Below are 57,671 nucleotides of genomic sequence, written 5' to 3' on the forward strand. Positions count from 1 at the left end.
CTGCGCAGGAGCGCGCCGTGGTGCTGCGACAAGCTGCCGATCTCTTCGAATCCAACACTGGAGAGCTCATGGCTTTACTTGCCAGAGAAGCCGGTAAATGTGCCTTGGACGCGGTGTCGGAGATACGCGAAGCCGTAGACTTCTTGCGCTACTACGCCAATTGCGCAGCAGACCTGCCTGACGCCCCGGCCCGTGGCATCATCACCTGTATTTCGCCATGGAACTTCCCCCTGGCAATTTTTACCGGCCAGGTAGCCGCCGCGCTGGGCGCTGGTAACGGGGTCTTGGCGAAACCCGCTGAATCCACGCCCCTCATAGCAGCCAAGGCGGTGAGACTCCTCCATGATGCTGGAGTGCCCGGAGAGGTGTTGCAGTTTCTACCGGGCACTGGCGCCACCGCAGGACGCGCCCTTACAACAGCAGCAACCGTGAATGGCGTGTGTTTCACCGGCTCCACGGCGACGGCTAAGATCATTGATCGCAACATGGCGTCGCATTTGTCGGCATCGGCACCACTGATTGCAGAAACCGGCGGAATCAATGCGGGCATCGTGGACTCCACGGCGCTACCCGAACAGGCGATTCGCGATGCTCTCGCTTCGGCTTTCCAATCGGCGGGGCAGCGCTGTTCCGCCCTGCGCATTTTGTACCTGCAGGATGACGTCGCGGATATCCTGCTAGACATGCTCCACGGTGCTATGGATGAGTTGGACATAGGAGCCCCCTGGTCCTTCTCTACTGATATCGGCCCTGTGATTAACGCACAGGCTCAAACGTCAATTCAGGCCTATGTCGATCAGGCCAATCAGGAAGGTCGCCTATTGAAACAACTACGGGCGCCGCAAGAGGGGTACTTTGTGGGGCCGGCGGTAATCGAGGTAGCGGGTATCGAAGATATCGCCACTGAAATATTCGGCCCGGTGCTGCACATTGCTCGCTTTGCCGCTGACGACTTCGACCGAGTGATCGCAGATATCAACGCAAGCGGTTACGGCCTGACCTTTGGCTTACACACGCGCATCGACGAGCGGGTCAAGCAGGTGTCCTCCGCCGTCCATGCCGGCAATCTCTACGTGAATCGCAATCAGATTGGCGCCGTGGTCGAATCTCAGCCCTTCGGCGGCGAAGGCCTTTCGGGTACCGGCCCTAAAGCTGGCGGCCCCCGCTACGTGCCGCGTTTCCAGCAGCCGCGCGAAGCTCCTCGATCCACGGGTGACATTGGTAAAGGACCAGAGCTAGGCGCAAAGACCGTGCAGTCCGCCATCGACTCCCTAGATTGGCATGAAGCGCAGGCGCTGGACGAGCAGGAGATGCCAGGCCCCACTGGAGAGGCCAATCGTCTCGCACTCTGGCCCAGGGGACTGGTGCTCTGCCTGGGACCCACTGCGCAGGATGCGGCGATGCAGGCCGGTATAGCAAGAAGCATGGGTTGCCCTGCACTCATGGTCGCACCGGGCGTCGATACCGCGCAGGGAATAAACGGCAAGCTTCCGAGAGAGGCGCTAGAAACCTTGAACGGGATTTCAGTCGTGGCGCTGTGGAGCGAGGAATCAGATCTGCGAGAGGCACGTCAAGCCCTCGCAGCACGCGACGGCATGCTCGTACCCTTAGTCAGCGGGAACGATCTGGATAGCTATTGCGTACATGAGCGTCACACCTGTATTGACACTACGGCAGCCGGTGGCAATGCAAGTTTACTCGCTGCGGACAGCGACTGAGAATAACAGCGCTGGATTTACCGCTTGTTCTACGGCTATCCTTCCTGACATAACAAACGATCGATGCGGTCATGTCAGATGCTCATCGGTCTAATAAGCTCACCCAGGGTGCACCCCTCATGATTCAACTCTCAGGCTCTCACTCTCGCATCCTCACAACAGTTTTGATGGCAGTCTTTACCGCCGGCAGTTTGGGCGCCACCCACGTCGCCGCACAAGAAGACAAAGGCCTGCAGTGGTCCGTGATGCCCTACCTTTGGGGATCAACAACGGAGCTGGATCTTACATTTCGGGACGTCACAATCAGCCCGGATGAGCTGAGCTTCAAAGAACTGGTTGATACATTAGATGCGGCGTTCATGCTGCAAACAGAGATCGGAGCTGGTTACTGGAGTGTTTTTGCCGACGTTACCTATCTCAAAATAGCCAGCACCGATGTTCGCGATCGGCTGCGCATCGATGTCGACAGCACCCAACTATTTGCCGACGCAGCCGTAGCCTACTGGCCCCAGGGTTTCGGCTCAGCACTGAGCCTATTTGGCGGGGTCCGCCACTCGGGTTTTGACAATAGCTTAGGATTCACTGCCACCAACACCGAGCTGCCCGAAGCAGTTAGAAGCTCGGACACGGATTATTACGATCTGCTTTTGGGCCTTCGCTACCAAACACCCATTTCTGAACGATGGAACATACGCAGCTATGCTGACTACGCTTTTGGTGACTCCGAGGGCGTCTTCGTAATCCGGGGGAGCTTTGCTTATAACTTTGGCAAGGCGAGACAAAATGCGGCAATTCTTGGTTATCAGTACAAAGAGGCAGAGTTCTCAGATGGCGATCTGACCAATGCATTCACCTACTACGGCCCTGTAGTGGGCGTTGAGTTCAGCTTCTAGCGCCTTGAAAACTAACCGGTGATTTGGGGCACCCTAGTCAGTGGCGCTCATGGTCACCACGCTCCAGACATGTCCAAAGGGGTCACGCAGCTTTCCGTGGCGGCCAAAAAACTCGTCGGTCACGGGACGAATCGCAGTAGCACCCGCCTCAATCGCTCGATCGAACCACTGATCAGCGTCGTCCACAGCCAAGGCGATGGTAAAAGTTGTACGACCTTCAAGAGTATCCGGAGCCACATTGCCAACGAGCTCCTCCATTTCCAAAAACTCATCCGCCAGCATGAGTAGGTGATCGTTTATACGCAGGGTCGCATGACCAAGCTTACCCTCGTGTCCGTAACGCGCGACCTCCTCTGCAGCAAAGGCCTTTTTGTAAAACTCTATTGCTGCGGCGCCATCACGCACGCAGAGGTAAGGAGCAACAGCTTTCATCATGACTTCCTCGTTGGGGGCGCCAGAACGAAACGCCCTGTCGACTTAGAGGAAAAGATAGCCCATAAAAAGCAAAAAGACAGCGAGCAGAAGCTGAGACATTGGCACTCGGATGTTCGACGAAGTACAGTCAGGCTATAGAAAACCCCGTCATAAGATCACGAACAAGGTATTTGCATCCATGCACAAGAATCTACGCGAGATTATCGGAGAATCCGGTGCTCTGCTTCGCAGCACCCTTCTACCCCTGCTACTTTTGAGCGCTATTCAAGCGGCTGGGGCTGCAGATGATACGGATCCCATCGATGAGGTAATCGATGGTTTAAACCTGCGGGCCATCGGGCCGGCGATGATGGGCGGACGCATCGCCGATATTGAGGTCGATCCGAACGCGGCTTCAATCTGGTACATCGCTGTGGGATCTGGCGGGGTCTGGAAGACAAGCAATGCCGGAATCACCTGGGCTCCCATATTTGATGACCAGAAGTCCTACTCCATCGGCGAGATCACTATCGACCCCCAAAACTCGAATACTCTTTGGGTCGGCACCGGCGAAAACGTGAGCGGCCGCCACGTAGGCTGGGGAGATGGTGTTTATCGAAGTCTCGATGGCGGTAAAACGTGGACATCCATGGGGCTGGAAAAATCCGAGCATATCGGGCGCATTCTTGTAGACCCCAATAACTCTAATCACATTCTGGTTGCGGCAGAGGGCCCCCTTTGGTCCTCCGGTGGAGAGCGGGGTGTGTTTCGTAGCACCGATGGCGGCCAAAGCTGGAGTGCTGTTCTCACGGTTGATGACAAAACCGGTGCCACGGACCTGGAGTTCCACCCTAAGGACCCCTCTGTAGTTTACGCGGCCACGTATCAGCGCCGTCGCACGGTTTGGTCCTTTCTTGCGGGCGGACCGGGTTCCGGATTTTGGAAATCCACCGACGGCGGCGCGACCTGGCGTGAGGTGACTGAGGGTCTGCCCAGCGATGACGAGGACCTCGAAGTCGGCAAGATCGGCCTGGCGGTAACGCCTGCGGATCCCGATCGCGTATACGCGACGATCGAAGCTAATGACGGAAAACAGGGATTCTTCATCAGCCATGATAGAGGCGAGAGTTGGGAGCGCAGGAACGAGTACATCTCGGGAGGCACAGGTCCCCACTACTATCAGGAAATTGAAGCTTCGCCTGTTGATGCAGACCGGGTCTATCAGATGGATGTGTTTTTACACGCCACCGCTGATGCGGGAAAAAATTTCGAAGTACTGGGTACCGGTCGCGACAAGCACAGCGATAACCATGCGCTCTGGATAGATCCGAAGGCACCCACACACCTCCTCGCGGGTACCGATGGTGGTCTCTACGAGAGCTTTGATGACGGCAACACCTGGCGACACTTTCCAAATCTACCCATCAGTCAGTTTTACAAAGTCTCGGTCAGCGATCATTCGCCTTACTACAACGTGCTTTTAGGCGCTCAGGACCTCGGTACATTGCATGGTCCCGCGCGAACCACCAATGTTGAAGGCATTCGAAACCAGGATTGGTATGTACCCTACGGTGCCGATGGTTACGGTGTGGCTTTTGACCTCTTCGATGCGGATGTCTTTTATCAGATGAGCCAAAAGGGCAATCTAATTCGACATCACGCACCCAGCAAAGAGAATGCAAGCATCCGTCCGCAACCCGCCGAAGGCGAAGCGCCGGAACGCTGGAACTGGGATTCGCCGCTGGAGATGAGTCCCCACTCACCCGGCAGGATCTATTTCGGGTCCCAGCGTGTCTGGCGAAGTGATGATCGCGGCAATGCCTGGACAGCAGTCAGCGGCGACCTAACCACAGATACAAATCGATTTACGCTGCCGGTCGACGGTAGAGTACGCAGCACCGACGCCCTCTGGGACCTGGGTGCTATGTCGGGTTACGCCACGCTCACCGCCATCTCCGAGTCGCCCTTACAGGCGGGCTATCTATGGACCGGCAGTGATGACGGTTTGGTACATAGCACCACTGATGGCGGTGCCAGCTGGAGTGCGGTCACACCATCAGGGCTGCCTGACGGGGCCTTTGTTAACGATATAGAGGCCTCACAGCATAATGACAACGGTGCGTTTGTAGTCGCCGACAATCATAAAACCGGCGACTATCGGCCTCTAATCTTCGCTACCGATAACAACGGGAAGAGCTGGCGAGACATTAGCGGCGACCTTCCAAAGGACATCATCGTCTGGGCTATTCAGCAGGACCACATTGAGCCTGGCCTTCTTTTCCTTGCCGCAGAGAACGGAATCTACGTGACTCTGGATAGCGGCGAGCACTGGAGGATTCTCAGTGCCGGAGTACCGACGGTGCCCTTCAGAGATCTTAAACTACAGCGACGGGACAACGATCTTGTGGGCGCTAGTTTTGGTCGCGGTGTTTACATTCTGGATGATTACCGGCCGCTACGGGAAATGGCGGCAAATCTGAGAACGGTTAGCGAGGCGGTTCCCGGCATTGAAGGCACTCTTTTCTCCGTGCGCGATGCCTGGTGGTACCTCGAGTCAGTGCCGGGTCAGGCAGCAGGCATTCCCAGTCAAGGGAGTACCGCCTATAAAACTGCGAACCCCGAGCTTGGCCCAATGTTCACGGTGTACCTGAAAAGCGTAGCGCAGACAGCGACAGCACTGCGCCGAGAGCAAGAACGCGACCTCGCGGCCGCAGGCAAAGATATCCCTTTCCCCGGCTGGGACGCACTCAAGGATGAGGCCACCAATGGTGAAGCCCGATACTTTATTGAGATCAGCGACTCCCGGGGAAGCCCGGTTCGTCGCCTGAACATTGCAAGCGACACTGGATTACAGCGAGTAAATTGGGACATGCGCGCCGATGCGCCCAACGCAATCAGCTTCCCCGACGGGAGCTTTAGAGCTCCGTGGATGAGCGATCCCAAGGGAGCACTTCTCGCGCCCGGCGCTTACCAGGCACAACTGGTCCGTGTCGGCCCGGACACGACAGTGAATCTGGGTGACGCTCAACCGTTTGAGTTACAGGCTCTCACTACGCTCCCAAGCGGAACCGACTACCTTGCAACTGTTGAGTTTCAGGCCGAGGTTAGCGAGGCCCAACGACAACTCTACGCCGTTGACGGCTTGCTAAAAGAAGTTTCCGCAGAAACTCGATACCTGCGCGCAGCTATCGATGCGTCTCCCGACAGCGATCGCTCCTTGCATCAATCAATCGACGCACTGGAAGCCGACATCGCTGAGCTCAAGTACATGCTTCGCGGAAACCCTGCGAGACAGAAGCTTGCCGAAGCCATGACGCACAGCGCAGCACGCCGCATTAGCTCCGCAGCTCGCTCCATGAACACGCGCATGCCACCCACGGCGAATCAGCGTAAAGATTTGCAGCTAGGCAAAGAGTGGATGACGGATATCGCGGCCAGAGCCACCTCCGTGCGCGACGAGCAATTGGCGAGTATCAAGGCCGCTCTCGCAGAAAGCGGGGCGCCCTACATACCCGGACAGACGGTGAGCAACTGATGGCGTCAGCGTTCATAGACCACCCGACCTAACGGGCAGGAGTGGCCAGGCGCTGGTTTGCTCTAACAGCTATCAGCGCCTCGCCACCGCTTTCGGGGCTGGTGCTCACCGAACGTTTTCGTGGCCAGGCGCCGGTTTGCTTTGACCGCTACCAGCGGCTCGGCGCCGCTTTGCTTGAGCGTCCGTCGAGCGCGCTGTTAAGTACTCAATCGTCGATGGAGATGCGCGAGCAGCTCAAGGGAAGCGGCGCCGAGGCGCTGGCACCCGTCCGGAAGCATTACTCGCGCTTCAACCGAGCGGCATCACTCCCAATCAGGCGCCGCCACCGCGGGTCCGGCAATAGCATTGAAGGCTGCAACGTCTTCACTCACCAGGGTCTCCCACTCTGACATTGCTTCCTGCCACTGCGGCCGCAAATCGTTCAGGCGATCTCTTTGCCCGCGAGTGAGTCCCAGCACCGCATCGCCCGCCTGCTGATAAACATCGATGAGAAACGCATCAATCCGCGGATGAAAGTTCAGCACATCCTGAAAGGTTTCGCGCTGGGGTGTAGTCACTGACTTCTGCCAGTCGTCCAAAGACGCGAGGAGCGACTCCGCCGCTTCTGCAACAACGTCGTCCTCGGCAGCCTTCGCAAGCGACTGACGCATGCGCACCTGCTCCTGAATGCTCTGCAGACTGGCGACGCGCGTGTAGATGGCATCGATCATGGAGAAGGCCTCATCAACGAAAGCCTGCTGTTCGGCGATCGCCTCCGCGTCATAATTGTTTATGGGATCCCAGCTGACTTCCACGGTTTGCTCCTGAACCTCCTCGCCGAGCTGCATGCGCACCGTGTAGGTGCCCGGAGCCACGGCATATCCCGCGATGGATTTATCCGCGCGAGCGCCATACACCACATCGTAGTTCAGGGTTTCTGTGGCGCCGGTATGCAAATCCCATACAATCCTGTTGAGGCCTTTTTGCGCGGGAATTGCCATAGCAGAGCCTCTGCCACCGCCTTCGATACCTTTCTCAGCATCCGTGGCAAAACTGCGGATCACCTCACCGTCAGCGTTCAATATATCGACGCTTAGCGTGTGTTCCTCAAGATCAAGGTCTTCACTTAGCGCGTAGTACAGCACCGCGCCATCCGGCGCGCTCGGTGCTACGCTCTCGCCGCCGCCCGCACGACCCTTTGTCGGGGTTAGGCGAATAGCCGGTGTGGGCGCATAGAGGTGAGCTGCTGCCGATTCATGCGCTTCGTCAAATTGGCGCAGGGGCACGATGTCATCGATCACCCAAAAAGCACGGCCCTGAGTTGCCAACACCAGATCGTTACGCCGCACCATCAGGTCAGTGATGGGAACGATGGGCAAGTTAGTCTGAAACGCCTGCCAGTCCTTGCCACTGTTAAACGAGATGTACAGGCCTCGCTCCATTCCCGCGTACAAGAGACCCTCGCGCTCGGGGTCTTCCCGTACCACCCGCACAAAGTGTGCTTCGGGTAGGCCATCGCTAATCGATGACCAGCTGCGCCCGTAGTTTGAGGTGCGATACACGTAGGGCTGGTTATCGCCCTCTTTGTACTTCATCACCACGACATAGGCGACCGCCGGATCGTGGGGAGACACTTCAATAGCATTGATCAGACCGCGACCCGCATTTCTTGGGCTTACGTCTTTCCAGTTTTCACCGCCATCGCGGCTAACATGGACAAGACCATCATCACTGCCCACCCACAGTGTGTCGGGGTCGTGGGAGCTCTCCGCAAAAGAAAAGATCGTGTTGTACTGCTCGATATTTTCATTGGTGTAGGGACCCATGCCCTCGCCCTGCTTATCCAGTTCATTACGGGTGAGGTCCGGGCTCGCTTCTTCCCAATCAAAGCCACGATTCACAGACTTAAGCAGCACATTACTGCCGTGATAAATCACCTTCGGATCGTGGAGCGAAACGTGAATAGGAGAATTCCAGTTAAAGCGGTACTTGGAATCGCTGGCCAACTGTCCCAAACCCGTTTCCGAGTAGGCTTTAACGGAGCGGCTTGTACGCGTCTGAGTATCAAACTCATCAATCAATCCGAGATAGCAGCCAGCGTAGGTGTAGCGAGGATCATTGGGGTCCATTGCCACATAGGCACTCTCGCACCCGCCGTGCACTTCCCAGTCATCGCGACCGATTTGGCCATCTCTTGAGCGACTGCGAATCGCGACGGTGGAGTTGTCCTGTTGGCCACCATAAATGCGGTACTCAAACGCGTTGTCGGTGTTCACCCGGTAAAACTGCGCCGTTGGCTGATTGTCCTGACGGGACCAGGTCGTCGCCCCATCGAAGGACACGTTAGCGCCGCCATCATTCGCGTTAACCATCCAGTCAGAGTTGTCAGGGTTAATCCAGAGATAGTGATTATCGCCATGAGGTGTCTGAACCTGGCTAAAGCTTCTACCCCCGTCGATAGACTTCATAAACGGCGCATTCAGCACATAGACCGTGTTCTCATCATTGGGGTCGGCAAAGATATGCATGTAGTACCAGGAGCGCGCTCGAAGCACGCGCTCCTTGTTGAGCTGAGTCCAGCTGTCACCGCCATCGTCAGAGCGGTACAGGCCGCCAGAATCGCCCTCGGCTTCGATGATTGCCCAGACCCTACCGGACTTTGCACCAGATACGGCAACCCCCAGCTTACCCATGCCCTCGGGCAAGTCGTCGACCAGACGTTCCCAGCTTTCGCCGCCGTCTGTCGAACGCCAGATACCACTGCCCTCGCCTCCTGAGCGCAGCTTCCAGGGGGTGCGCTGGTTGTCCCACATCGCCGCAAACAAAATACGCGGATTGCCGGGATCTATCGCGAGATCTACCGCTCCCGTGGTTTCGTTAAGGGGCTCGAGCACACGACGCCATGTTTCGCCGCCATCCGTAGTTTTGAACACCCCACCATCATCTGCAGGCGCGTAAGTGTTGCCCTGGGCCGCTACCCAAATAGTGTCGGGGTCTGTCGGGTGGATGCGAATCTCACCAATCTGACGGACGTTCTCAAAGCCTATATGCGTCCAGGTCTTGCCGGCGTCTGTGGATTTGTAAACGCCATCGCCCTGCGACGAGGCAATGTTTCGAAAGGGCGACTCCCCCATACCCACAACCAGTACATTGGGATCTGAGGCCGCGACGGCGATGGCACCCACGGCCGAGGAACCAAAATCCTCATCTGAAATGGGCTGCCAGCTTGCACCCGCGTTCTCGGTCTTCCAGACCCCCCCCGTGGTACCCATGTAGTACACATGAGGGTTTTCGCGAACGCCCACCGCTACCGTCGCGCGTCCCCCGCGAAAAGGGCCTACATTTCTCGCTTCTATGCCGTCAAAAAAGTCGCGGTCGTCTTCGACACTCATGGCCTGCGGAGCCATGACAGAGAAAAGGATGCCCAGACAAGCAATAAACAGCGCTGGCTTCATGATCAACCCTCAAAAGTTAGTTTGTTTTTATCGAAAGTTCGTTAGCCGGAAAGTATATGTCAGAATCACTGCAGGCGGACCCTGCACAACCTAAGGAATATCTAGCATGTTAGTGAGCGGACATATTCAGGCGCGCATCCGCGATCAGGAATTTGGAGCCAGCGCGCGGCAATTGTTGATCTCGGTACTTCTCTTGCTGGCAACTACCGGCGTAAAGGCCACAGAGAGCTCTGCCCTTACCTTGGACGATGTGTTCGCATCACCCAGCATCTTTGGAACAGCACCGTCACCACCCCAATGGGCTGCAGACAGCCGCCACTTTGCCTTTACCTGGAACGACGAAGGCCTGGCCACTCGCCACCTGTGGCTGGCAACTGCTACCGGTGAGGTTCTTCGCAAACTTCCAACACCCGACGGAGCCGCACAGGTTCGAGATTTCCTATGGCGTGCTGATAGTCAGTCGCTCATGACTCTAAGAGGGAGCGAACTTTGGCAATCAAACATCGACGATCAATCCGCGCAGCTATTGGGTGATTTAGGCGAGGGGGCATCGAACCTTCGGCTTGCACCCGATGATCATCAAGTCGCCTACCTGAAAGACGGTGATCTATGGATCTTTGATTTACAGAGTAATAGCGCTCGCGCAGTTACCGATGTCGGCATCCCGGGCTTATCCGCACTGTCCATCGGTCGCTACAACCGCCCCGAGCGGGAGATCGGTCCGGGCATCTGGGGCGGGCCTAGCTACGCATGGTCACCGGACAGTAAAACCATAGCCGTCCACCTGGTCGATAGACGAGGCATGCGCAAAATTCCGTTTCCGGACTATCTGGCAAAGGAAACCGCACCCAATGAGGTGCGGCGAGGCTACCCGGGAGACGCGAACGAATCCCGTAGTGTCGCTTTGGTGAATCTTCGCGACAGCACGATGGAGCTGCTGCCTCTTGAGGATACGACTTCGCGACAGGTCATCGGTTTTTCCTGGTCAGCTCAGGGTGAACTGCTTCTGGATATTGCCTCGGACACCGCCGAAGATCGCTGGCTATACACGGTAGATGCAAACCAGCAATTGAATACCGTGTGGCACAGCTACCGCCAAAGCCGTATTTACACGTCCTTCGCCTCAGCATGGCACTCCAATGGCGAAGATATTGTGTTTCTCAGCGACCTCGACGATCGCTACGGGCTCTACAGCATCAATGCTATGGCGCCCAAGGCGACGCCGGAACGATTGAGCGATGCGGATGCAGACGTACTTAGCTCGCCCATCGTAACGGAGCGCGGTGAGATTTTTTACACGGCCAACGCCCCCTCTTCCCGTGAGAGTCAGGTGTTTCGTGTCAGCCTGGAATCACGCACTCCCCAACGGGTGACGCCTGTGCCGGGATTCAATACAGCCTTTCCTTCACCTAATGCCAAACACCTGGCGTTTATGCACAGTGAAGACACGCAGCCACCAGAAATCTATACCGTGACGGCGTCGGGTGATCAGCCCCGACGCATTACCCACTCTCAAACAGACGCCTTCATAGAAAAGTCATGGGCTCGCGGCCGCTATGTGAGCTTTCCCAGTCACATTGATGACTACATCTTGCATGCGCGAATTCTCGAACCCCGCAACCTGGAACCGGGTCGTCAGTATCCCGTGCTATTCGGCCCTATGTATTCCAACACCGTGCGCAACCGCTGGCGGGGGGTGTATAGCCGCATGCAGCAGTTGCTTGTACAAAAAGGCTACATCGTTGTGCAGGTCGATATGCGTGGCAGCACCGGGTACGGACGCGACTTCCGGGAAGAGTTTTTAGTGGACTTTGCTGGCGATGACATCGAGGACATCGTTAGCACGGTTAATTATCTAAAGTCCCAGCCCCATATTGATACCAACCGCATGGGCATCTGGGGAAGCAGCTACGGTGGAACGCTCTCCATCTACTCGCTGCTAAAAAAACCCGGACTGTTTCGCGCAGGGGTCGCTGCCGCTGCCGCCGTGGACCCCTACTTCTTTGGTACGGATGACGTCGCCATTGTTCGCCGTCCCGATACGCATCCTGAGGTGTTTCTGAATAGTGCGGCGCGCTATGCCGATAATCTCGAGGATCATTTGCTGATTATTCACGGGATGCAGGATCAGGTCGTACCTTTCAAGACGACGGCGGCGCTGGCGGACTTACTGATAAAGAAAGGAAAGGATTTTGACTTTGCCTTCGCACCGGGAGCCACCCACGGCTGGAGCCGGGAGCCCCATTACGCCCAATATCTCTTCGGGAAAATGCTCGCGCATTTCGATCGCTATCTCATGCCCGAGTAAGGTCCACAGAGCGCGACACGGCAACAAAGCTGCCGACGACGGGTTACACTTCGATCCATGGTGTATATAGTTCGTTGCTGTATCCGCGGCGATACGCCGTGCACACTAAACTCATGATTTACCTTTTAGGGAGCGCTCAGCGTGACTCAATCCGCTTATCACCCAGCTGTTTTTTCGGCCCCCACTGACAACCCAAAGCTTGTCCGGTCTCTTTTCGGGGGCTGTATCGTCGCCGCTCTCAGTGCTTGCAGCGGTCAAATGACGGATAGCAGTGCTAAGCAGTACGACCCCGTCATCGCTGCACTGGAGGCTGCCGCCCGCGGCGAGGCTCATCCTGACGACCTGCATCCGGATACGGCAAAGTCTGGCAAAGCGATGACCGCCATGCAGTCCGCTTTTGATGTGCGACATTACACACTGTCTCTAAAAGTCATGCCGGAGACTCGCTCCATAGAAGGCAGCGTGGACGTCCGATTTGAAGCCCTCGAAGATCTGGATACTCTGCAACTGGACCTCGACCCCAGACTCTCGATCTACGGTGCCACCCTTGGCGACACGGCGCTAAACGTAAGCCGCGAAGCCGGCTCGTTTATGGTGAGCTTGCCGTCTACGCTGGACGCCGGTGAGAGCGCCAGCATTAGCGTTAGCTATGGCGGTAAGCCCCACGTTGCGCTGGCAGCGCCCTGGTTTGGCGGCTTTGTGTGGTCTGAGGTCGACGGCACGCCCTGGTTCGCCACGGCGGTCCAGGGCGACGGCTGCGACCTCTGGTGGCCCTGCAAGGACAATTTTGCCGATAAGCCCGACGAGGGCATTGACCTCGCAATCTCCGCTCCCAAAGGCGTGAAGATTGCGTCAGTAGGTGTGCTTAGCGCCGTCGATGAAGGCGACGACGGTTTTGATACCTGGCATTGGACTTCCAGACATCCTTACTCGGGCTACGCAGTCGCGATCAATGGCGGTCCTTACGAATTAGTCGAAGACGAGTATCAGGGCGTAAACGGTAGTCGCTACCCTATCCAGTTCTGGGCACTGGAGGAAAACGCCGACAAAGCGCGGGCACTGATTGCTTCGGACGTCATACCAGACCTCGAGTTCTTTGAACGCATTCTGGGCCCCTACCCCTGGGGTGATGAAAAAGCAGGCTTTGTAGAAACGCCTCATCTGGGGATGGAGCACCAGACTATCAATGGCTATGGAGAGCAGTACAAGCGCGGCCGTTATGGTTACGACTGGCTACTCCACCACGAACTGGCCCACGAGTGGTTTGGCAACGTGATGACCCACGCCCGTCCCGAAGACGCCTGGCTCCATGAAGGATATGGCGCCTACATGCAGGCGGTCTTTGCAGAAGAGACTATCGGCAATCTGGGTTACTACGACCATATGTATGGCGCCTACACCAATAACGAGCACTGCCTCCCCGTAGCAAATCCCGAAGTGGAGGATGCCGGCGAAGCCTTTGATAACCGGGACATCTACACCAAGGGCTCTTGGATGCTCCACAGTCTGCGTCGGCACATCGGTGAGGATGCCTTCTGGGCAGGCACACGAAGAGTGATATACGACACCGCTGAGCCCTGGTCGCTGAGCTATCCGATTCAATCGCGGTACCGTTCAACGGAGGACTTCATCGCCATCATGTCTGACGAGGCCGGTGAGGACATCAGTTGGATCGTCGAGACCTATCTCCGCGAAGCAGGCATGCCAGAGCTAGTCACTACTCGCAATGACGATACGCTATCGCTGTCGTGGAAGGTCCCTGGGGATCGTGACTTCCCCATGCCCGTGGACGTCAGCATTGATGGCGACGTTACGGTGGTCGACCTGTCATCAGGTCCCCAGACCCTGTCGATACCGACAGGCGCTCGAGTACTCATCGACCCCGACAGTAAAATATTGCGAACACTCCCTATTATTGGCGACTGTTCGGAGCAGACAGAACAGCAGATTCAGGACAACATCGAGCGCTTCACGCGCATGGCGAAAGACTACGGCTGGCAAAGAGACTAAGACATGACCTTACGCACAAAGAAGACATTCCGCACTTTGGCTCAGGCTCTGGCCTTGAGTGGTCTCACCACCCTGGCCAGCACTGCAGTGCTTAGTCAGGAAGTGATTGACCCCCGCATGCCGCACATCCTGGACCTCGATGAGCGAGCCGCCACCGTTGATCGCTGGCTCAAAGATCGGCTGGATACCTTAGTAGCACCCCTCATGCGCCGTGAGGGTGTGGACATGTGGATCCTCGTTGCGGGTGAATACGACGAAGACCCTGTAGTTAAAACCATGCTGCCCGCGACCTGGCTCGCTGCGCGACGCACAACCATCATGATTTTCCATGACCGTGGCGAAGAAGCCGGGGTTGAACGCCTGGCCGTTGCCCGCTACCCCGTAGCAGACTTGTTCCCTTCTGCATGGAACCCTGAGGAACAAGGCGATCAGTGGGAGCGTGTGGCCGAGATCATCCGCGAACGCGATCCCAAATCCGTCGCCATCAATTCCTCCGAGGACTTTCCTCTCGCCGATGGCCTCAGTGCCGGTATGCGTAGAAAGCTGGAGCGGGCCCTCGGTCCTTTGAATGAAAAAATCGTCGAGAAACATGGATTAGCCATAGGCTGGCTCGAGACGCGCACGGAGGCCGAAATGGCCGCCTACCCGCAGCTTGTTCGCATTGCTCACGCAATCATTGCGCAAATGTTTTCCGAGGAAACGATTACCCCGGGGATCACCACCACGGAAGATCTTCGCTGGCACCTGCGCCAGCATGTATCTGACCTTGGGCTGGATACCTGGTTTCACCCCAGCGTGCATGTGCAAAGAGCCTCCCAATCCGCATTTTCCATTGCCAATATGAGTTTGGATGAGGGTGATGTGATCATGCCCGGAGATTTCCTCCACGTGGATTTTGGCATCACCTATCTGCGACTCAATACGGATACCCAGCATCACGCCTACGTATTGCGTCCGGGCGAAACCGAAGCGCCCAAAGGCTTGAGAGATGGACTGGCGGCAGCCAACAAGGTGCAGGATGCACTGCTGGCCACTTTTAAAACCGGCCGCTCTGGCAATGAAATGCTAGCCGCCACGCGTAAAGCCATCGAGGCACAGGGCATCAAGGGCACGATTTATACCCACCCCTTAGGCCTCCATGGCCATGGCGCCGGTCCAGGAATAGGTATGTGGGATAACCAGGGACCCATGAAGGGCGCTCGAGGCGTCTACCCCTTGCGACCCAACACAGCCTGGTCCATCGAGCTCAATGCGGAGGCTGAGGTGCCCGAATGGGATGGACAAGTTGTTCGTTTCATGACGGAGGAAGATGCGTTTTTCGACGGTGAAACCGTGCGCTATCTGGATGGGCGTCAGACCGAAATCACGCTTATACCCCGGCAGCAGTAACGCCCGGCCGGTGAAACAAGAGCAGGACTAGCGCTCCCGCTCTTCGTCCAGGCCCGGTGCCTTGATCTTGATAAATGCCTGGGCCTCGGGCTCCACGTCCAGCAAAATGAAATTATCAATCACGGGGAACCGCGCAGGCAAAGTCGTTACCCATTCCTGATAGACCAGCAGAAAATCATCTTCGATCTCCGCTCCAATGGTCTCAAGTGTGATCGCAGAACCGGAGCCGCGGATACCTGCCTCTGAATCTCCCGCCTCGCTCACCGCAGGCAGCAGCTCAAAGCGCTCGTCCACGTACAAGGCAACGAGTGCCAGACTGCGCATCTCTTCGATCGCTAAGGTGCCGCCCATATAGCGATTGACGGCGATGGCATCGGCAAGATGCATGCGGTGGACTATCTCAAAACTCTCCCCGGACCAAACAATGTCAGTCCAGACTGCGTGTCCTCGGTGTGCCCAGCCGGCCGACACCCAAAGTACAAGCACTGCGCTGACAATCCAGCGCAGCACCTTTAGTGGGCCAGCGACGGAGTCTTCCGATCTAGCCGCCATTCGCAGGTGCTAAAGGAGCAGCCTTATCATCGTCTGCGTTCACCTTGGCACTGTCCTTTAGCTCGTGGAGCATATCGGCCATCAGGTTCCGCTTCTTGGAGTCCGACTTGTAAGCGGACAGGCGAGACTGATAAATCGCGGAGGGGAAGCGGTTGTTGCTGTAGTCCGCATCAGCTGTCTGATGCGCTCTATCCACTTCGATATAGGCAATGGGTTTGCTCTCGATCAGGCGATGAGTGACCTTGATCGCATTCTGGCGCCAAATCTCGGCAGCCAACTCCAAATCACGACTGCTACCATCCTCATAGTGAATGTGCAGCATCAGCGGCGAGGGAACGCCCCCGAGATTCTCGAAGTCCATAAAGTAGAAGAGATTGTCGTCCTCTATAGCCTGGGTAAATGCGCGCTGCTCCCAGGGCTCCAGCTTATCGAACTTGTCCGTCGCGTCGTTACGATCCTTGTTAGTGACCGTGTAGCGGTCATTCTCGCTGTACAGATCCTTCAGGTCTTCGAAACGCTCTGCCCGGGGCACAATGCCTTCGGCCTGATTGCGGGCAATGTTCACCGGCACAGGGTTGTCGCGGTCATGCTCCGCGCGGTCGAGAGGGTAGTCGACATCGGGGTCGCCGGTCTTGAGACGATAGGCGCGTACATCAGTGATCGCCACATCAACATAATCCGTGGTGTAAAACCATGCCCGCCAGAACCAGTCCAGATCTACGCCCGAAGCATCTTCCATGGTGCGGAAAAAATCCGAGGGCGTTGGCCGCTTAAACTTCCAGCGCTGGGCGTACTCCCGAAAGGCAAAATCAAACAGCTCTCGCCCCATTACAGTCTCGCGCAGCACGGTTAGCGCCGCAGCTGGCTTGCTGTAGGCATTCGGTCCCAAACGCAACACAGAATCCGACTGCGTCATCACCGGCACCTGATTAGGCGACATCATGTACTCGGGAATCATGTCCAGCACATTGGTCTCATTAACCAATGAGTTGGAGATCCGCCGGAACGCCGGGAAGTTCTCTTCCCACTCAAGCTCTGCGACATACTCCAGAAACGTGTTTAAACCTTCGTCCATCCAGGTCCACTGACGCTCATCCGAATTCACCACCATGGGGAAGTAGATGTGCCCCACTTCGTGGATCACAACACCAATAAGGCCGTACTTGATCCGCCGGGAATAGGCCCGCTCCGCCACTGCTCTGGATTCAGCAGAGTCGGGGTCATCGGGCTTCGCGCGCGGTGGATCAGGACGATAGCCGTTAAAGGTGATCATGGGATATTCCATGCCACCGCCTTCCCATGTGTTTACGGACTGCGCTGTGGGATAGGGGTAGTCAAAAGAGAACCGGCTGTACACATCCATTGTATGCACCACGGCCTGAGTGGAGTACTTGGACCAAACGGGTTCGGCTTCGTTGGGGTAGAAGGACATCGCGAGCACACGCTCGTGCTTGGCACCCGGCTGCTCGTGCGCCATGACGTCCCAGATAAATTTGCTGGAGCTCGCCCAGGCAAAATCTCTGACGTTCTCTGCTTCAAAGCGCCAGGTGCGCGTGCCATTGGCCTCGGACTTTTCATTCGCCAGGGCCTCTTCGGGTGTTACAACAAAACGGGGCTTATCGGAGCCGGCACTGGCCAGGCGTTCCTGTTGCTCATCAGTCAGCACATCACCGGCATTAGCAAGGGCGCCGGTAGAGGAGACAATGTGATTGTCCGGCACCGTCAGAGAGACATCATAGTCACCAAATTCCAAAGTGAACTCACCGCGGCCCAAGAAAGCCTTGTTGTGCCAACCGTCGTAGTCACTGTAGACCGCAAGCCGGGGAAACCACTGAGAAAGAAAGAATATCTGCGTATCTGACTCGTAAAACTGCTCGTAACCGCCGCGACTGCGCACAGTGTCACGCTCGATGATGTCGAAGGTCCACTCCACGTTGAAGCTCAGGTACTCACCGGACCCCAGGGGCTTTGGCAAGTCCACGCGCACCATGGTATCGACAACGGTGAAAGGCAGCTCTTCTCCGGCCTCGGCAGTAAAGCTCAGATTGCGATAGCCGTAATCACCAATGGATACCGCCTGATGGTCTCGAAGATTGCGATAGGACACTCGATCAGAACTCGACGTCCGCGAGCGGCGATCCAGAGAGTCCTTCTTGAAGCGGTTTTGGTCTAACTGCAGCCAAAGATAGCGCAGTGCATCCGGCGAATTGTTGGTGTAGACGATACGTGCGCTGGCGTCGATACGCCGCGCATCGGCATCAAGCTTTGCATCAATATCGTAGTCCGCCTGCTGCTGCCAGTAGGCATGACCCGGCGCACCGGAAGCCGTGCGATAAACGTTAGGCGATGGCAGAGTCTGCCCCAGCTGTGCAAAGGCATCTGCGCCCGAGCCAATAACTTCTTGTGCTTGAGTCGAAAGAGACAGGGGTGCCATACCCGCAACGATGAACCCCATCGTCAGGAAAAACGAGCGATAACGCATAGTAAAATTGATTAACCGTCGAGAAAATTAGCGGCGAAGGTTACCAGATGCCGAGGGGTCTTGGGAGTGACCCATATCAACGCGCCAGCAAATCGACAATCAGGTATCGTTCTACCTTTGGTATTTATGAGACACACCGGTGAAACGATTCTTCAAACTGTCGGCTGCACTCTTATGCTCGACACTCCTGGCCTGCGAAGGCAGCGGCCCGCACACTGTGCTGACAGCCACCCCGAACACCACTGCGAGCGCTGAGCAAAGCGACCAAGGAGCAACCATGCTTGTGGAATCCGGTGTGTCGATATCACTGGCAACGGAACGTGCCCGTCGTATCAGCGCTCTTAGCTACGATCTTGCGTTTTCTGTGCCCGAAGACGCAGCCATGCCAATGGAAGGTCGCGCGATCATTCGCTTCGAGCTCGACAGCGCAGAAACACCCCTGCAATTAGATTTTGCTCAGAGTAGTGAGCATCTGATATCTGTGCGCGCCGAGGGCAAGGACGTCGCCTATGCCTTCGACAATGAGCACATTGTCGTTTGTGAGTCGGCACTGCGCGTTGGCCAGAACGAATTAGTCGTGGAATTCACTGCCCCCCAAGACGCCGTGAACCGAAACCCAGATTATCTCTTCACGCTGTTTGTCCCTGACCGTGCCCGCCGGGCCTTTCCGCTGTTCGATCAGCCGGATCTCAAGGCACGCTATTCATTAATGCTGAAAACGCCTCCCAGCTGGACCGCCATGGGCAATGCACCTCTCAAAAGCACCGAGAGCATGGATGAAGGGCATGTCTTTCACTTTGCGACCACTGACCCACTTCCGTCCTATTTGTTTTCTTTTGTCGCTGGAGAATTCGAAACTCTGTCCCGCACGCTCCAGGGGCGAGAGATGACCCTGTTGCATCGGGAAACAGACGCCGACAAACTTGCCAGAAACCTCGATGCCATCTTTGAGATTCATGCAGACTCGCTGGACTGGCTGGAAACCTACACGGGTATCGACTACCCCTTCGAGAAATTTGGCTTTGCGCTAATCCCCGACTTTCCCTACGGAGGCATGGAGCACGTCGGCGCCATCCAGTACCGCGCATCATCGCTTTTGCTCGAGGAATCTCCCTCAGAAAGTCAGCTGCTTAATCGGGCGCAGCTTATCGCTCACGAAACAGCGCATATGTGGTTCGGCAACCTGGTGACCATGCGCTGGTTCAACGACGTGTGGACCAAGGAAGTCTTCGCCAACTTTATGGCGGACAAAATCGTGAACCCGCAGTTTCCCGACACGGATCACGAACTCAACTTCCTGGTCAGTCATTACCCGCAGGCCTACGGCGTAGACCGTACCCAGGGCGCGAATCCAATCCGCCAGCAGCTCGATAATCTCGACCTTGCAGGGCAGATGTACGGCCCGATCATTTATCACAAGGCGCCGATCATGATGCGCCAGCTGGAGTTGTTGTTGGGTGAAGCGGCTTTTCAAAGCGGTCTTCAAAGGTATCTCAGCGACTATGCTTACTCTAATGCCACATGGCCTGCACTCATTGAGATCCTTGACGAGAAAACTGACATCGACCTGGCCTCCTGGAGCGAGGTTTGGGTCAACACAGCGGGAATGCCTGTGTTCTCCTTAAGCGACGATGCGCAATTGCTTCGCCAAAATGACCCGTCGGGAGCGGGGCGTGAGTGGCCCCAGCAGTTCTCCGTGTGGTCCCTTGGTGACAGCGCGGAAGCGACCATTTTTGCCGCGGCTGAGGCAGAGCTGCCAAGAAGTGTCGCGGATAAGACGCCACAAACGCTGTTGTTCAATGCGAACGGTCTTGGGTACGGGCGCTTTCCGGTTAACAAGGATCTCTTTAATGCCTGGGATCGACTTACCCCACTCCAGCGGGGGGTATTGCTCGTTTCCAGCTTCGAGAGCCTTCTTTCCTATCCCGATGACAGCGCACCCGCGTACTGCGATGCACTCATTGACGTTGTAACGACCGATAGCAATGATCTTCTCATCGATCTGGCCGCCAACCAGTTGGCTTACGTTTACTTTAGCCTTCTCAGCCCTGAAGAACGCAAGGCGCGAAGCGCGAAGCTGGAGCGAAGCCTCTGGCAGACTATGGAGGCCCAGAAAACCCCAAGTAAGACGAAGATGTTCTTTGAGCTGTTCACGAACATCGCTCTCTCGGACGAGGCACTGAAGAAAATTTACGCCTTATGGAGTGGTGAAGCGCAAATGCCATCCTTGCGCCTCCAGGAAGCCGAAAAGGTTCGCCTTGCTGAGATACTGGCCGTGCGATTCGCCGATAATGTGGAAAGTGCCGACGCCATTATCGAAAAGCAGCGACAAGAAACCCTCAATCCCGATCGCCTTCGCCGACTCAACTTTCTGGCACCGGCACTGTCATATGACCCCAACATCCGAGATGCATTTTTTGAGTCCCTGAAGGCACCGGAAAATCGCGCCACCGAACTATGGGTGAGCGATGCCCTCAGACGACTCCATGATCCCACGCGGCTTGACCAGTCGGCACGCTATGTTCTGCCCAGCCTTGAGCTTCTTGAAGAGATTCAGGTGACCGGTGATATATTCTTTCCCAGCGCCTGGCTGAATCGAACCCTCAACGGACACAGCACGCCGGAACTTACGACAGTTGTACGCGAGTTTCTGAGGGAGCGACCCGACTACAACCCCCAACTGCGCATGAAGATACTTCAGGCTGCGGACCCCCTGTTTAGAGCAAGTGCGTTACGAAGCGGCGGCGAGCAGTGATGGCAGTACCGGACCGCGCACCACCGGCTCAAGGTGCGCTCAAACGCGAACTGGGCCTGGGCGCACTGGCAGCAACGGGTATTTGCTCCATGCTCGGCGCTTCGGTGTATGTCGTTCCCTTTATGATTCAGCGCAACGTGCCCGGCATCGGCTCCTGGGTTCTCCCAGCGTTTTTGTTTGCGGCGCTTCCGGCAATTCTGGCGGCACTGGCCTATGCGATTCTGGCATCGGCCATGCCCCGCGCGGGAGGTAGTTATCTCTACGCTAGCCGTGGGCTCAGTCCCTACCTGGGTTTTGTTGCCAGTTTCTCGCAGTGGTTCGGGCTATCTATTGTCATTGGCGTTATTGCCTACATCATCGTGCCTTTTATCCGTGACATCGCGCTTGCACTCCAATGGACACAAACTGCTGCGCTTCTCGAAAATGGCGCGGTCCGCGTGGGTCTCGCGCTCACTATGCTGTGGAGCTTTGTGGGCACCAATTTACTGGGTTCACGGTTTTATGCACGAACGCTAATACCCTTGATGGCCCTTATGTTTTCTCTCGGCGGCATCGTTGTATTCGCAGGCTTTACACACGATGCCACGGACTTTGCCGTAGGCTTACTGACTCGCGACAACCGGGTGATGGCAGAGGGCGTCGACACAGCATTCGACCTGAATACCTTTTTGGCGGCTGCGGCGATTCTTTTCTCAAGCTTTATTGGTTTTGACTCTATTGCCCAGGCAGGCGGCGAGGCTCGCAACCCCCGGCGCAACCTGCCCCTTGCCATTGGCATCGCTATGCTCAGTGTCGGCGGCTTTTATTTTTTGTTTACCGCTGCGGTGTATCACACTGTGCCCTGGCAGTTTGTCGCCGAGGAATCGCTTAGGCGTGACGTAACTGCGCCGGGACTGCTGAGTTACGTACTCCCCAACGGCTGGGCCGTTGCCATCATCGCAGGTGCCGCCATTGCCTTGCTGAACGATCTTCCTGCCATGCTCCTTGCCGTGTCCCGGCTTATGTTTGCCTGGGCTAAAGACGGTATTTTTCCCCGAGCCCTGGGTAACGTACACCCCAAACGCCACACACCGCAGACGGCGATTCTGGCGAGCGGCATGATGGCGACCGTGGGTATTTTAGGCAGCCACTTCGCGAGCGACTTTTTCCTGGGTATCGACATCATGGTGACGTCCATGCTCGTGAACTTTATGCTCATGTGCCTCACGGTGATTACGCTTCCCAAACGCAATCCTGCTCTTGCGAGCAAGATCACGGTGTTGAGCCACCGGCCAAGCCAACTCGCGCTGGCGTGGCTGGGAATGCTCATGCTCGTCGGATTCCTGATAATTCACGTGCGCAAGGATCTTAGTGCAGAATTGTCGGAATGGTACTTTCACTCGACTCCCATCTGGCTCATCGTCATGGCTCTGGGGAGCGGTGTTTATTTCCTTGAGCGGGGCCGACTGAAAAACAGTGGCGCTGATCTCGATGAGGTCTTCAAACAATTACCCCCGGAGTGAACATGAGCTCGCAGGAACGCTACACAGAACTCGCCCATGATCTGCGCATATCTCGCGTGATCACCGGCTTGTGGCAAATTGCAGACATGGAAAGAGATGGCGGCTCTGTGGATCTGGACAGCGCCGCACGCAGCATGCAGGCCTACACAGATGCAGGCTTGAGCACTTTTGATATGGCCGATCACTACGGCTCATCCGAAGAAATCGCCGGCCACTTTGCACAGCGCTATATCGATCGCGAGAACGTCCAATTGCTGACCAAGTGGGTTCCCAAACCCGGTGGCTCCAGCCGTGAAACCGTCCGCATCGCCGTCGAGCGCGCCCTCAGCCGCCTCAAGGCCGATCAGATACAGCTTCTGCAATACCATGCCTGGAACTATGCAGACCCCAGCTATCTCGACGACCTGAGCTATCTTAAAGAGCTTCAGGACGAAGGCCTTATCGGTCATTTGGGGCTTACCAACTTTGATACGGCTCATCTGCGGGTCGTCCTCGAGTCAGGCATCGATATCGTTTCCAATCAGCTGTGCTTTTCCTTATTGGATCAGCGCGCCGCGAACGGGATGCTTGAGCTCTGCCAGCAAAGAAACGTCAAGGTACTCGCCTTCGGAACCCTCGCCGGTGGCTTTCTATCCGAGCGCTGGCTCAACACCCCAGAGCCCGATCAAGCGGCGCTCGCGACCTGGTCGCAGATGAAATACAAGCGCTACATCGATGAGGCCGGTGGTTGGTCGCGCTTTCAAAACCTGCTGAACGTGCTCCATAAGACGGCGAAAGAGCATGAGGTCTCCATAGCCAACGTCGCCAGCCGCTTTATTCTGGAACAGGAAGGCGTAGGAGCAGTAATCATCGGTGCTCGTCTGGGCCAAAGCGAACATATAGAAAACAATAGTAAGTTGCTCAACTACTCACTGAACGAGGGTTCATGTGACGCTATTCGGGAAGCGCTGGGAAGCCTAAACGCAATCCACGGCGATTGCGGCGATGAATACCGCAAGCCGCCTTTTCTCACCGCATCCGGCGATCTCAGTCACCATATAGAGTCACTGCCAAGGCCCTACCCTACGGTCCCCGGATCTGATGGGCAAACGCTCGCTCTCAGTGGAACCATCTGGGAGGATCTGGCCGGATTTTCCCGCGCGGTGCGCAAAGGCAATACGATCTTTGTATCGGGCACCACAGCTACCCATGGCGACCGCGTTATCGGCGCAGACGACCCTACGGCACAGGCGCACTTTGTTATCGACAAACTGGAGGGGGCACTGCAATCCCTGGGCGCCGGTCTTGAGAGCGTGGTGCGCACGCGCATATTCATTCGCAACATGGATGACTGGGAGGCGGTAGCCAAAGTCCACGGTGAGCGATTTGGGAGCATTCAGCCTGCGAACACTCTCGTGCGAGCGGAGCTTGTGGGTGACGAGTATCTGGTTGAAATCGAAGCAGATGCTATCTGCCAGACTTAAATGAGTACCGAGCGATGAGCAGAATCGTTGTTTTTGGCAATTCCGGATCCGGCAAGTCGACCCTCGCCCTGGCTATGTCTGCCGATGCAGGCCTCGCCCATCTGGATTTGGACACCCTCGCCTGGGAGCCGACCACGCCTCCCGAGCGCAAAGCCCTGGCCGCTTCAGAGGCAGAAATTCTACGGTTCACAGAGTCACATCCAGACTGGATTATCGAAGGCTGCTACGCAGATCTTATTGCTCTCGTGCTGCCGCTTGCCGATGAGCTCATATTTCTGGATCTCTCGACTGAGGACTGCATTAGCCATGCGCGCGCCCGTCCCTGGGAGCCCCACAAGTACGAGTCTAAAGAAGCGCAGGATGCCAATCTTGAGATGCTCATAAGTTGGATAAGGGATTATCCGACGCGGGATGACAGCTGCTCAAGGCCAGCCCATAGGGCCTTGTTCGATGCGTTCACAGGCAAGAAAACGCGAGTGACTGATCCTCAGAGTAATCCAAAGAGCGATTGATCTTCTTTTGGCTAAAGCAGTCCCGCCGCACTTAGGCGTGGCCACTCTATGGCAGGACAACGATCCATCACCACTCGCACTCCCTGCTCCTCGGCCCGGGTGGCCGCGTCAACATCGATGACATCCAGCTGTGTCCATAAGGTGCCGGATCGACACTGAATCACGTCCTCTACAATCTCCGGAAGAAAACGCGCATGGCGAAATACATCAACCATATCAACGACCAGAGGTAAGTCTGCAAGAGCACCATAGACTTTCTGCCCCAGCAACTCTGATCCCGCCAGACCCGGATTCACGGGAAAAACTGAATAACCCTTCGCCAACAAAAAACGCATCACATCGTGACTGGGGCGTTCGGGTTTGGGACTCGCTCCAAGTAAGGCAATAGTCTTTACGGAACGCAAAACCTCCGCAATATCGGCATCGGCACTCAGAGGCATAAAACCTAGGCATCTCCCCAATTCGGGGTGCGCTTCTCAAAGAAGGCTGCCTTGCCCTCTTCAGCGTCGGGGGATGTCATCGCCCGAACCATGGCCTCGTTAGCATAGGCAAAGGCATCCTCAATAGGCATGTCCACCTGTCGATAAAAGTCAGCCTTGCCGTGACGAATGCCCTGAGCAGACTTCGCGGCTATGCGCTCGGCCAACTCGGTCGTTCTATCGACGAGCAAATCGCCGGGGACACACTCATTAATCAAACCAAAGCGAACAGCGTCCTCGGCACTGAACGCATCACCAGTCAAAGCCAAAGCCATGGCGTGCTTTCGGTGAACGTTACGACCAATCCCCACCAGCGGCGTCGTGCAGAAACCGCCCATGTTCACGCCGGGCGTGCAGAACTTGGCCGAATCCGCAGCGATAGCGAGATCACAGGCAGACACGAGCTGACAACCCGCTGCGGTAGCCGTGCCCTGTACGCAGGCAATAATCGCCTTAGGCGAATTCACGATGCCCAGCATCATCCGAGAGCAGGTATCCAAAATTTCGCGCATTCGCTGAACCTGGGACTCGCGGCTCTCACCGTCACTCTTGCTCATTTCCCGCAGGTCATGCCCCGCAGAAAAAACCGGCCCATTGGCAGCGATAACGATCGCGCGAACCGCAGGATCATCACCCGCCCGTTCAAGAGCATCTATGAGTGAATGCAGCATCTGCAGAGACAGTGGATTGCGCTGCTTCTCTCGATCAAGGGTAATCCAGCGCACATTGTTGCGCGTGGACTCTGTCAACGGTGCATCCATGTTCGGGACGGCTTCGGACATGTAAGACAACTCCTCTTTTTCGCCGCAGCGCTATCTCAGACTAGCGCCAACTTTGCGACTCTATTTGGGCAAGTACGCATATTAAGGTTCCATCCGCTCCTGTGGTAGGGTCTGCGTCCGACAAAATATTTGTCCCCCCATATGCAGACAGGAGATTTCATGCGGTTCCTTCATCTTCAATGGCTACGCGGCACAGGTTTAGCAGCTGCCAGCCTCGCTTTTGCGACATCACTCAGCACTTTCAATGTTAATGCCGACATCGATCCGGATACTTTTGCACCCGAAATACGCGCCCTTGAGTGGCGCGAAGTGGGCCCTTTCCGGGGCGGACGCTCTGCCGCGGTAGCAGGGCTGCCCGGCGACCGGGATAAATACTACTTTGGCTCTACCGGCGGCGGCGTCTGGATGACCGACAATGGCGGTACATCCTGGGACAATATCTCTGACGGCTATTTTGGCGGATCCATCGGTGCGGTGGCCGTGTCCGAATGGGACCCCAATGTTATCTACGTAGGCACGGGCGAAAAGACCGTGCGCGGTAACGTATCCCCGGGCGATGGCATGTGGAAGTCCATGGACGCCGGTGACACCTGGGCGCACATCGGTCTTGAGGACTCTCAGCACATATCTCGCGTTCGTATCCATCCTACCAATCCTGACGTCGCCTATGCGGCGGTGATGGGCCATCTGTTTGGCCCTAACGATCAGCGCGGGGTGTTTCGCACCACAGACGGCGGTGACAACTGGGAAAAGGTCCTGTTTGTAAACGACGAGGTCGGCGCGGTTGACTTGGCCATGGACCCCAGTAACCCGCGTATCTTGTACGCCAGTTTCTGGCGCGTAAAACGTACGCCTTACTCTTTGGAAAGCGGCGGTGAAGGATCAGGGCTATATAAGAGCGTAGACGGCGGTGACAACTGGGAAGAGCTCACGCGCAATGATGGACTACCTCGCGGCACCATTGGTATCAGCGGTGTCACGGTGTCTCCCAGCAACAATAAGAACGTTTACGCGATCATCGAAGCAGAAGATGGCGGTGTTTTTCGATCACGCGATGGTGGTAAGACCTGGGCCAAAACCAGCGAAAATCGTAATCTTCGCCAGCGCGCCTGGTACTACACACGCATCTTCGCCGATCCCGCTGATGAAGAAGCAGTTTATGTCGCCAACGTGCGGTTCCACTTCTCCAAAGACGGCGGCAAAACCTTCAGCGAAATCGATACTCCCCACGGCGACAACCACGACCTATGGATCGACCCCGCAGACCCCATGCGCATGATCCAGTCCAACGATGGCGGCGCCAACGTGTCCTATGATCGCGGCGAGACCTGGTCAACCCAGGCCAATCAGCCCACGGTACAGTTTTATCGTGTCGCTACCGACAATGACTTCCCCTACCGACTTCTCGGTGGGCAACAGGACAATTCCGCTGTACGTATTCGTTCACGGTCGGCCATGGGTTCGTCCATCGGTATTCGCGACTGGGAGCCGACCGCCGGTGGCGAAAGCGGCCACATCGCAGCCAAGCCAGATGATCCGGACGTCGTCGTAGGCGGTTCCTATGGCGGCTTGATGCGACTGGTCAATCACCGAACGGGTGAGCGCCGAGCACTGGATGTATGGCCGGACAACCCCATGGGTTGGGGCGCCGCAGAAGTAAAGTATCGCTTTCAGTGGAACTACCCGATTGCCTTCTCAAAGCACGATCCTGACGTTCTGTTTGTTTCGGCAAACGCGGTATTCCGCAGTGATGACCTGGGCTACAACTGGACCCAGATCAGTCCAGACCTAACTGTTAATGACAAGAGCCGCATGGGCAAATCTGGCGGTCCCATCACCAAGGACGATACCGGCGTTGAGTATTACGGCACCGTGTTTGTGCTCACTGAATCACACCACGAAGCCGGTGTACTCTGGGCGGGCAGCGATGACGGCAAGGTCCACGTTACTCGTGACGGCGGCGAAAACTGGAAGGACGTAACGCCTTCTGCACTCCCCGAGTGGGCGATGGTAAACAGCATCGACATAGACCCCTTCAATGAAGGCGGCGCTTATCTGGCGGCCACCCGCTACAAGATGGACGACTTCAAGCCCTATCTGTTCTACACAGACAACTGGGGCCGGAGTTGGAAGCGCATCAGCGGCAATATCCCTGATGATCACTTCACCCGCGTGGTGCGAGCAGATACAGAACGCGAGGGCCTACTCTTTGCCGGCACCGAGCGTGGCGCTTACTACTCCTTGAACAACGGCGATGACTGGAGCCCCATCCAGCTCAACCTGCCTATCGTGCCCGTCACAGATATGCAGATTAAGAACGGCGACCTCATTGCCGCCACTCAGGGCCGGGGCTTTTGGATCATGGATGATCTGAGCACCCTGCGTCAGCTACCCGAAAAGCAGCATAAAACGGCGCATCTCTACACCCCCCGCCCCTCTTATCGCATGCTCTCTCGAGGCTGGGATCGCTCCAAGGGGCCTGCGGGGACCAATCCCGATGATGGCGTAGCTCTTTACTACACGCTTCCCGATGATCTTGCGGACGATGCTGCCATTGAGCTGTCTGTCTATAAGGACGGTGACGATGATGCCATCTGGACCTGGTCACGGGAGCCGGGTGCTGACGACGAGAAGATGCCCAAGAGTGCCAGCGGTGAGCCAGACACTCGAGTGCTGAGCGCCGATGCAGGCCTGAACCGCTATGTGTGGAACCTCGACTATCCCGGCATGAAGCGCTTCGATGGACTGATTCTCTGGTCTGACAAAAAGACCGGTCCTCGGGCCGTTCCCGGTCAATACCGCGCTGAACTTGCAGTGGACGGCGAGCGTCAGAGCGTCGCCTTTGAGGTAGTGAAAGATCCGCGCTCTACGGCGACACCCCAAGACCTCGCTGCGCAGTTCGACTTTGTGCTGGAGACCCGAGACCTTCTCTCGCGAATCCACGAAGAGATTGGACAGATACGTAGCTTCCGCTCGCAGCTTGATGCTCTCGAATCGCGTCTGGTGACAGACGGAGACAGTGTTGATGATCCATCGCCTTTGCTAGGCGACGTGCTTGCCATGGGTGAAACCATAACCGCCGTTGAAGAGGCTCTCTATCAGACTAAGAACCAAAGTCGCCAGGACCCTCTCAACTTCCCCATCCGTTTGAACAACAAACTGGTGAGTCTCATGGGGATGGTGGCAACGGGTGATGCGGCGCCTACCAGTCAGGCGATGGAGTTCAAGACCGAGCTCACGGCGACTATCGAGGCGCAACTATCGACTCTGCAGAGAGTTTGGAACGACGACGTGCCAGCCCTCAACGAGCAGATCAAAGCGCAGGGCATGGACATGATCTCGCTGGGTGCGGATTGACAGCCCCCATGGGCAATGGCGTGACCGCTAGCGCGGCGCGCCTGCCTTTCATCAGACGCGCTCTGGGGGTCAGCTTATTGCTGGCCACCGCGTCTGTTGCTCCTCTGGCAAGTGCGCAAACCGAAGAACCCTACAGCTATTACGGCGGCGAGATAGACGTCGAGGAAAAGAACGCAGCCATAGAAGCCTGTGAGTATCAGCTACTCGTGGAAGAGCAGCGCTGTAATCTTCGCGCGAACAAGTCCAGATGCATTAAAGAAGTACATCGCGAGTGCCGCGAGGAGTATGCGGACGCGAATTCCACAGAAAGTAAACCCGAAGACAATTGAGCCACTACTGGGCGCGCTTCAAAACCGTGGGCGGTAAGCGCTTTCGTTTTGATACGCGTATCTACCTTGAGCCGAAAGATGCACCAGACTCACAGGACCCGGTACTGGGATGCATCATCGGCAAAAACCCGGGCTCCGCAATGCCGGGCAAACGTAGCAGCGCACTCACACCTATTATTCTCTCCGGCGACAAGTTTCTGCCCACGGTGCTGTCTATCGTTCGGCAGTCCTATGCACTAACTGCGATCGCCCCCCCGAGAAATAGCTACGTGCAGGTACTCAATCTCTTCTATCTTTGCGACCGCGATTTAGCGCAGGCAAAACGTTCCCTATCGAGCGTCAAACGGCCACCTATCTGCCCAAGCGAACAACAGCAGTTTCCTTGGGCGTGGTTCGCCTGGGGCGGTGCCGATCCAGTGTTGGACCCCCTGAAACCGCGCTTTGAACAGTTACAGAGCAACAGGGATTTCTACTACTCGCGGGATCTGAAACGTGTGATTGCCGAGCGTCCAGATTCTCAAGAGCTCGCCAAACACACTCAGGGCATGCCTCAGTCTCAGGTCGTCGATCATCTTGCAAAGCTGATAGCGCGCTAAGAGCCCCTGAGGGTTTACCCGCAGCAACTCGCTCTGTAAAAAGAACCCTGCATAGTCACTCTGAGGACATCCAGCACATGCCCAAATCCTTACTTACGATGATAGTCGGCTGCCTGATTTCAACCATGGCTCCCCTGAGCTACGGGCAATCGACGCTCTCCCGGGATATTGATGCGATTTTTTCGGGGATCAGCGACAACGGGCCGGGATGCAGCGTAGGACTCGCAAAAGACGGAGAGTGGATTCACAAAACAGGTTATGGCCTAGCGAATATGGAGCTTATGGTGCCTCTGGATGGCAGCCACTTGCACCGCATGGCTTCGGTATCCAAACAGTTCACTGCCATGGCCGTATTGCTGCTGGCAGACGAAGGCAAGCTCTCTCTGAATGCAGACATTCGCGACTATCTAGCAGAGCTGCGGCCCTACGGGGCCACAGTCACCATCAACGCCATGCTCGGCCACGTATCGGGCATGGGCGACTACGATCTGATTGCCGGGTCTTACGAAGGGCCTAAAGCCGCGAATGGGATCGACCTCAAGTCCGCGGCCGGTGGCGAGTTTCGATTGGGTAACGAAGACTATCTAACCATCGACGAATTCTATGCCGTTGTTGCGCAGCTACCCCTCGCCCAGGCCCCGGACGAGGGTTTTCGCTACAGCAATCTCGCCTACTTCCTGCTGTCCATGCTGGTAGAAACTGTTTCGGGCGAAACCCTGCGTGAGTACGCCGATCGTCGAATGTTTACACCCCTGGGAATGCACAACAGCTTTTTCAGTGATAACCCCGTAGAGATCGTCGCGAATCGCGCCGATGGCTATGTAAAGAACGAAGACGGTCAATACATCAACGATATGACCAATCTATTTTGGGTGGGTGACGGCGGGCTACATACTAATTTAGACGACATGCTGATTTGGGATACGCACTTCTATGCACCCAGGCTTGGCAATGACCCGACATCGTTTATTGCGGCTATGAATACGCCCAACAGTGCGCATGAAACCAACGGCCGCCTCTATGCCAACGGTCAGAACATAAACAGCATGAATGGCGAGCTTGTGTTTACCCACTCGGGAGGATGGTTGGGCACCAGCACTTACTATGCACGGGCACCCGAAAAGCATGCCTCGCTGATGATGATGTGTAACGACGCTGGCCTTGATGTGGGGAGTCTGGCCGAACAGTCTCTGGAGCGACTCTTAAAGATCGACTAGCGTTAGTCAGCTATCGGAGATGCTTGCCGTCAAGGTAGTACCAGCGTCCCTCGATTTTTTCGAAGCGACTGATCTCGTGGAGCCGATGACCTTTGCCGGCGACTTTGAAACGCGCTACGAATTCGACAGTTCCGGCGCTGTCCTCTGACCCTCCCGCCGCTGCATCTTTAATACGCAGCCCCAACCAACGCTGCTCACTATCAAAGCGCACGCGACTAGGCCGGGTCTTGGGGTGCCAGGTAGCTAACAGATAGGCGTCATCACCAGCTACAAAGGCACTATAACGAGAGCGCATAAGCTGCTCGGCGCTTTCAGGGATCGCATTTCCATCCAGAAACGGCCCGCAGCAGACTGAAAAAGCCCTCCCACTTTGACAGTGGCAGGGCTCTGAATCGACAGCCAAGCTTAAGCTCCCTCAGTCACGAAAGGCCTAAAGAGGGTGTACCCTCACAGACAGGTCACTGATGCCCCGTACAAAGTTAGACTGTACGCGCTCGGGTTCGCCGACAACCTCTACCTTGCTGAAACGCTGCATGATCTCTTCCCAGAGAATCCGCAGCTGCATCTCGGCCAGTCGGTTACCCATGCAGCGATGGACGCCAAAACCAAAGGACATATGCTTGCGCGGATTGTCTCGATCGATGATGAAGCTATTGGCATTCTCAATAACCGTGTCGTCATGGTTGCCGGAGATGTACCACATCACGACTTTTTCACCCTTGCGAATAGTCTTGCCCTGAAACTCCACATCCTTATTAGCGGTGCGTCGCATATGCATGAGCGGCGTTAGCCAGCGAATGACTTCCGAGACCATGGACGGAATCAGATCTGGGTTTGCTCGCAGCTTGTCATACTCCCCAGGGTTCTGGTTGAGCGCTAAAACACCGGCGCTGGCGGAGTTACGAGTCGTATCGTTACCACCGATTATGAGTAGCAACAGGTTTCCCAGGTACTCCATGGGATCGTCAACCATGTCTTTGGTGTTGGGATCGCGCTGGAGCATGCGTATGAGATCTAAGGTCTCCACGCCGTCATCCTTGCGCTCATGCCAGATTCGCGTGAACGTTTCCAAACAGTCATGGAGACCCGTCAGGCGCTCTTCGGGATCCACATCGCCACCCGCAATTTCCGGAGAACCGGCCCCTAAATCTGACCAATAGGTGAGCTTGGAGCGATCCTCAAACGGAAAGTCAAACAGCGTCGCAAGCATTTGTGTGGTGAGATTGATGGACACACGATCTACCCAGTTAAACGTCTCTCCAACGGGCAATCTGTCCAGTATTTCCACAACCCGGGAGCGAATCAAAGACTCCATCTCCACAAGATTTTTAGGCGCAACCACGCCCTGCACAGCACGCCGCTGCACGTCATGCTTTGGCGGATCCATGGAAATAAACTGAGTCACGGGCAACTCTTCCGTGAGGCCTCCAATGACGATCGTGGGCTCTGATGAAAAGTCTTCAAAGTTGCTATCCACCGCGACAATATCTTCCCAACAGGTGATAGACCAGAAGGGTCCGAATTGACTATCCGCAACGTAATGCACGGGGTCTTCTTTGCGGAGACGCTCAAAATACGGACGCCAGGCATCCTGTTGGTAAATACGTGAGTCACTCACGTCGATGTCTTCCAAAGCCATCTCGCTTGGATTGGGCAGCTGCTCAGCAATATTCATAATTATTATTCCCGCTTACATTTGATATTCAGGAAGCCGAACCACCAGACCGTCCATATCGTCGGAGACGTCGATCTGACAGCTCAAACGCGAATTCTCAGCGCGGTCGGGCCGCATACCCAGCATCGACTCTTCCAACATTTCAACACCACCGGTCAGCGCAGCCCAGGGCTCTTCTACAAAACAATGGCAGGTGCCGCAGGCGCAGGCGCCACCGCAATCGGCATCAATGCCCGGTACGTCGTTATCGATAGCATTGAGCATGAGGGACTTGCCCACTTCGGCTTCGATTGTGTGACTCTCGCCGTTGTGCTCGATAAGGGTGATCTTTGGCATAGTTTTATTCTCAGTGACGAATTTATGCGTAGCACTTTACCGAATAAGTTACTGCCTAAGGGGTTATAATTTGCCATAGGGGGGTTATAATTTGCCATTAATGAAGCATACAAAAATCAGTTCTGACGCAAGCGACTTCCAACTACCCAGTACCTACGCACGGATCATTGCGCGTGTCGCGAAGCTTCAAGAACGGGATCTGTACAAGCTTCTGGTAGGGACAGGACTCCCTGCAAGTATTCTTATGCCTGGCGATGAAACCTTTATCTCGGGAGACCAGCAACTTCAGATCATGCACAACGGTCGGGAACTGCTGGGGTCAGCAGACTTCGGTCTACGCCTGGGTGAACAATTACACCCCTCCGCCCATGGTCCCCTCGGATATCTCGCCCTGTGTAGCCCGGACCTCATGAGCGCGCTCTTTGCACTGCGGGACTATCTCCCTCTCCGGCTACCCTGGGTAGCCATCGACATCAATGTGTCAAACGAAACAATTCACTGTGAACTTCGTATACAGATGTCCATTGACGAAAATTCCTACGCACAGATCACCATCGCCGAGTGCTTCGCCATGGTGCTGCAATCTTTTGTGGAGGCGGTCTTGCGACGCCCCGCGACCGAGGCGGTCATCAACTTCGCTCATCACAAACCAGCCCATGCGCAATGCTATGACCAGTTTCTGCATGCGCCCTACCGCTTTGAGGTCGAGCAAAGCAGCTACATCCTTCCCGGCGAACTGGCCAATGCGCCTAACGCCACCAGTGACAACGCGTCGTTTCGACTAACCCAGCAGCTTTGTAATTCGCTTTTGGAGCAAACACCGCGCTCCGGTAGTTCCATGGCAGACCGGGTGAGAACCCTCATGTTGCTACGACCCATAGAGTCGATCGCAGAGCCCGATATTGCGCGGGCGCTGTTTGTATCTAAACGCACTCTGGGTCGTCGTCTACAAACCGAAGGCACCAGCTATCGCCGGTTAAAGGACCAGTTTCTGGCTGAGTTAGCACGCCGTTACCTGCTGGAACCTCGCCAAACTGTTGAAGGCGTGGCGGCGTCTCTGGGGTATCACGACGCCGCCGCTTTTCGAAAGGCTTTTAAACGCTGGACCGGGATGACGCCAAAACTTTACCGGCAAACGCCGCCCTCAACATAAACAAGGGCGGGGCTTGAGCAGTGAGTACAAGGTGCTCAGAGTCTTATCGGTAAATCTCTAACGCGCTGACCCGTAGCTGCGAAGATTGCGTTGCCAATGGCCGGAGCGACGGCAATAAACGGTGGCTCGCCGAGGCCCGTAGGAAACTCATCGCTTTCCATAAACTTGATATCCAGCTCTGGCACATCCGCCATGCGCAGAGGCTTGTAGCTATCCAGGTTACGGTCTCGCACCTGTCCGTTTTCAAATGCTGTTCCCTCGTGGAGAGCAAGACTCAGACCCCAAAGGGTTGCTCCCTCTGCCTGCGCGAGAGCGCCGTCGGGATGCACCACCGTTCCGCAATCCAGCGTTTGCCAGAGCTTTTTCACCGTGACGTTTTTACCATCTACGGCAACGTGCGCCACACAAGCGCTCCAGGTCGGCATTGCCCGCTCCTGGCCATGTGCCACAGCAACACCCAGGGCTTCTCCCTCAGGCAGAGACGAACCCCACCCCGAGCGCATCTGCACATCTTTTAGTACGGCGGCTAAACGGGACGCTCCACCCACCTGCATGGGCGCGCTTCCCGCCTGTCTACCCACCGCATTGAGCAATGAGAGACGATACTCCAGAGGATCCATCCCCAGCTTTACAGCAATCTCATCCATAAAGGACTCAACACCCCAAGCAATCCAGCCCGGACCTACCGACCGCAACCAGCCAGGCAAGAAAGTCTCTTGCGCGAGGGTGTTGTTGATAGCGCGTACACGATGATTGTCGAGGTCATACCAATGATCAGCACCATTAATCGAGAACCCGTCAAACTTGCCGTTGCCATCAACACCTTCGCCCAAAAATCCGGGCGCCATGGACAGCGTTGGCCAGCCTGCCGCGGCCGCGTGATCAATGGCACTTAGGCTACCGTCCTCGGCAAAGGCGGCATCCAAGCGCGCCACCGAGGGTGAACGTGCGCAATCAAACAGGCTGTCTGCGGGTCGCGTCATGACTAGCTTCACCGGCTTCCCCAAGGCTCGGGCAGCATGGGCCGCGGGGATCATTTGATCGCCAAACAGACGACGACCAAATCCTCCCCCCAGGTAGTAGGTGTGCAGCACAATGTCTTCTTCCTGCATGTCCAATGACTGGGCAAGCACCGGAATGATCAGTGACTGCCACTGGTTTCCCGCATGCACATGACACTGACCGTCACGAAACTCCACCAGGGCGTTCTGCGGCTCCAGGGTGAAGTGCAGAGCCGTACTGGTCCGGTAAGTTGCGGACAAAGTATCGCTGGCGGAGGACATTGCCGCGGCCGTGTCTCCAGCATTCACAAAGAGCACACCGGCTTGCGGGTCATCAACCAGACTCTTACCCTCGGAAAGAATATCGTCTTCGCTGACACTCGCGGTCTCACCCGCATCCCACTCGACCTTCACCGCTTCTGTCGCCTTCATGGCTGCGGGGAAACTATCGGCGATCACCAGTGCCATGCCCTGAACAAACCCTGAGGAATCTTCAATGGCCATGGTCTGCTGGTACCCGGAGATTTCCTTTGCCGCACTATCATCAATCGACGTAATCACACTGCCATATCGGGTCGGCGCCACGATGGGATGGGCGTAAACCATGCCCGGCAGCTCGGCATCGAGACCATATATCGCGGCACCTTTGGACTTTGCTGGCACATCCAGCGCGGACGTCTCCTTACCAATGAGCGTTCTCGAAGCCGCAGGTTTGATTGGCATCGCCGCCAGCTCGTCGTCGCTGAAGGTTCGGCTTATGTCGCCGCGGGACACAATCTCTGCAAAGCTCAGAGATTGCCCTGCACCAGAAACAACGCCGTTACTAGCGCTCAGTTGCGCCGCATCAACACCCAATAACGCAGCCGCCGCATCAATCAATACCGTGCGACCCGCCGCGCCGGCGCGGGATAGCATTTCAAAACTCGTGACCACAGACCAGGACCCACCGGTCACCATGTAGCCCCACTTAGGATCCGTATCCACGTGCGCGAGGCTTACACTCTCCCAGTCGGCGCCCAACTCTTCGGCAACGATGCGAGCAAGCGCGGTACCGACGTGCTGCCCCATTTCGGCCTTGGCGATATTCACCAGAATCTCGCCCGCCTCATTTATTTCAAACCACACTGCAGGAGAAAACATGCGACTGCCGCCCGTGGCGACAATTTCGCTGACAACTTCTTCTTTGGAACAACCGGGCAATACAACGCCCAGCCCCATCATTAATCCCGTACCGAGACTACCCGCAAGAAAGCTTCGACGACTGACGCCTGTTTTTAGGTCTTTCATGAGTTCATCTCCCCTTCCGCAGCCGACTTGATCGCTTTGTGAATCCGGGTGTAGGACATACAGCGACAAAGATTGCCGGTCATTGCCTGGGTGATCTCGGCTTCCGTGGGATTCGGGTTGTCCTTCAGGAATGCTTCCGCCGTGACGATCTGTCCCGACTGACAATAGCCGCACTGAGGCACCTGTGCTTCTACCCAGGCCTCCTGGAGCGCGGTGCCTTCAGGACTGGCAAGACCTTCGATAGTCGTGACCTCAGTTCCCGCCACTTCGCTTACCGGAAGCACACAGGACCGAATAGGGACGCCGTCTCGCTGCACCGTGCAGGCTCCACACTGGGCGATGCCACAACCAAACTTGGTGCCCTTGAGCCGCTGCTCATCCCGAATCACCCACAGCAACGGCGTGTCGCCGGGTGAATCCGTGGAGACCTGCTTGCCGTTTAATGTAAATTCGATCACGCGATATCCTCCGTATTTTTTACCAAGCATAGCGTATTGTCGGGAAGTTCCTAAGCTGCATGTCAGCCATGGCTTCTTAGCCGCTGTTAATTGAGGAGAAACAATCTGGAAAGCTACCTGCTTCTTTTTGGCTCCGCCTTTCTCGCCGCCACGATTCTCCCGTTTTACTCAGAAATCGTACTGGTCATGGCTCTACAGGAAGGGGCTGATCCTTGGCTGCTATTACTGGCAGCTACGCTGGGCAATACACTCGGTGCCGTAGTGAACTGGTTCCTCGGCCAGCAGCTTTTAAAGTTTCAGGACAAGCGCTGGTTCTACTTCAGTCCCGCGCAAATTTCGCGGGCGCAGCACTGGTTTCAGCGCCGGGGAGTCTGGTCGCTATTTTTTGCGTGGCTGCCGATTGGCGGGGATGCTCTAACCCTCATAGCAGGGGTAATGAAAGTTCGCTTAGCGACTTTTCTCGTGCTGGTCGGGATAGGCAAAGCCCTGCGCTACGGCTTTGTACTGCTTATCGCACTCTATGCGCTTTAGCTGATTAAAAACGATAGCGCCGGGACCCCAGGGTCAGCCGCTCAGTAAACCCACCATGCTAAAGCCCAGATAATTACCCAGAGCCAAACCAGCAGAGCCCACGAGGATCGCAGGCAGCTCAAGGTCACTACGACCCAGGCTCCTGGCCAGAGCCAAAGCCGAGGTGCCGCCCCCAATGTTGGCCTGAGAGGCCACTGCCGCGGTTTCGAGATCGGCTTTAAGAAGACGAGCAGTACCGAATACAACGGTGCCATGCACGGCTACAAGCACCACCACAAAAACACCCAGCACTGGCGCGAGCTCTCCCATACGCATAAGCGCCTCCGCATCACACAGAGATCCGATCACCGCGAGAAACAGGTACACCGATAAAAGACCCAGCAGGCGAGCGCCTTTTAAACGCTGAACCAGAGGCATTTGTGCAAGACCGAGAGCCAGTGTAGACAGCACCAACACCGATGGGAGGTCTAACCCAGCGTACTCCTTCAGAACCTCTGCCAGGAGTTCCGATAAGCCAACGGCCGCGATACCTAAAGCAATCACCGCAGCCAGATCGAAAATGCGGGCCACCTCGCCATCATCCTGAATAGGTTCGGCGTGAGGTCGCACAGCCTGACCATCGGGTTTGGGCCAAAACCCAACCAACAAACGAGGAAGCGTCACGCAAACCACCATCCATACGGTGGTCATGGCGTTGTCCACTGCTGCGGCACCAGCATAAAGTGCAGCGTCCTCCATCACCCCGTATTCAAGGGCCACCGCATTGTAGTTAACGCTGCCGCCCACATAAGTGCCTGTGAACATACCCGCCAAAGCCGCATGTTGATCGCCAAGGGCTTCTGCACCACCCACCACCCAGTGCCCCGCAGCGGCCCCCATCGTGGTGCCACAGGCTCCAAACAAAAATAGTAAGAGCGTGGGACCGCCAACCTGACCCAGACTGCGCAAATCAACCAACAGCAATAGCCAAAAGATGCCCAGAGGCGCCACGTAGGTAAAGATCGCGCCATAGAGGGGCGTTTCGGGACCGTAGGTGGGTATGACACCAAGGTTTGCCATCAGGGCGGTAAGAAGAATGACCAGTAACGCCGCCCCAAAGTGACGGAGCCAGGTGCGCGTCGCCAGCCATTCGGAGATCGCAATGAGTGCAGCCAAAACAGCGGCAATAGACAGTGTGCTGGTAAACATCAGTGCATGTTACACGGAAGTCGAGGCATTCTGAGTACTTGCGAAACTGCCGACTATTCCCGCACTTTTTTTCAGTGATTTCTTGCACTGGGACGTCTCTGCCGCTACCCTTTGCACCGCTTATAATTGACCGACCAAACGTGGCTCAATATTTGGCTCTTCTAGCTCACAACCCAGCTAATGAATTCGACGGTCCGTTGCGGACCGCACGCGATTATCGCCCAGACTCCTCATCGCCCAGACGCTCCTATGCCGCGCCTGCGAAGAAAGTCTCTCCGGACAACAATGCCGGCGTGATCTGCGACTAACAACATGGATATCAACGGACATACTGAATGCTTACTGCACGAAATTTAGAAAAGATCATGGAGCTGGAAGACAAGCTCCGCACCGAATATCAGGTGCAACTCGACGCGAAATCAGAAGAGATTAGCAAGCTCGAAAAAGCGACAGAAGATCAAAAGGCGGTCATCGCCAAGCAACTCGAACAAATCTCAGCCCTGTCCGTTGACGCGTCAAAGAACAAGAAGGTAGAGCAGCGTAATCGCGAACTCCACCAGCGCTGCGAAAACCTTCTTGAAGATGTTGCCAAGCAAAAGACCCGCGCCAAGGCGCTGCAATCTGATCTTTCTGAGGTTCGCGAAGAAATCGCAACCTTGAAGCAGTTTGATCCGGCAAAAATGAAGAAGAACCTGGATGCCAGCAAGAAGAAACTCGCCGAGAAGACTTCCGCCAACGATCTTTTGCAAAAGTCTTACAAGCAAACCAAAAACGAAAATGCTGACCTTAAAGCACAGCTGAAAGCGCTCGAAGCTAAGCTCGAAGAGCTGGAGCCAAAAGACAGCGACTTTGAAGAAACGGATGTGGAGCAGGAAGCCGCAGCCTAAGCCGTCGTTTATCGCATAAACGCGGGGCAAAAAACGCGAGAAATGTTGCCCCGATTAGCGGTACACTAGGCTTCGTAATATCCTGCTACATCATGACTTATTGCGCCCGTAGCTCAGCTGGATAGAGTAACTGGCTTCGAACCAGTTGGTCGGGAGTTCGAATCTCTCCGGGCGCGCCATTTCCCTTTTAGTCATCCCTAATGTAGTGCGAATGTAGTGCGAGTGATCAGTGCAGGAGCCCAACGGCTCTTACCAAACCCGCTGAAACCACTAAACCAGCTCTTGTAAAACCAGCTCTCGCGAAACCAGCTCTGGTAAAACCAGCCTTGATAAAGATAAACCCGGGATTAAATTAAGCCTCGGTTGCGAAGCAGTGGCTGCACCTTGGGGTCTTGACCCCGAAAGTTGCGGTACAAAGTCATGGGATCAACGGTCCCTCCACGCTCGAGTATGTTTTCTCTAAACGCCGATGCTGTTTTTGCATCAAAGAGGCCGTTCTCTTTAAAGGCCTCATAACCGTCGGCATCCAGGACCTCTGCCCAGATATACACGTAATAGCCCGCAGAGTAAGCGTCATCGCTGAAGATATGTTGGAAGTAGGTCGACTTGTATCGAGGATCTACCAGCGGGGTCTTACCAATATGCTGCATGGCCTGGGCTTCGACTTCCCCAATCTCCTGCGCAGACACGTCCGCTGTGCCGTGCCAGGCAAGGTCCAGGTAGCAAGCCGCCAGATACTCTGTAGTGGCAAAACCCTGATTAAACTGTTCCGACTCTCTTAGCTTGGCAATCAACCCCTCAGGTATGGGGGCGTCGGTGTCCACATGACGCGCATAGGAAGACAGCACCTCAGGCTCCATGGCCCAGTGCTCCATGATCTGCGAGGGCAGCTCGACAAAGTCCTGCTTCACGTTGGTTCCACCGAGACTTGCGTAGCGCACATTGCTCAGCAAACCATGGAGGCCGTGTCCAAACTCATGAAAAAGCGTTCTGACCTCGTCCACATCCAGCAGACAGGGTTCGGACTTAGGAAAATTACAGCAGTTCACAATCACGGGGGTCACCCGCGCACCGTCATTACTTTGCGACCTAAACTCGCTCATCCACGCCCCGCTGCGTTTGGAAGGTCGCATATAAAAGTCGAACAAAAAGAAGCCTATGCGGCTGCCATCGGCCTCGCTGACCTCGTAGGTCAATACGTCCGGATGGTACACGGGCAGATCTGGACGCTCTGTAAAGACAAGGCCATACAGTTTGTTGGCCACCTCAAACACTCCATCGCGGACATTCTCCAGCTTGAAGTACTGCTTCAGTTCATCGGGATCCAAATCAAAACGCTGGCGGCGCAATTTCTCGGTGTAGTACCACCAGTCCCAGGGCGCTAGTTCTTCTTCGTCCTCGAGCCCCGCACACTTCACCAGGTCCGCCGCCTCTTTAGCCACCTGCTCCTGACAGGGCTGCCAAACCTTGTCGAGTAACTCGCGTGCGGCAAACGGTGTCCTAGCCATACGGTCGTCGAGCATAAAATCAGCGTGGGTCGCAAAACCCAACAACTTGGCCCTCTCGTCTCGCAGGGCAACGATCTCCCTAATCAAAGGACGATTGTCGACACTCCGCGTGCCGCAACTCGTATAGGCAGCGTAGATCTCCTCACGCAGATCCCGGCTATCGGCGTATTGCAGAAATGGCGTAATAGAAGACCTGGAGATGGTAAACACATAAGCATCGTTTTCACCGCGCGTGCGAGCCTCATCCCGCCCCATCTCCAGTACAAAATCAGGCAGGCCCGCGACATCGCTCTCTGAGCTCAGAACCAGCGCGTAGTCATTGCTGTCCTTCAGGACGTTTTGGCCAAAACGCGTGCACAGTACTGCCAGCTGTTCGGTGATGGCACTGACTCGACCGCGCTGCGCGTCTTCTAGTTCGGCACCCGCGCGCACAAAGGTGCGTCGGGTTTCTTCCAGCAGCTGCGTCTGCTCAGCGCTGAGCGATTCGTCCCCCTCGCACACGGCCTTCACGCGCGCGAAGAGCTGTGGGTTGGCATAAATCCCACTGCGGTGCGCACTACACTCTGGCGCAACCTCACATTCAAGGGCCTGAAGGTCGGCATTGGTATCCGAAGACGTCAGATTCCAAAACACATCCTCAACCCGACGCAAACTCGCACCGCTGTGCTCGAGAGCCTCCAGGGTGTTCGCAAACGTGGGCGGCTCGGGATTAGAGACTATGTCTTGTATCTCTTCCCGCTGCTGGGCAAAGCCCCGATCAAAGGCCTCTCGATAGTGCTCAAAACGGATCGCCGGAAAATTGGGGATACCCGTGTCGGCCACAGGCTCAAAGAAGGGATTAGTCATGGGTTTTCAATCCTGAGGCAAAGCTTAGGGAACGCCTTGGCGGTAATACAAAGCCAAGGCGAGGCAGTCACGGTGAGAGATTAACCATCCGGCGTGTCATTTGCGAATGCGCCCAGCTTGTCAGCCCGCAGCAGCCAACGTACTCTCGGTTACACGATCCGCTCACGAGGTCATCTCTCATGCACAGCGCAGCACACAATAAAAAACGTCGTCACCTACTCAAAGCTATGCTCGCTGCCTCTGCTGCAGCTTCCGTGAGCCGACCAGGCTGGGCCAACCTCGCTATGGGCAAAGCCGACCTCATCGTTACCGGCGGCACCTTCCACACCATGGATATCAGCACCTCCAATGCCGAGGCAATGGCCGTGAGAGGTAATCGTATACTCGCGGTAGGCTCTATCGCCGACATCAATAGTCTCGCTGGCCCAAATACCCGGCGCATTGACGCCCGGGGACTTACGGTAACCCCGGGGTTCATCGATGCACACTCTCATCCGCTTATGGCCAACGAGGCCATCAGTACTGATGTAAACGTCCGTCAAATTTCGAAAGTGCAGTCTCTGTTAAAAGAACGGGCCCAGCGCACGCCGCCAGGCCAATGGGTGATGGCGCACATGTATGACGACACAAAGTTTGACGAAGGACGAGCTCTCACACGGCAGGATATCGATGCGGTTGTACCCTCACAGCCGGTAATGGTTCGTCACCGCGGAGGACACACCGGCGTCGTAAACTCCAAGGCCTTTGCTATGGCCGGAATCGATACCGACACGCCGGACCCCGAAGGTGGACGATTCTTCCGAGAGGACGGTCAGCTCACCGGCAAGGTCGCCGAACTGGCGATGGACGTTTTTAACGATGTGGGTGAGTGGCCGGTGGTGGATCGTGATACCAACCGCAAAGGCGCCAGCCTAATGACTAAACGCATGGCGGCGTCTGGGCTCACCAGCACCACCGATGCGGCGGGTGGATTAGAGGACTGGATTTCCTATATGGATGCCTTGGACGCAGGCGAGCTGTATAGCCGCGTCGCATTCATGCCCCGAGGTAACACGCCCATTTACTCCATGATGAAAGAAGCCGGCATGCGTTCCGGGTTCGGCAATCCAATGCTGCGCGTAGGCGCGGTCAAATACGCAGCAGACGGCAGTGCCTCAGAACGCACGATGCGTATGAGCACCCCCTTTGAGGGCACCGATGATTACGGCATTCTCACCATGTCTCAGGAGCAAATCGACGCTGCGGTAGACGACGCGGTTGCCAACGATTTCAGGATTGGTATTCACGCCAACGGCGATGTCACCATTGATATGGTGCTCACTGCCTACGAGCGCGTCCTTAAGAACTGGGAAGGCACAAATCCGCGCTTTCGTATTGAACACTGCTCCCTCGTGAATCCCGAGCTGCTTCGGCGTATCAAGGCGACCAATACCGTACCTACACCTTTCTATACCTACGCCTACTATCACGGCAACAAGTGGGTCGACTACGGTCCTGAGAAGATGCGCAGTATGTTCGCGCACCGATCGTTCATCGACGCGGGCATCATGGTGGCGCCGGCCTCTGACTTCACTCCCGGACCCTATGAGCCCATGATGGCGCTGCAAAGCATGGTCACCCGGCAGGACTCTCAAGGTCGCGTTTGGGGTGAGAACCAGCGCATTAGCGCAGCCGAAGCCATGCAGGTTTGCACCATGAACGGCGCTTATGCATCCTTCGAGGAGCACGATAAAGGTTCCCTCACGCCGGGCAAGCTGGCGGATTTTGTGTTGCTGGGACAAGACCCTCTCACTACGGATCCCAACGCCCTCAAGGATATCCCCATTGCCGCAACTTACCTCGATGGCCAAGCGGTGTTTGAAGCCTAGCTAGCTGCTAGCAGGACGACAAAACTCGAGAATTGGTTGGTTTCCAACGGCTTAGCTCGCCCGATGCTCGGTTCATCGAGTTTGCCGTGACCTTTGCTCGGGCCTCGCGCACTCTGTTTACTCAGAGTTTTCGCAGAGGTCCGAATCATGAAATCAACCGCACTCGCATTATCTATCCTGCTAGCTACGCCCTTCGCGTGGTCCGCCGATGAACCCATAAACGACATGCCGGGCTACGTCGACTTTGCGGAGCTCTCCCAGAATTACGGCGAACCGCGAGTCATGGTCAACCTGGGCGGTTCACTACTCAAACTCGTTGGCACTATGAAACACGACGATCCCGTGGCGGAAGAAGCACTCAAAAGCCTGGACTCCGTGCGCGTGCATGTTTACGACACGGAAGGAGAAACCAGCTCCGCTGAGCAGCGTATGGATACGGTAAGCAGCAAGCTCGAAACGCTCGAGTGGGAGCAGATTGTCCGAGTACGCGAGCCAGACGATCGAGTGAACGTCTACGTCAAATACACGGAAGATCGCATCCAGGGTTTGATGGTGATGGCGGTCAACTCCGAAGAGGCGGTGTTTGTAAATGTTCTAGGTGATATCGATCCCGCGCATCTCAACAAAGTCGTGGACAGCATCGATGTCGTTGACGACTTTGATATCGATATTGACATGGCGCCCTAAGCGATGAGAGTTATCGCGCTAATTGTGCTGGCGGCACTCGTTACGGGATGCGGCGTCACCGCATCTTCAAACAATCCCGGCTTTGTGAGTTTTGACACACCGGAGCACGAGGGCCTAAAACACGGCACGTCTATTTCTCTGGGTCCTCGCGTTTTGCGGTTTGCTGCAAAACATACGGAAGGCGACCCCCAGGCCCGGGCTCTCATGGAGTCCCTGGACGGGGTTCAGGTCAGCGTTTACAAGCTGTCAGCAAATATCGATCGCGCTGCGCTGGACGCCGATGTGGGTATCGCGACCGCCAAAGCATTCGATGAGCATTGGAGCCCTATCGTGCGAGTCGTCGAGGACGATTCCCGGGTGCACGTCTTTGTAAGAGAACAGGAGGGACGACTCCTTGGAATCGCCGTTGTCTCGGTAGACAGTGAGGAGCTCGTGTTCGTTAACATGATGGGTGAAATCGCCGCCGACAGTCTTGAAAGCTGGTCGTCCGTTGTACCTGGTTCTGACGCACTCGCACTCATTTCCACCGACACCGACTAAAACCGGCGTCAGGAGCAGCCTCTGCGTTCTGGCGAAACAGTGTTCAGTTAAAGATCAGACCCGCGTATTCTTCGCGCATCGACCCTCGGGGTTCTTTGTGCGGAGTTAACGCGATGCTGCGATGGATTCAACGCACCACCGTCCTGCTTACCCTGCTCACCCTACTGGGGAGCAATATTCTTCTTCTCACCAGCAGCGCCTTTAACGCCGCGGTCTCGACGGCACTCGCGACAACACTGGGTGTTCGCACCGCAAGTGCTGCCCTGTCATCTAAACTCGCGGGCAGTGAGCGACAGCTCCGTGCATTAAAGAGCACGCAGATTCGTCGTAGTTCTGCGGTACGGGGATTTGGCAAGAATCTCACAGCCCGCACTAAACGCGTCGCAGCCAGGGGTATTGCCGCCATCCCCGCGGAGTCACTCCCCTTCATCGGCGCGGCGGTGGTCGTATCCAGCATGGTGTATGAACTCTACGAAGCCTGCGAAACTCTGCGCGAGCTTGATACTCTTTACAGCGATCTGGGACTATCAGAGAGTGTCTCGGAAGATGCCATGAGCTCACTGTGTAATCCTCCGCCCCTGGACGAGCTTTTTACCCACTCTTCTTCTCAACCGGACGTCTAAAAAAAATGATCAAGCGCCTACTCATGCAGTCGCGATTTGCCGCAGGGCTTAGCTTCCTGGCTCTGCTCACACTTATCACCAGTGGTGTCCAAAGCGCAGAAGATCAACGTCCCCCGGGACTCAACGGCGCCACCTGGCAGTTTGGTCCTCTTAACCGCTGGGCCTATACGCATATGAGTGAGGTTCTGCCCAGTAAAACTATCCGCAGGGGCTCTAAAAGTCCGAGCCCCCTGCCGGGCCTCGGCGCCGCAGCCAAGGAAATGTCGATCGACTGGGACGGCAGCCCCGCGCAGCTCTCCAAGCTCATGGAGGAGCAGTACATCGACGGCCTGCTAGTGATCAAAGATGGTCGTGTCGCTTTCGAGCGCTATGCGGGAACCCTGACCCCTGAGCGCACACACCTGCTTTGGTCTGTCAGCAAAACGATTACCGGCTTGACCGCTGCGAGTGTCTCAGCAGACGGTCTGATCGATCTCGACAAGACCGTGGCTGACTACGTACCCGAACTTAGGAACAGCGGCTGGGGACAGGACACGCTCAGGGACGTGTTGGACATGCGTGACGGCTCTGAGTGGAATGAAGACTATGCCGCAGCAGATAGCACCGTGCGTCGACAAGACTGCTCTGATGGCTTGCTGACGGGACCCGACTGCGAAGGTGTACCGGTAATCGGTAACTACCAGTTTTTACCGGCGGTGGGTCGAATGGCGGGGCGCCATGGCAGCTTTGTTTACAAGTCCGGCACCACCGATGTCATGGCCTGGGTACTTGAGGCGGCAACCGGCAGGCGGTTTGCGGACCTGGTGGAAGAAAGAATCTGGCAACGCATTGGCGCCGAACAGGATGCCGGCATCACGGTAGACACCGCAGGGTTCACCCTCGCATCGGGAGGCATGCATGCCACGCTTCGAGATATCGCCCGCGTCGGTCAGTTGATGCTCAATCGCGGCAAAGTTGGTGACGAACAGATTCTCCCCGCCGCCTGGATGGACGACATTTTCTCCCGGGATGGCAGTCGCAGCTGGCCCAAGGAAGCGCCGGTAAGCACTCGCCCCTACTACCGTTCGTTTATGTGGGGCCTGGGTGATGGAAACGGCTCAGCGCAGGCTCGAGGTGTGCACGGCCAGCTCATTCACGTCGCTCCGGCATCTAACACCGTCATTGCGATGCTCTCCAGCTGGCCCGATGCCGAGGGCGGCGCGCCCGGTGTTGGAGGTCGATCACAGCGACAACTCATTAAAGCGATTGAGGCTGCTGTGCGCTGACAACCGCTGCGACGGCGCTACAAGTTTTCGATGGGCACGTAGTCGATATCAAAACCAAAGGCCCGGGGCTCCACCACCTTTAGAGCCTTCTCGCTGCGATAGTGCGGCGGGCAGCCAATCCCAAAAATAGTGACCCGCTGACCATAGTGCACACGCTCGGCGTTAATCGGCGCCGAGGTCTCGTGATCTACCATGGTGATCAGGTCCGGCACGCTGGCAACCACGCGATTACCCATCTCGGCCAACAAGAATTCGTTCTTAATGGCGAGGCGCAGGGGCGGCGAATCATCTATCGTCGATTCCAGCACCGCTTCACCCACATCAAAGCCTCCGACGGTCTTGCGACTGATATCCACGACTTTGCCGGTATAGAGGTGCTTAAACTCTCCGTAATCCGACGTTTCAAACAGCTCTCTTAACGGCGCTTCGATTTGCGTCGCATTCCCGGAGTGCCTCTTGAGAACCCTGCCCAGCTCCAGTGCAAAGCTAATGGTCCCGGGAATAATGGCTCGCCGAGCTTCTTCACTGTTCATGGGATGTTCTGCGGTAAACACCATACCGCCCATGGCCATGGATAAGTTGCGAATCTGCCTCTCGTAGAGCACCGCGTCCTTCACATCGAAATATACCGCGCCGCCGCTGTAGTCCACGGCAACCGCAGGACTGGGTTTCACGCCTTCGATAGCAAAGGTCATCATTTGGGCCTCAGGCAGTGCTCGCGCCATGCCGTCACCATCGATCAAGGGAATCCCCTTGGCGGCCGCTGCCAAGAGTGGCACAACGGAATTAGCACCACCGACCTCAAAAGAGACCAGATGCGTGATCGGCTTGCCGATCCACTCCTGCCAGCGATCAACGACTTCAAGGCATTCATTGCCGATAGGCAACTGCTCAAGACTAATCGAGGGCGCGCCCACCTCCCCCACGGCAACTACGAGCGATTCGTCGGGTAGATCCTTTAAGGGGAACAGCGTGACCGGGCCATGCTTTTTAAGCGCTTCGATGACCAACACCTGACTAATGTAAGGATCGCCGCCTCCCCCCGTGGCAAGAAACACCGACCCCATACACAGCTCTTCGATATCGTCATGGGTAATGGTTACGCTCATGTTTCGCTCCCTGCAAAGTCAAGATCACCCACCATCTTTACCCGCAATCGCGTCGACTCATCTGCCATGTAAGAGATCGCCGTTTCTTCGATGTCAGCGATGCGGATACTACCTGGCTGTGCACCCGCCGCCATGAGTTCCTCACTGAGGATGGCCTGGAGCTCAGCTAACACCTCATCACGCGGGTGTTCACGGTAAGAGACGATGCGCTCGACCTCTCGTCCTACCTGCGCATTTGCCGCGCCAATGGCATTCGCCACGCCGGCGTGCTCGGGGCGGAGTAAGTCTGAAGCGTTGTTCAAATCCCGAGACACCAGAACCGCACCACCCCCTACGAGAATCACCGGAACCGGTTCCCGACTCGACTTCATCTGATCAATACCGTCATCGATGATTTCGTGCATGCGGCTCATTGCGGCCTCGACCGTCGTGGGTGACAGATCATTAACTCTTTCGCGGCTGCCTATCTCTGCCGCACCGGCGGCCACGGCGATATCCGTAGCGGTCAGGGTGTCGCCACCAAAAACGCGACCATCAGTCACCAGACGATAACCGACGCTTTGAGGGCCGATAGTCTTACCGTCGTCACTGACCAGGCTGCCGCCACCCAAGCCGATGGCCTGAATGTCCGGCATGCGAAAGTTTGTCCGCACACCACCGACCTTGATCGCTACGTTGGACTGCCTTGGAAATCCCCCCTGCAGCACGCCAATGTCTGACGTCGTGCCGCCGATATCCACCACAACCGCATCGCTAAGCTGAGTCAGCAGACTCGCGCCACGCAGAGAGTTTGTCGGTCCCGAGGCAAAGGTCAGTGCGGGGAACTCTGCAGCAAAATCTGCAGACATCAAGGTGCCATCGTTTTGGCTTATGTAAAAAGGACAGCGGATCTCGCGCGCGGCCAAAGCATCCTCAAACGCCTGAACAACATTTGTGGCGAGAGGTCTCAAACTGGTGTTGAGGATCGCCGCGTTCTCCCGCTCCAGCAGTCCCATGCCACCTATTTGGTGAGACAGCGTAACGCCTGCATCGGGGATTTTTCGACGCAGACGTTCTGCAACGGCGAGTTCCTGCTCGGGATTTGAGGGTGAAAACACGCCCGAAATAGCAACCAGCTTTATACCTTTAGCGGCAATCTCGTCGATAACCCCATCGATCTCGTTCTCATCGAGCAGGCCAATAGGGAACCCATCATAGGTGAGCCCGCCGTGCACCATATAGCCATTACTGCCGATGGCATCCGCAATGTCCTGCGGCCAGTCGGTCATGGGCGGGATCATCTCTCCCGATGGCAACGCAATTCGTATGACGGCGGTTGGGGCGAGTTCGCGACGCTCAATCACCGCATTGGTGAACTGCGTCGTACCGATCATCACTGCCTCGACAGCATCGTGAGCCACGCCACTGCGCTCAAGAATCACATCCAGTGCGCCTAGGACGCCGTCTCGAACATTTGCCGAGGTTAAGAACTTTGTTGAGGCAATCACTCTGTGTCCATCGAGGATCACAGCATCCGTATGCGTGCCGCCAACATCGATACCAATTCGCATAGCTATACCTTGCGCCTGTACATTTCTGTGCGAAGCTTACACGCTACAAGCCAGCACATATCCTCACCAGGAACTATTCATGACCGAAGCCGAACTCACCGCACTTAAAACCGCCTTCACGTTTATGCCCCAAGCGATAGAAGTGACAAAGTACGAGTATGGCGAGCGCTATGAGCGCGTACTGGAGCAGGTGCAGATGGTTCGTGCCTGCCTCCTTGAACAGGGCGTTGATCCCGACGAAGTCGCCGGTGAGATCAACCCCGATACCTCCCCAAACTCCTACTACTGAGAGCGCGAACTCCCGGCGCTATCGTCTCCTTCGAGCGGTCACCCACTCTACGCAGGAGTAAGCGATCATCGACAACAGCAGAGCGTCGAGGGCCCCGATACTGGTTACTGATGCACCGGCGTAGTAAAGCCACGCAGACACCAAACCGGAACCGAGAGCAACAGCCACCGCGCTGATCTTGAGAGCCGGGCGCTCCTGCAAATGGGCCTCAGAAAAATCCCGCCGCCCAAACACATAAAAGTCCGCAAAATAGACGCCCGCAATGGGTGGCACAAGCAATCCCATGAGAATCAGGAAGTCGATGAGCTGGTCGGAGATCCCCACAATGGCAGCCGCAGTCCCCACTACGCCCATGATGATGACAACCGAACGATAATCACCCAGGGGTACAGACGCGCGGGACGCCAGGGCGGTGGAGTACAAGTTGATGACATTTGTCGTCCAGGTAGCAAACACCAGCACCGCCAAGGCAAGACCACCAAATCCCATGAGCATCATGTAGGTCATGGGCTCAAGTTCGCCCCACACCAGCACGGGAATCATCCCGACGATGTAAGCGATACACATACCCCCGCCCTGACCAACGAAAGACGCGACGACACAATCACGCGTGGTTCGCGCGTAGCGGGTTAAGTCCGGAGTAAGCACCACGCCTACGATTGCCGCGCCAATAACCGCCGAGATCCCCGTAGCCATATCAATCGTGCCACTGCCCGGGATGCTCAAAAGCTCAGAGAAAGCGACCTGTCTGAGGGACAGCACAACCACAGCTGCCAGAGACAAGAGTAAAAAGGGCACGGCAATCAATGCCAGCCTGTCTATGGCCTTGAATCCGTAAATAGTAGTCACGGTGACGATGAGACTGGAGAGAACAGTGAAAGACCATTCGGGTAGCGCCAAGGTCGTAAGCTGAGCGGCCGCCAAAAAAAGCGTCCGGCCAAAGAGCTCCGCAGTTACGGCATACCAGCCCAGTAAAAACACACCAAAACCAAAGTTAACAAACTTGGCTCCTGCATAACCAAAGGTGTGCTCGATAATCATGTAACTGGAAAGGCGTGTTCGGGCGCCCACGATAGCCGCGGGTATGGACATTAAACTCAGCGCAATAGCGCCAAGAAACGTAGCAGTCATTGCCGAGCGCAAACCCATACCCTGGGCAAGCTCACCCGCGCTGTACATCAAGGGCAAAGTGATAGAAATGCCAATCAGTACAATACCGATCTGCATACCACTCACCGCTTCGGCAGGGTCAACCGGCGTTCGAGAGTCGGCGTCGTAAGCGAGAGCGTCAGCCAAGCCGGTTTACCTGCTTCAAGAGTATTTGCAGGACCCTAACACACGGACATTAATCACTTCTTCGATAGATCGCAGCGCTTCGAGTGAACTGTCGCTAGGACACGCTTCCAAATCAATAATGTTGTACGCGATATCGGCGCGGCTCTTGTTCAGCATATCGACAATATTGATGTCGTGGTCAGCGATGATTGCGGTGATTTGATTCAACACCTTAGGCACGTTCCTGTTGCTGATGGTGACCCGTACCGGCGTTGTGCGCGGCAGGGCAATATTCGGAAAGTTCACCGAATTAGCGATGTTGCCATTTTCAAGAAAATCCATGAGCTGATCCGCCACCATGATCGCGCAGTTCTCCTCGGCTTCACCAGTACTCGCACCAATGTGCGGCATCTGCAGCATCCCCGGATGACGGAGTGTTTCATTGGCGGGGAAATCAGACACGTAGCGATGCATACGCTCCTCACTCAAGGCACGCATTACCGCTTCGTTGTCGACGATCTCACCCCGGGCAAAATTTAGCAGCACTAAAGACGGGTTCACGTTAGCGAGCAAGTTATCGCTCACCAGCCCTCGGGTGGCATCCAATACCGGTAGATGGAGGCTGATGTAATCGGCCCGCCCAAAGAGACTGTTGAGGTTATCCATTTTCTCTACGTCACTGGAGAGCCGCCAGGCTGCCTCGACGCTGATCGCCGGGTCGTAGCCGATTACCTTCATGCCCAGAGCCAGGCCCATATTGGCTACCAGTGACCCAATGTTGCCCAAGCCCACAACACCCAGGGTCTTACCAATAAGCTCGGTGCCTGCAAAACGCTTCTTCTCTTTTTCCAGTAATGGGTCCAGACCGTCCTGCTGTTCGAGGGACTCTACAAACTTCATGCCCTCATAAATATCTCTGGAGCCCAAGAGCATGCCCGCCAGTACCAGCTCCTTCACGGCATTAGCATTCGCGCCGGGGGCGTTGAAGACAACGACACCCTCTTCGCTGCAGCGCTCAAGGGGAACGTTGTTCACACCCGCACCGGCGCGGCCAATGGCCTTAAGCGTGTCGGGAAACTCCATATCGTGGAGTTTCTGACTGCGAATCAAAAATGCGTCAGGATGCGGTAACTCGCCGGCGACTTCGTAGTCTTCCCGGCTGAAACGATTTAGACCCTTCACTGAGATGGTGTTGTAAGTGCGAATTTTGTACATAAGAAACTGTGTGCTGGCGTAGAGCGCGCGGGATTGTAGGCCTAATAGCCTATGGACCGCCAGACAGCATAAGATAGAAGTTTAAACGTCGGAGACTTTTGATGCTCAAACCCCTCGCAATGCTGCTATTCGCTGCGCCGCTATTCGTCCTCGCGTCGCAGGAGCCCACCGATGTTTTCACCAGCGTGACGCCTAAGAACTTCGACGCTGGTGGGGCCGTAAGTTTACAGTTTCATCTAAATGCCGAGTCCTACCTACGCAGCACGACTATCGCTCGGGACGGCGAGGTTCTCGAGCTCAATCCAATGCCCAACCCGGCGCTGGGAAAAGCGTCCGTTGTCGTCAACGGTCAGGCCACCGACTTCTCATCTTACGTAGCTGATGACGCGCTATTAGATAGCGTTCTCATACTCCATGGCGACCAGATTGTGTTCGAGGCCTACCCAAGGATGGAGCCGCAGGAGCGACATTTTGGCTGGTCAGTCACCAAGGTTCTTACCTCCGCAACACTGGCAACCCTGGTTGCCGAGGGCAAGGTGAACATGGACGAGCCGGTGGAGAAATACCTGGCCGAGCTGCGTAGCACCGCCTGGGCAAGCACATCAGTCCGCGACATCGCCAATATGGCTTCAGGTATAAACTGCCTTGATAGCGATGGCTATCAGACAAGCACCACCTGCATTTATCGAATGGAAGAAGCCCTGGGCATCACCGCTCCCGCAGGCAACACCGCTTCGTTTCTGTCGCTCATCAAGGACATGCAGCGTTTGCGCCCGGCGGGAAAGCGCAACGAATATGTATCCGCCAACACCAATGTACTGATGCTCATCATTGAGCGTGTCACCGGGCAGAGCTACGCCGATGCAGTACAGGAGCGGATTTGGCAGCGCATTGGCGCTGAGTCGGACGCACTCATGGCTGTCAGCGCAGAGGGTCATGCCTACGCCTCGGGTGGACTCATGGCAAGACTCCGGGATCTTGGGCGCTTTGGACTGGTATTCACAGACGGCAAACGCTTCCCGGACATAGCAAGCACCATGCTCGCCGACCTCAACAACGGCGGCGGAATTTCACGAATAGACGAAGGTTCAAATTGGGCCCCCAAGGGCAACAGCGAGGACGTCCCCCGCCGTGCGGGCTGGCAGTGGGACAGGATCTGGGATGACGGCGCTATGTTTAAGGGTGGCTATCTCGGTCAGGGGCTGTATGTCGATGCCGCTCGTGACCTTGTCATCGCATGGTATGGAACAGGGCTGGACTTCAGCGCCAGACAAACCGACATGCTGTCCGTCGGGCGTCAGCTAGCCGTCTCCGGTTTGTTTGCAAAACGCCAGGAACCCGAATCGTTGAAGACAATCATCCAGAACAGAAATTACGAGTACGAGGTCGCGTTTAAGGCACAGGATATTTCGGCGATCCTTGCCTTACATGCCGACGACGTTGTTTTCATGAGCTCCCACCGGGAACGTGTAGTCGGAGTCACCAACTTAAAGGCGTCTCTGGAAGGAGAGCTATCTCTGGGAGAGAGCAGCATTCGCCTCACAACCGAGGAAGTCACGCGTTCCGGCGAGTTTGCCATAGAGGTCGGCCGCTATGAGCTGGAATTGGGTGCTGATACTGACGAGCCGATAAGCGATGTCGGTGATTACCTGGTGATATGGCAACAAAACACCGCGGGCGACTGGCTCATCTACCGCGACATTACTACGAGCACGCAGCCCTTACCTTGAACTGATGCCGGTAGCTAAAAAAAGCTGGGGGGCAGCGGAGCAATCATGACCTTTGCCCGCGGGGTAGTGCGAATCCTTCTCGCCGTCGCGATGAGCACAATCATGACTGCGTGCGGCGAGCGCCTGGTCCTTGGCGACGGCGTGCTGGCACCCGCCGAGCCCAGACAATGGGACGCCGAATCCCCTGCAATAAGGGTGGGAGATTTTGCCCTCTTTCCCCGAGCGGGGTATGACATCACCGCAAAGGTCCTCAGCAAGCGACAGTATCGCTGGGATGATCTGGCGGAGGTTGCTCCGTGGGACTTTGCGCTGGGATGGGGGACGCTCTCCGACGAGGCGACACTCAAGCCCATCAAGGTAGCCCAAGGTGATCGATTTATGTTTTGGCACCTGTACGACTCACCCTTGGATATCAATATCGCGAACCGATCATCGGCAAATATGCATTTAATTCCCGCTAACAGCGTCATAATGCAACGAATTTCGGCAATTCCTCCTGGCGCTATAGTCCAGTTCAAGGGCGAACTCGTGGATGTGCAGTTTCCGGATCAAAGCGTCATTCCTACAAGCCTCACACGAACTGACACCGGGCCAGGTGCCTGCGAGATACTCCTGGTGTCGGCGGTGAACGTTCTTCATCCAGCTGCGATAGATGCCGAGAAAAGCGATTAATAGACCCACTCTATGATCGTATTTTTAGATCGCCTTTTAACTTTTAATTCATTTTACTGTTTGCAATTCATCTCCTACGATAAGGAGATATCGGGCATGAAGCCTGATTTTTAAGAAGGACAGACTAAGAGGATCTTATGAAAATGCTCAAGAACAAACTGTCTCTTTGCGTGGCAATGGCAGCGACGCTGTCTGCTACGGCGCCCGCAGGCGCTGATTCCATGCACGGTGAACCAAAATCAGTTCAGGACTGGTGGCCCCAGGCGCTCAATCTGCGCCCCCTGCACCAAAACGAAAACACTGCCAACCCAATGGGTCCAAACTTCGATTACGCGGCCGCTTTTGCCACGCTTGATCTCGAAGAGGTTAAGGCCGATATCACCGCAATCATGACAAACTCTCAGGATTGGTGGCCCGCGGACTATGGCAATTACGGCCCCTTCTTTATCCGTATGGCCTGGCACAGCGCAGGCACCTACCGCACAATGGACGGACGCGGCGGCGCCGGTGGTGGCCAGCAGCGTTTTGAACCCCTCAACAGCTGGCCCGACAACACAAACCTGGACAAGGCTCGTCGCCTGCTCTGGCCGGTTAAGCAAAAGTATGGCCATGCTCTTTCCTGGGCAGACCTCATGGTACTCACCGGCAACGTTGCTCTGGAGACCATGGGCTTTAAGACCTTCGGCTTTGCCGGCGGTCGCGCCGACGACTGGGAACCCGATCTCGTTTACTGGGGTCCAGAGTCTGTAATGCTGGACGATGAGCGTTACACCGGCGAGCGAGAACTGCAAAAGCCTCTGGCTGCCGTTCAAATGGGTCTTATCTATGTGAATCCGGAAGGCCCCAACGGCAAGCCTGATCCAAAACTTGCCGCCCACGACATTCGCGAGACTTTTGGCCGCATGGCCATGAACGACGAAGAGACCGTGGCTCTCATCGCTGGTGGACACACCTTTGGTAAAGCCCACGGCGCGCGGAAGCCGGAAGGCTGCCTAGCGCCAGAGCCTGCCGGTGAAGGCGTAGAAGACCAAGGCATGGGCTGGAACAATAGCTGCGGCAAAGGTAATGCCGAAGACACAATTACCAGCGGACTCGAAGGCGCATGGACTGCCGCGCCGACGGCGTGGTCGATGATGTATCTCTCCAACCTATACGCGTTTGACTGGGAGATGACCAAGAGTCCTGCCGGTGCCACACAGTGGGTGCCTAAAGATGGAGGCGGTGCGAACACGGTTCCCGACGCGCACGTCGATGGAAAACGGCATCAGCCGATCATGTTCACCACCGATCTGGCGTTAAAAGAAGATCCCGCCTATCGCAAAATCACTCAACGCTTCCTCAAGAATCCTGAGGAGTTTGAGATGGCTTTTGCAAAGGCCTGGTTCAAGCTCACACACCGTGACATGGGACCACGAGCTCGCTACGTAGGCTCGGACGTACCCGATGAAGTCCTCATGTGGATGGATCCGGTACCTGCAGTGGATCACGACCTCATCGATGCCGGTGACGTTGCTGAGCTCAAGGCGAAGATCCTGTCTTCAGAGTTCACCACCGCAGAACTGGTTCGCACAGCGTGGGCCTCTGCATCGAGCTATCGAGACAGCGACATGCGCGGTGGTGCTAACGGTGCCCGTATTCGGCTGGCGCCCCAGAAAGACTGGGAAGCTAACGATCCCAAGGAACTGGCGCGGGTACTCAAGCGACTTGAGCGCATCCAAAAGGACTTCAACAAGGCCCAGCGGGGCGACAAGCAAGTATCCCTTGCTGACGTTATCGTACTCGCCGGCGCTGCGGCCGTAGAGCGAGCTGCCGATGCTGCTGGCTACGATGTGGAGGTTCCCTTCACGCCGGGTCGTACAGATGCAAGCCAGAAGCAGACTGATGTGAACAGCTTTGCAGTACTGGAGCCCAAGGCCGATGGCTTCCGTAACTACTACAGCGATGCAGCATATCGTCAGCCTGCAGAAGCGCTTCTCGACAAGGCGGATCTGCTGGATCTGTCCGTGTCAGAGATGACCGTACTAATAGGTGGCATGCGAACACTCGATGCCAACGCGGGTGGGTCACAGCACGGCGTTCTCACGGACGAGACCGAAGCGCTGGATAACGACTTCTTCACCAATCTGTTGGATATGCGCAACGTCTGGCGTCCAACCAAAGACAATCCCTACGTCTACGAAGGCCGGGATCGTGTCACAGGTGAGATGCGTTGGTCAGCAACGGAGGTGGACCTGGTGTTCGGCTCCAACTC

The 57,671-nt window shown here is 56.1% G+C and carries 43 protein-coding genes and 1 tRNA gene (2 of these 44 cut by a window edge); 27 read left to right on the forward strand and 17 right to left on the reverse strand.

What is annotated here, in order from left to right; all coding sequences use genetic code 11:
• Positions 1–1,718, forward strand: the final stretch of a protein-coding gene (gene putA, locus ACTG39_RS03510; protein WP_439106147.1) for a bifunctional proline dehydrogenase/L-glutamate gamma-semialdehyde dehydrogenase PutA. 1,798 nt of this gene lie to the left of the window's left edge; only the last 1,718 of its 3,516 coding nucleotides appear in the window; its start codon lies off the left edge, out of view; the stop codon is at positions 1,716–1,718.
• 119 nt (positions 1,719–1,837) lie between these two features.
• Positions 1,838–2,611, forward strand: coding sequence for a hypothetical protein (locus tag ACTG39_RS03515; RefSeq protein ID WP_439106148.1), 774 nt, complete (start codon positions 1,838–1,840; stop codon positions 2,609–2,611).
• 33 nt (positions 2,612–2,644) lie between these two features.
• Here ACTG39_RS03515 and ACTG39_RS03520 read toward each other — a convergent pair whose 3' ends face one another.
• The gene (locus ACTG39_RS03520; protein ID WP_439106149.1) at positions 2,645–3,046 is read right to left on the reverse strand and encodes a VOC family protein; all 402 of its coding nucleotides are present in this window, start codon (positions 3,044–3,046) and stop codon (positions 2,645–2,647) included.
• 178 nt (positions 3,047–3,224) lie between these two features.
• On the opposite strand from ACTG39_RS03520, the gene ACTG39_RS03525 reads away from it, so the two are divergent.
• On the forward strand, positions 3,225–6,560 hold the full coding sequence (locus tag ACTG39_RS03525; RefSeq protein ID WP_439106150.1) for a VPS10 domain-containing protein: 3,336 nt from the start codon (positions 3,225–3,227) through the stop codon (positions 6,558–6,560).
• A gap of 302 nt (positions 6,561–6,862) precedes the next feature.
• On the opposite strand, the gene ACTG39_RS03530 is transcribed toward ACTG39_RS03525, so the two are convergent.
• On the reverse strand, positions 6,863–9,994 hold the full coding sequence (locus ACTG39_RS03530; RefSeq protein WP_439106151.1) for a WD40/YVTN/BNR-like repeat-containing protein: 3,132 nt from the start codon (positions 9,992–9,994) through the stop codon (positions 6,863–6,865).
• A gap of 106 nt (positions 9,995–10,100) precedes the next feature.
• Here ACTG39_RS03530 and ACTG39_RS03535 point away from each other — a divergent pair, with 106 nt between their 5' ends.
• The 3 genes from ACTG39_RS03535 to ACTG39_RS03545 all read left to right on the forward strand — a co-directional run bounded on the left by ACTG39_RS03535 (position 10,101) and on the right by ACTG39_RS03545 (position 15,701).
• Positions 10,101–12,302, forward strand: a complete 2,202-nt coding sequence (locus tag ACTG39_RS03535; protein ID WP_439106152.1) for a prolyl oligopeptidase family serine peptidase — start codon at positions 10,101–10,103, stop codon at positions 12,300–12,302.
• 258 nt (positions 12,303–12,560) lie between these two features.
• Entirely contained in the window at positions 12,561–14,312 is a 1,752-nt protein-coding gene (locus tag ACTG39_RS03540; protein WP_439106153.1) for a M1 family metallopeptidase, read from the forward strand.
• A gap of 3 nt (positions 14,313–14,315) precedes the next feature.
• Positions 14,316–15,701 (forward strand): M24 family metallopeptidase, encoded by a 1,386-nt coding sequence (locus ACTG39_RS03545; protein ID WP_439106154.1) that lies wholly within the window; start codon positions 14,316–14,318, stop codon positions 15,699–15,701.
• A gap of 27 nt (positions 15,702–15,728) precedes the next feature.
• Here ACTG39_RS03545 and ACTG39_RS03550 read toward each other — a convergent pair whose 3' ends face one another.
• Together ACTG39_RS03550 and ACTG39_RS03555 are read right to left on the reverse strand one after the other, a co-directional pair.
• Complete coding sequence (locus ACTG39_RS03550; RefSeq protein ID WP_439106155.1) at positions 15,729–16,253, reverse strand: DUF6702 family protein; 525 nt, start codon at positions 16,251–16,253, stop codon at positions 15,729–15,731.
• On the reverse strand, positions 16,243–18,735 hold the full coding sequence (locus ACTG39_RS03555) for a M1 family metallopeptidase (protein WP_439106156.1): 2,493 nt from the start codon (positions 18,733–18,735) through the stop codon (positions 16,243–16,245). Before ACTG39_RS03555 ends, ACTG39_RS03550 begins: the two co-directional genes overlap by 11 nt.
• A gap of 277 nt (positions 18,736–19,012) precedes the next feature.
• On the opposite strand from ACTG39_RS03555, the gene ACTG39_RS03560 reads away from it, so the two are divergent.
• Genes ACTG39_RS03560 through ACTG39_RS03575 form a run of 4 tightly spaced genes read left to right on the forward strand, consistent with a single transcriptional unit; the run spans position 19,013 to position 24,967 of the window.
• Entirely contained in the window at positions 19,013–21,490 is a 2,478-nt protein-coding gene (locus ACTG39_RS03560; protein ID WP_439106157.1) for a M1 family metallopeptidase, read from the forward strand.
• A complete protein-coding gene (locus tag ACTG39_RS03565) occupies positions 21,490–22,992 on the forward strand; it encodes an APC family permease (RefSeq protein ID WP_439106158.1) in 1,503 nt (500 codons plus the stop codon). The genes ACTG39_RS03560 and ACTG39_RS03565 overlap by 1 nt, the downstream gene beginning before the upstream one ends.
• A gap of 2 nt (positions 22,993–22,994) precedes the next feature.
• Complete coding sequence (locus ACTG39_RS03570) at positions 22,995–24,455, forward strand: aldo/keto reductase (RefSeq protein WP_439106159.1); 1,461 nt, start codon at positions 22,995–22,997, stop codon at positions 24,453–24,455.
• A 14-nt stretch (positions 24,456–24,469) separates the two neighbouring features.
• Positions 24,470–24,967, forward strand: a complete 498-nt coding sequence (locus ACTG39_RS03575) for a shikimate kinase (RefSeq protein ID WP_439106160.1) — start codon at positions 24,470–24,472, stop codon at positions 24,965–24,967.
• An 11-nt stretch (positions 24,968–24,978) separates the two neighbouring features.
• Here the strand turns inward: ACTG39_RS03575 and ACTG39_RS03580 are convergent, their stop codons facing one another.
• Both ACTG39_RS03580 and ACTG39_RS03585 read right to left on the reverse strand, forming a co-directional pair.
• Positions 24,979–25,407 (reverse strand): CoA-binding protein, encoded by a 429-nt coding sequence (locus ACTG39_RS03580; protein ID WP_439106161.1) that lies wholly within the window; start codon positions 25,405–25,407, stop codon positions 24,979–24,981.
• 5 nt (positions 25,408–25,412) lie between these two features.
• Positions 25,413–26,228: an enoyl-CoA hydratase gene (locus tag ACTG39_RS03585; RefSeq protein WP_439106162.1), complete on the reverse strand. Its 816-nt coding sequence runs from the start codon at positions 26,226–26,228 to the stop codon at positions 25,413–25,415.
• A 159-nt stretch (positions 26,229–26,387) separates the two neighbouring features.
• Between ACTG39_RS03585 and ACTG39_RS03590 the strand changes: the two genes are divergently transcribed.
• The 4 genes from ACTG39_RS03590 to ACTG39_RS03605 all read left to right on the forward strand — a co-directional run bounded on the left by ACTG39_RS03590 (position 26,388) and on the right by ACTG39_RS03605 (position 31,727).
• Positions 26,388–29,585 carry a WD40/YVTN/BNR-like repeat-containing protein gene (locus ACTG39_RS03590; protein WP_439106163.1) on the forward strand — a complete coding sequence of 1,066 codons (3,198 nt, stop codon included), beginning with the start codon at positions 26,388–26,390 and terminating at the stop codon, positions 29,583–29,585.
• Positions 29,582–29,914: a hypothetical protein gene (locus ACTG39_RS03595; protein ID WP_439106164.1), complete on the forward strand. Its 333-nt coding sequence runs from the start codon at positions 29,582–29,584 to the stop codon at positions 29,912–29,914. The genes ACTG39_RS03590 and ACTG39_RS03595 overlap by 4 nt, the downstream gene beginning before the upstream one ends.
• Positions 29,911–30,510, forward strand: coding sequence for a hypothetical protein (locus ACTG39_RS03600; protein ID WP_439106165.1), 600 nt, complete (start codon positions 29,911–29,913; stop codon positions 30,508–30,510). Before ACTG39_RS03595 ends, ACTG39_RS03600 begins: the two co-directional genes overlap by 4 nt.
• A gap of 77 nt (positions 30,511–30,587) precedes the next feature.
• Complete coding sequence (locus tag ACTG39_RS03605; RefSeq protein ID WP_439106166.1) at positions 30,588–31,727, forward strand: serine hydrolase domain-containing protein; 1,140 nt, start codon at positions 30,588–30,590, stop codon at positions 31,725–31,727.
• A 10-nt stretch (positions 31,728–31,737) separates the two neighbouring features.
• Here ACTG39_RS03605 and ACTG39_RS03610 read toward each other — a convergent pair whose 3' ends face one another.
• The 3 genes from ACTG39_RS03610 to ACTG39_RS03620 are packed head-to-tail and all read right to left on the reverse strand — an operon-like array spanning position 31,738 to position 33,738.
• Positions 31,738–32,130 (reverse strand): YchJ family protein, encoded by a 393-nt coding sequence (locus ACTG39_RS03610; protein ID WP_439106167.1) that lies wholly within the window; start codon positions 32,128–32,130, stop codon positions 31,738–31,740.
• 27 nt (positions 32,131–32,157) lie between these two features.
• Positions 32,158–33,402, reverse strand: coding sequence for a cytochrome P450 (locus ACTG39_RS03615; RefSeq protein ID WP_439106168.1), 1,245 nt, complete (start codon positions 33,400–33,402; stop codon positions 32,158–32,160).
• Between the two features lie 15 nt (positions 33,403–33,417).
• Positions 33,418–33,738 (reverse strand): 2Fe-2S iron-sulfur cluster-binding protein, encoded by a 321-nt coding sequence (locus tag ACTG39_RS03620; protein WP_439106169.1) that lies wholly within the window; start codon positions 33,736–33,738, stop codon positions 33,418–33,420.
• Positions 33,739–33,838: 100 nt separating this feature from the next.
• Between ACTG39_RS03620 and ACTG39_RS03625 the strand changes: the two genes are divergently transcribed.
• Positions 33,839–34,891 carry an AraC family transcriptional regulator ligand-binding domain-containing protein gene (locus tag ACTG39_RS03625; protein ID WP_439106170.1) on the forward strand — a complete coding sequence of 351 codons (1,053 nt, stop codon included), beginning with the start codon at positions 33,839–33,841 and terminating at the stop codon, positions 34,889–34,891.
• Positions 34,892–34,926: 35 nt separating this feature from the next.
• Here ACTG39_RS03625 and ACTG39_RS03630 read toward each other — a convergent pair whose 3' ends face one another.
• The gene (locus ACTG39_RS03630; protein ID WP_439106171.1) at positions 34,927–37,179 is read right to left on the reverse strand and encodes a molybdopterin cofactor-binding domain-containing protein; all 2,253 of its coding nucleotides are present in this window, start codon (positions 37,177–37,179) and stop codon (positions 34,927–34,929) included.
• Positions 37,176–37,637: a (2Fe-2S)-binding protein gene (locus ACTG39_RS03635; protein ID WP_439106172.1), complete on the reverse strand. Its 462-nt coding sequence runs from the start codon at positions 37,635–37,637 to the stop codon at positions 37,176–37,178. Before ACTG39_RS03635 ends, ACTG39_RS03630 begins: the two co-directional genes overlap by 4 nt.
• Before the next feature lie 90 nt (positions 37,638–37,727).
• Here ACTG39_RS03635 and ACTG39_RS03640 point away from each other — a divergent pair, with 90 nt between their 5' ends.
• Positions 37,728–38,168, forward strand: a complete 441-nt coding sequence (locus tag ACTG39_RS03640; RefSeq protein WP_439106173.1) for a YqaA family protein — start codon at positions 37,728–37,730, stop codon at positions 38,166–38,168.
• 33 nt (positions 38,169–38,201) lie between these two features.
• Here ACTG39_RS03640 and ACTG39_RS03645 read toward each other — a convergent pair whose 3' ends face one another.
• Entirely contained in the window at positions 38,202–39,356 is a 1,155-nt protein-coding gene (locus ACTG39_RS03645) for a DUF819 family protein (RefSeq protein ID WP_439106174.1), read from the reverse strand.
• A 335-nt stretch (positions 39,357–39,691) separates the two neighbouring features.
• Between ACTG39_RS03645 and ACTG39_RS03650 the strand changes: the two genes are divergently transcribed.
• Positions 39,692–40,243: a hypothetical protein gene (locus tag ACTG39_RS03650; RefSeq protein WP_439106175.1), complete on the forward strand. Its 552-nt coding sequence runs from the start codon at positions 39,692–39,694 to the stop codon at positions 40,241–40,243.
• Positions 40,244–40,345: 102 nt separating this feature from the next.
• A tRNA-Arg gene (locus tag ACTG39_RS03655) sits at positions 40,346–40,422 on the forward strand.
• 168 nt (positions 40,423–40,590) lie between these two features.
• Here the strand turns inward: ACTG39_RS03655 and ACTG39_RS03660 are convergent.
• Positions 40,591–42,597, reverse strand: coding sequence for a M3 family metallopeptidase (locus tag ACTG39_RS03660; protein ID WP_439106176.1), 2,007 nt, complete (start codon positions 42,595–42,597; stop codon positions 40,591–40,593).
• 254 nt (positions 42,598–42,851) lie between these two features.
• Here ACTG39_RS03660 and ACTG39_RS03665 point away from each other — a divergent pair, with 254 nt between their 5' ends.
• The 5 genes from ACTG39_RS03665 (at position 42,852) to ACTG39_RS03685 (ending at position 47,580) form a co-directional block, all read left to right on the forward strand.
• Positions 42,852–44,465 carry an amidohydrolase gene (locus tag ACTG39_RS03665; RefSeq protein WP_439106177.1) on the forward strand — a complete coding sequence of 538 codons (1,614 nt, stop codon included), beginning with the start codon at positions 42,852–42,854 and terminating at the stop codon, positions 44,463–44,465.
• Between the two features lie 147 nt (positions 44,466–44,612).
• Entirely contained in the window at positions 44,613–45,152 is a 540-nt protein-coding gene (locus ACTG39_RS03670; RefSeq protein WP_439106178.1) for a DUF4252 domain-containing protein, read from the forward strand.
• Positions 45,153–45,155: 3 nt separating this feature from the next.
• Entirely contained in the window at positions 45,156–45,692 is a 537-nt protein-coding gene (locus ACTG39_RS03675) for a DUF4252 domain-containing protein (RefSeq protein ID WP_439106179.1), read from the forward strand.
• A 113-nt stretch (positions 45,693–45,805) separates the two neighbouring features.
• Positions 45,806–46,315, forward strand: a complete 510-nt coding sequence (locus ACTG39_RS03680; RefSeq protein ID WP_439106180.1) for a hypothetical protein — start codon at positions 45,806–45,808, stop codon at positions 46,313–46,315.
• A 5-nt stretch (positions 46,316–46,320) separates the two neighbouring features.
• A complete protein-coding gene (locus tag ACTG39_RS03685; protein WP_439106181.1) occupies positions 46,321–47,580 on the forward strand; it encodes a serine hydrolase domain-containing protein in 1,260 nt (419 codons plus the stop codon).
• A 17-nt stretch (positions 47,581–47,597) separates the two neighbouring features.
• Here ACTG39_RS03685 and ACTG39_RS03690 read toward each other — a convergent pair whose 3' ends face one another.
• Positions 47,598–48,689, reverse strand: coding sequence for a DUF917 domain-containing protein (locus ACTG39_RS03690; protein ID WP_439106182.1), 1,092 nt, complete (start codon positions 48,687–48,689; stop codon positions 47,598–47,600).
• A complete protein-coding gene (locus ACTG39_RS03695; protein ID WP_439106183.1) occupies positions 48,686–50,239 on the reverse strand; it encodes a hydantoinase/oxoprolinase N-terminal domain-containing protein in 1,554 nt (517 codons plus the stop codon). The genes ACTG39_RS03690 and ACTG39_RS03695 overlap by 4 nt, the downstream gene beginning before the upstream one ends.
• A 79-nt stretch (positions 50,240–50,318) precedes the next feature.
• Here ACTG39_RS03695 and ACTG39_RS03700 point away from each other — a divergent pair, with 79 nt between their 5' ends.
• Entirely contained in the window at positions 50,319–50,528 is a 210-nt protein-coding gene (locus ACTG39_RS03700) for a penicillin-binding protein (protein ID WP_439106184.1), read from the forward strand.
• An 18-nt stretch (positions 50,529–50,546) separates the two neighbouring features.
• Here the strand turns inward: ACTG39_RS03700 and ACTG39_RS03705 are convergent, their stop codons facing one another.
• A complete protein-coding gene (locus ACTG39_RS03705; RefSeq protein WP_439106185.1) occupies positions 50,547–51,824 on the reverse strand; it encodes a purine-cytosine permease family protein in 1,278 nt (425 codons plus the stop codon).
• A 15-nt stretch (positions 51,825–51,839) separates the two neighbouring features.
• Entirely contained in the window at positions 51,840–53,018 is a 1,179-nt protein-coding gene (locus ACTG39_RS03710) for a phosphoglycerate dehydrogenase (protein ID WP_439106186.1), read from the reverse strand.
• A gap of 101 nt (positions 53,019–53,119) precedes the next feature.
• On the opposite strand from ACTG39_RS03710, the gene ACTG39_RS03715 reads away from it, so the two are divergent.
• The 3 genes from ACTG39_RS03715 to katG all read left to right on the forward strand — a co-directional run.
• Positions 53,120–54,748 carry a serine hydrolase gene (locus tag ACTG39_RS03715; protein WP_439106187.1) on the forward strand — a complete coding sequence of 543 codons (1,629 nt, stop codon included), beginning with the start codon at positions 53,120–53,122 and terminating at the stop codon, positions 54,746–54,748.
• Positions 54,749–54,793: 45 nt separating this feature from the next.
• Positions 54,794–55,420, forward strand: a complete 627-nt coding sequence (locus ACTG39_RS03720) for a hypothetical protein (RefSeq protein WP_439106188.1) — start codon at positions 54,794–54,796, stop codon at positions 55,418–55,420.
• Positions 55,421–55,557: 137 nt separating this feature from the next.
• Positions 55,558–57,671, forward strand: the 5' portion of a protein-coding gene (katG, locus tag ACTG39_RS03725; RefSeq protein WP_439106189.1) for a catalase/peroxidase HPI. 145 nt of this gene lie beyond the right edge of the window; 2,114 of the gene's 2,259 nt are visible here — the first part of the coding sequence; its start codon is at positions 55,558–55,560; the stop codon falls past the right edge of the window.

The organism is Congregibacter sp., from assembly GCF_965662665.1.
Taxonomy (GTDB): Bacteria; Pseudomonadota; Gammaproteobacteria; order Pseudomonadales; family Halieaceae; genus Congregibacter.

What these genes read in the sequence shown, in the direction of transcription:
- ACTG39_RS03670 (WP_439106178.1), top strand. Translation starts at nt 44,613, where the DNA reads ATGAAATCAACCGCACTCGCATTATCTATCCTGCTAGCTACGCCCTTC.
- ACTG39_RS03555 (WP_439106156.1), bottom strand. Translation starts at nt 18,735, where the DNA reads ATGCGTTATCGCTCGTTTTTCCTGACGATGGGGTTCATCGTTGCGGGT.
- ACTG39_RS03645 (WP_439106174.1), bottom strand. Translation starts at nt 39,356, where the DNA reads ATGTTTACCAGCACACTGTCTATTGCCGCTGTTTTGGCTGCACTCATT.
- ACTG39_RS03680 (WP_439106180.1), top strand. Translation starts at nt 45,806, where the DNA reads ATGCTGCGATGGATTCAACGCACCACCGTCCTGCTTACCCTGCTCACC.
- ACTG39_RS03580 (WP_439106161.1), bottom strand. Translation starts at nt 25,407, where the DNA reads ATGCCTCTGAGTGCCGATGCCGATATTGCGGAGGTTTTGCGTTCCGTA.
- ACTG39_RS03650 (WP_439106175.1), top strand. Translation starts at nt 39,692, where the DNA reads ATGCTTACTGCACGAAATTTAGAAAAGATCATGGAGCTGGAAGACAAG.
- ACTG39_RS03620 (WP_439106169.1), bottom strand. Translation starts at nt 33,738, where the DNA reads ATGCCAAAGATCACCCTTATCGAGCACAACGGCGAGAGTCACACAATC.
- ACTG39_RS03550 (WP_439106155.1), bottom strand. Translation starts at nt 16,253, where the DNA reads ATGGCGGCTAGATCGGAAGACTCCGTCGCTGGCCCACTAAAGGTGCTG.
- ACTG39_RS03590 (WP_439106163.1), top strand. Translation starts at nt 26,388, where the DNA reads ATGCGGTTCCTTCATCTTCAATGGCTACGCGGCACAGGTTTAGCAGCT.
- ACTG39_RS03720 (WP_439106188.1), top strand. Translation starts at nt 54,794, where the DNA reads ATGACCTTTGCCCGCGGGGTAGTGCGAATCCTTCTCGCCGTCGCGATG.
- ACTG39_RS03700 (WP_439106184.1), top strand. Translation starts at nt 50,319, where the DNA reads ATGACCGAAGCCGAACTCACCGCACTTAAAACCGCCTTCACGTTTATG.
- ACTG39_RS03560 (WP_439106157.1), top strand. Translation starts at nt 19,013, where the DNA reads ATGCTTGTGGAATCCGGTGTGTCGATATCACTGGCAACGGAACGTGCC.
- ACTG39_RS03530 (WP_439106151.1), bottom strand. Translation starts at nt 9,994, where the DNA reads ATGAAGCCAGCGCTGTTTATTGCTTGTCTGGGCATCCTTTTCTCTGTC.
- ACTG39_RS03615 (WP_439106168.1), bottom strand. Translation starts at nt 33,402, where the DNA reads ATGAATATTGCTGAGCAGCTGCCCAATCCAAGCGAGATGGCTTTGGAA.
- ACTG39_RS03540 (WP_439106153.1), top strand. Translation starts at nt 12,561, where the DNA reads ATGACGGATAGCAGTGCTAAGCAGTACGACCCCGTCATCGCTGCACTG.
- ACTG39_RS03715 (WP_439106187.1), top strand. Translation starts at nt 53,120, where the DNA reads ATGCTCAAACCCCTCGCAATGCTGCTATTCGCTGCGCCGCTATTCGTC.
- ACTG39_RS03545 (WP_439106154.1), top strand. Translation starts at nt 14,316, where the DNA reads ATGACCTTACGCACAAAGAAGACATTCCGCACTTTGGCTCAGGCTCTG.
- ACTG39_RS03685 (WP_439106181.1), top strand. Translation starts at nt 46,321, where the DNA reads ATGATCAAGCGCCTACTCATGCAGTCGCGATTTGCCGCAGGGCTTAGC.
- ACTG39_RS03565 (WP_439106158.1), top strand. Translation starts at nt 21,490, where the DNA reads ATGGCAGTACCGGACCGCGCACCACCGGCTCAAGGTGCGCTCAAACGC.
- ACTG39_RS03605 (WP_439106166.1), top strand. Translation starts at nt 30,588, where the DNA reads ATGCCCAAATCCTTACTTACGATGATAGTCGGCTGCCTGATTTCAACC.
- ACTG39_RS03535 (WP_439106152.1), top strand. Translation starts at nt 10,101, where the DNA reads ATGTTAGTGAGCGGACATATTCAGGCGCGCATCCGCGATCAGGAATTT.
- ACTG39_RS03570 (WP_439106159.1), top strand. Translation starts at nt 22,995, where the DNA reads ATGAGCTCGCAGGAACGCTACACAGAACTCGCCCATGATCTGCGCATA.
- ACTG39_RS03675 (WP_439106179.1), top strand. Translation starts at nt 45,156, where the DNA reads ATGAGAGTTATCGCGCTAATTGTGCTGGCGGCACTCGTTACGGGATGC.
- ACTG39_RS03710 (WP_439106186.1), bottom strand. Translation starts at nt 53,018, where the DNA reads ATGTACAAAATTCGCACTTACAACACCATCTCAGTGAAGGGTCTAAAT.
- ACTG39_RS03690 (WP_439106182.1), bottom strand. Translation starts at nt 48,689, where the DNA reads ATGAGCGTAACCATTACCCATGACGATATCGAAGAGCTGTGTATGGGG.
- ACTG39_RS03625 (WP_439106170.1), top strand. Translation starts at nt 33,839, where the DNA reads ATGAAGCATACAAAAATCAGTTCTGACGCAAGCGACTTCCAACTACCC.
- ACTG39_RS03520 (WP_439106149.1), bottom strand. Translation starts at nt 3,046, where the DNA reads ATGATGAAAGCTGTTGCTCCTTACCTCTGCGTGCGTGATGGCGCCGCA.
- ACTG39_RS03660 (WP_439106176.1), bottom strand. Translation starts at nt 42,597, where the DNA reads ATGACTAATCCCTTCTTTGAGCCTGTGGCCGACACGGGTATCCCCAAT.
- ACTG39_RS03515 (WP_439106148.1), top strand. Translation starts at nt 1,838, where the DNA reads ATGATTCAACTCTCAGGCTCTCACTCTCGCATCCTCACAACAGTTTTG.
- ACTG39_RS03575 (WP_439106160.1), top strand. Translation starts at nt 24,470, where the DNA reads ATGAGCAGAATCGTTGTTTTTGGCAATTCCGGATCCGGCAAGTCGACC.
- ACTG39_RS03525 (WP_439106150.1), top strand. Translation starts at nt 3,225, where the DNA reads ATGCACAAGAATCTACGCGAGATTATCGGAGAATCCGGTGCTCTGCTT.
- ACTG39_RS03630 (WP_439106171.1), bottom strand. Translation starts at nt 37,179, where the DNA reads ATGAAAGACCTAAAAACAGGCGTCAGTCGTCGAAGCTTTCTTGCGGGT.
- ACTG39_RS03695 (WP_439106183.1), bottom strand. Translation starts at nt 50,239, where the DNA reads ATGCGAATTGGTATCGATGTTGGCGGCACGCATACGGATGCTGTGATC.
- ACTG39_RS03585 (WP_439106162.1), bottom strand. Translation starts at nt 26,228, where the DNA reads ATGTCCGAAGCCGTCCCGAACATGGATGCACCGTTGACAGAGTCCACG.